Consider the following 57,466-nt stretch of genomic DNA (forward strand, 5'->3'; position numbering starts at 1 on the left):
GAATATTCTGATGGTCCTGATGTTCGACCATATCGGTGGAATCAACTCCTTACTCAGCGCGCTGCTCGTCGGCGGTACTGCGATACTTCCGCACCAGCGTGTCCCGGAAGAGATTTGCCGACTGATTCAAGAACATCGGATACTTGTACTCCCCACCAGCCCAACTTTCCTGAACCTCATCATGGTCGGCGGCTACCATCGCATGTACGACCTCAGCAGCCTGCGCCTCATCACTTATGGCACTGAGCCGATGTCCGAGGAACTACTGAGGCGCGTCAATGAGTGCTTTCCCGGAGTAAGGCTGCTGCAGACCTTCGGCACGAGCGAGACCGGTATCGCCACGACCACGAGCGAGTCCTCTACCAGCACATACTTCAAGATTTCTGATGCCAATGTTGAATACCGAATCGTCGATGGCGAACTGTATTTGAAATCCAGGACTCAGTTTCTCGGGTACCTGAACTACACGGACGCCTCCCTCACGGAGGACGGCTGGTTCCGGACGGGGGATCTTGTCGAGGAATCCGCAGACGGCTACCTCCGGATCAAGGGCCGGGCCAAAGAAGTCATCAACGTGGGAGGGGAGAAGCTGCTACCCCTTGAGCTGGAATCCATCCTGCTGAGCAGCCCGCTTATCGAGGACTGTACGGTTTATGGACGACCGAACGCCATCACCGGTCAAACGGTATGCGCAGATATCAAAGTCAAGGATGGGTTGTCCCGCGCGGAGATTCGGAAACACGTCATCGAGTTCCTCACGGGCCGCGTGGAACCGTTCAAGATTCCATCGAAGATCGCCGTGGTCGAGAACCTCGAGATATCAGGCCGTCTCAAAAAGGTGCGCCCTAGTCCAAGAAGCAACCCGGCCTGAACAGCATCACCTGCACAGCAAATGACCTGAATTTGTCCAGTACAGGGAGAGTGTGATGGCACGATCGAAGGTTTCCATCATCGGGGGCGGTCCGGCCGGCAGCGTTGCGGCCCTCACCCTGAACAAGCTCGGCCACGAGGTCACCATCTACGAGAGGAGCCGATTCCCGCGTTACCGCATAGGTGAGTCCCTACTGCCGGGAACCATGTCGATACTGAGTCGACTCGGCCTCCAGGAGAAGATCGAAGCCCAGAACTATATAAAAAAGCCCTCTGCTACCTTTCTCTGGGGACAAGGTCAGGCACCGTGGACTTTCTCGTTTGCGGCCCCCAAGGTCACTCCTTGGGTTTATGGCCACGCCATCCAGGTTAAACGAGAAGAATTCGACAAGCTCCTGCTTGACGAGGTCAAGAGTCGTGGAATCACGGTGATCGAGCAAGCCAACGTGACTGAGGTAGACGTATCTCGAACGGACGGCGTATCTCTCACCGCACTCCGGAACGGCGAAACCCTTCACCATGAAAGTGATTTCGTCATCGATGCGGGTGGTGCCGGTGGTCCGCTGGCTCGTCAACTCGGCGTGCGGCGTTACGACGAGTTCTACAAGAACTTCGCAATCTGGTCCTACTTCAACCTGAGTGACCCTTTCAGTGGCGACCTGAAGGGCACCACGTACTCGATAACGTTCGAGGACGGCTGGGTCTGGATGATCCCGATCAAGGATGATCTATACAGCGTTGGTATCGTCGTCGATCGTGACAAGGCTGCTGAAGTCCGTAAACTCGGCGCGGAGGAATTCTACCGAACCACCCTCGCGAAATGTGCTGGCGCCACAAAGCTTCTCGCGGGCACAGAAATGGTGGACGAGGTCAGGATTGTTCAGGACTGGTCGTATGAGGCCGAACGATTCTCCGCGGAGCGGTACTTTCTTTGTGGCGATGCGGCATGCTTTACCGATCCGCTGTTCTCCCAAGGCGTGCACCTGGCTTCGCAGTCCGCGGTTTGCGCGGCCGCTGCGATCGACAGGATCACTCAGGCCGAGGACGAGCAGGAGGAAGTCCACGCATGGTATAACCGTACCTATCGCGCGGCCTACGAGGAGTACCATGAGTTCCTCGCGTCGTTCTATACTTACGCCTCCTTCACCGAGCCGAACTCCGAGTTCTGGCGCAAGCGGCGGATCACCGAGTCCGACGACGAGCGTCTGAGCCGGCGAAAGTGGTTCGAGAAGCTCGTGGACAACGGCCAGGAAGGCACCGGATCGACGGTTCCCAATTTCCGTGATCGAGCCGCCACGATGATTTCCATCGGCAGGCATCAGCGCGCGACGCTCAGCGACGAGTTCTCCGAGGCTGAGTTGAACGCAGCCCGGGTCCGGTGGATCAGCGACCTGACGAATCGGCTGAACAGCATAACCCGGCTGCGCTGGACCGGAACCAAGGCCCTGCTGAAGCCGCACTATCGCGTCGCCCCGCAGACATTTCGTCTGGAACAGCGAGAGATTCTTTCCAACCAGGACGGCTTGGACATGGCCCAATACCCCATGGACGAGCAAACCCTCCAGGTGTTCCAGGAGCTCGTCGAGGAGGAGTTCGGCTACCGTGCCCTGATCAAGCGCCTCCGCAGCGCGGGCCGGCACGAAATTAGCAGCCAACTGGTACTGCGCCTCATGGAAGCAGGCCTCCTGACTGGCTACGACAAGAATGGGGACCAGGTTGTCGTCGAAAGCCGACTGCACTTCGGCGGCGTCGGGGTGGAGTACGAGGTATGACAGGGGACATGTGTAACTGGGCAGGTCTCGGGAGGATGGCTGAGAAGCCCCGTTAGCTTCGATCTTTCGTGAGGGTCCATCGGCGGAGTCGGTGGGCCCTTTCGCTTTGCGGAGCTGATGCTGGGCGGGCTGGTGGTGCCGAGCTGAGCGGCCGCGGAGAACAGGCGGAATTGCAGGCGGTGGGCTCGGTGGCCCGGGTTCTGTCACGGGCTGGCCTGTGCGTCGATCTCAATGGCTGGGGTCCAGGCCGGGGCGGGGACCTGCAGTACGTCGTGGGTGCCGGCCGCGGAGTCGGTGCGGATCAGGGTCTGGCGCCTTGCAAGAGCTGGGTCGGCACCGGCTTCAAGAACACCGTCGTCGAGCACGGGGCGAAGCCGCCCGCGACTACGAGACCCTGCCCGGCGGCTCCGAGGTCGTGATCCACATCGCCTCGATCGACAGCCGCGCCAAGCGCACAACGGACGAGACCACACCCACCTGGCTAGGAACCTACTAGGAAATATACGGCAATTCGCCTATACCAAAATCCCGCTCAGTGCGCGATTCACATCAGGACAGCGCCGCCCCCCGGTCGTCGTGCTCGGCTGCGCCGATTGTCCAGGTGCACAAAAACCCTGTGGAGCCAGCGATCGGTCCCGTCATACCGCGGTGTGAATGCGCTGCGACCGTGCACGACGAGGCGGTTGTCCAGGAACACCATGTCACCGTGCCGTAGATGGAGTGCGGACCGGACGGCGGCGAGAGCTTCGCCCAGCCGCGACATCGCTTCGGCCCCCGTGTCGTCCAGGGCCGCGGTGGCATGGAAGTCCACTCGGATATCCGGGTCGTCGATGTCCCCGCTGAGCAGCGGATGTGGCTCCGTCTTCTGCTCTGATCGGAATGACGGCGGTGGGCTGGTTATGAATCGGTTCTCGCACAGGATCGCCCGGTCTTTGTCGGACAGTAGCGGGAGGGCTTGGCGGATGCTGGCAACGTACGTGCCCACTTCCTCCTGGTGTGCGGGACGCAGGCACAACAGGCCGACATAGTCCGGTCGGTTGGGATGAAACGCGTTCTCCGTGTGGAATTGCAGAGAGACTGAGCCGCCATTGCTCTGCGAGTTCTCCAGCATTCGCACCGGCACAACGTTCTGGACCAGTGCCCCACGCTTCTCGTTGCGGTAGGCGACGATCTCGCCAAGCTGCAGGCCCACCAGCATTGCGATCGCAGCCGGCACTGTTGCCGAGAGTTCAGCGGACTCCGGAGCGCTTGGGGTTGGAGGAAGCGCGTCACTTGGGATCGGTAGTCGGCTGACCAATAGGAGTCCTTCGGGTCCCGGATCATTGCGATAGGACCTAACTGTCTGGAGCAGCCGGACGGGGAGCTCGCAGCCTGCGGACCGGGCTGCGGCGATCCACTGAGGGTGGTCTACGGCAGCCGTTTGCGTCCGGGTAAGGCGATTGGCCAAGACGGCTGTGTGCTCCGCCTCCTCCTGCGTGAGTCGAATCCGGTTGCTGTGGTGTTCCTGGTCGTCTGCCGCGATCGCTGTTCCTGCCGTAGCGTCCATATCTCTAATGTCGTCATGGGCCGCATGGGACTTTCCAGGCACGGAAGCGGCAAATCACCGTCCACAACTTGCCGCTTCGATGCCTGGACCGCGCAACGGTATGGCAGTGAAGGTTGGTTGCTGTCCACTGCATCGCGGCCTCCGCCAGCTTTTGCTGGCGGATAGGGCAAGCGGTGAGGCTGCGTGGCTGACCGACGGCGGGAGAATCACTAAATGACCAATGCAGTCGGCGGTCCGCCGAAACGCATGCCCACCCACATCATAGAATCCATGATGTGCTCTCTGTGGGGCGAGCACTTTGGCCATCCGGTTGGCCCCGATGACGATTTCTTCGAACTTGGCGGCGACTCGCTTGCCATCCTTGAGATTGTGCTCCAAGCGCGCAAGCTTGGGCTGGAGCTCCGTGCATCGCAGGCGCTGCGGCACCCTACGCCGGCACGGTTGGCGGAGTCGATCACGGTGCGCTCCCTCGACCGGGCTCCGGAGCGCCTGCTCTCTTTGGTCAGCGCCGCGGCACACACGAAGTGGCCGGAGATTGCGCTCGCCACGCGAAGCAGCACCGTGAGTGCGCTGACCAGTGACGAGGGATATGGAAGCCCGCTGGTCGTGATCCACTCGGACAGCCACCGCGTAGCCGAGCAAACGGCGCTTCTTCGTTGGGAACTTGGCCGTCCGATCCACAGCCTTCACCTGCCCGGCCTGGACGGTTCGGTCACGGACGGCGCAGGAATTGTCGCATTGTCGTACGTCCTGGCCGAGGCGGTAAACGCAAAGCAGCTGGGCGAGCCGGTGTCGATCGCGGGTTTCGGCATCGGAGCGGTGTTCGCCCATGAGGTAGCTCGGGCGCTGCAGGCAGCCGGAAGGCAGGTCGATCTGCTCGCGCTCGTGTCGCCTTCGCTGCCGGGTGTTGCAGTGCCACCCCGTGACGCCTTGTTGCGCGAGCGGGTCGCGGTGCTCGGTGGCCGGTTCGGGCTGGGAGACGGTGCCGATGGGCGCGATCTGCTCCATCAGGCGCATGCGGCGGGCTGGTTCGAGGACGTCGAATCACCAGAGGAGCTGGTTCATCGGCAAGCGACCTGGGTGGAGCTTACGTCTGCGGTCGCAGAGCGGCAGTTCGACGGCTTCCACCGCTACGACGGGCCGTCGCTGCTGGCCGCGGACGGAGCGCGTCAAGTGGTCGCCGAAAAGGCATGGGGACCTGGATTGACCTCTATGGAGGTCTGCCAGTTGGACCACGGGCTGGAGTCGCCGGCGGGTGCGCTGCGCGACCCGCGTCTCGCTGACGCGCTGCGGAAGGGACGTGTGTAGTGAACCCTGTTCCATCTTCTTCTGAACGGGCTGCAGCCGAAGTTGTTCCGGTCGATTCGAAAAGGGAACGACGTTGGTTCGCCCGACCGCGAGTGGTCCCAGATCCTTTGCTGCGACTGGTGTGCTTTCCGCATGTCGGCGCCGGCGGTGCGGCGTTCAACGCGTGGGCGGACCTGCTCCCTGCCGAAGTCGAACTGTGTGCTGTGCGGTTCCCCGGACGTGAGAACCGGATGGGAGAGCCACTGCTGGACGAGCCTGAGCAGGCGGTAGACGCAGTGCTCGCCGCAATGTCCTCTCTACTTGACCGGCCGTTCGTGCTCCTCGGGCACTGTTCCGGCAGCGTGCTGGCGTATGAATGCGCCCGTCGGCTTCAGCTCTCGGATGGTCCGGCGCCGGTTCTGGTGGTGGTCTCGTCGGCGGAGGGGCCATCGGTGCGAAACGTCAGAGATCCCTTGCACCTGTTGCCACGGGACGAGTTGCTGGCCCGGGTGGTGGGCTATGGCGGGATGGCGCCGCAGGTGCTGGCCGACCCAGATCTCATGAAGATGGTCGCGCGGGTGATGCGAGCGGACTACCGCGTGGTCGAGCGGCTGCAGTACTCGCCCGGACCGCCACTTACCACCCCCATCGCGGTGCTCGGCGGGCGGCAGGACCAGTTCATCTCGGAGCAAGCGCTCAGGGCCTGGGCGGCGGAGACGACCGCCGGTATCTCGGTGCACATGCTGGACGCCCCGCACTACCTGCTCCAGCATGCGGCTGCGCTGGTGGCCGACCTGATCGGTGAGCTGCTTGACGTGGAGGCTCAGGCGTGACCGAGTCTCAGGTGATGTCACTACCAACGGCATGGCGGTTGGTGGACGCGGCAGAGGTCAACAGCCGGTGCGAGGCGTTGATATCGGCCGAGAGGCTGGTCGGCGTCGGCGTCGGCGTCGGCGTCGACGGAAGGCGCAAGGACAAGGATGCCTTGCTGCCGGCGCTGCTCGCGGTTCATGTCAAGGTCCTGGACATGCTGTGGGAGGACCGCCGGTTCCGTACCGCCGTCCGCATGGCCGGCGGTACGGAGCGCGAAGTACAGGTGGACTTGTGGCAGGCGCGTACGTGGCACGACCTGGCCTCAGCGTGCGCCTCGATGCTGGGCGGTCTCGACTCCGTCGCGGACGGTCCAGTCAGGTTGACAGCCACCGGTCCGGCTCATGACGACTCAGCAGCACGTGTGCTGTTCGATGTCGAAGGACTTTCCTTGACGGCCCGCTCCGCCGGCGATGACGGGAACGACGCAGCAGGCACGCCTCAGGCCAGGTACGGGCTAGTAGTCTCAGCGCGGAAAGACGGGCTGCTGTTGTCCGCAGACAGCCGTGCCCTGTCCCCGGCCGCATTCGGCAGACTCAAAGACCTGTACAGGTGCGCTCTGGTGGCGTCCGCAGCCGATCCCGACGGGGATGTGGGCACAGCATGTCTGCCGGACCAGGAACGGCTGGCCGTGCTCGGGAAGTGGAGCTCGGGCCCCCAGGTAGAGCGACCGCGCAAGACAGTCCTTGACTTGTTCCAGGCGCAAGCTCAGCGGAGCCCTGACGCCGTCGCGGTGCGGAGTGACGACGCGGTCATCACCTACCGGGAACTGGACGAGCAATCCGACCACATCGCTGAATTGCTGGCGGAGTGCGAGGTGGGCCGGGACCGACCAGTGGGCGTGTCGCTGCGCAGTGGCCCCAGCCTGCTGCCGGTGCTGTTCGGCGTGTGGAAGACAGGCGCCCCCTATCTGCCGCTGGATGTAGGTCTGCCTGCCAGTCGACTGCACGCGATGGTTGCCTCCGCACGCTGTCAGCTTGTAGTCACATCCGCCAGCGACCTGCCGATATGGGACTGCGTCGAAGGCGTGAGCACCCTCGTACTCGACACCGCATTGTCGCTGGACCAGAGACGTTCCTACGGCACCGCCGACAAGCTCAGCCCTGCAGTACGGCCGAGCCCGGGGAGCCCGGCATACGTGATGTACACCTCCGGGTCCACCGGTCGTCCAAAGGGCGTGCTCGTACACCACGCAGGTTTGGTCAACTATGTGCTGTGGGCGGCCGAGAACTATGCCTCCCGGGGATCAGGCGGTTCGCCCTTCTTCAGTTCCATCGGGTTCGACCTCGGTGTACCCAGCCTGTTCGCGCCGCTCATTGTCGGGCAGGCAGTGCACCTGCTGCCTGATCCGCTTGATCCGGCGGACCTGGGCACCCTCCTCGCAAGCAATGGTCCGTACAGCTTCATCAAGTGCACCCCCGGCCATCTCAACATGTTGAGCCTGGAGCTGGAGCAGCTGGAGGCGTCCGGTCTGGCCGGTGTGCTGATCGCGGCGGGTGACGCCTTCACTGGTGAACTGGCAAGGCGTTGGATCGACCTCGCCGGGCCGGGCGGGACCACGGTGGCGACCGAGTACGGCCCAACCGAGATCACGGTAGGAAACTCGGGTCAGCAGGTAGGCGATCCCGACCCCGACGGTCTGATACCCCTGGGCCGGCCAATTCCCAATACGACGATGTACGTGCTCGACGAGATGCTTGAGCCGGTTCCCGTCGGAGTCCCGGGTGAAGTGCATGTCGGTGGTGCGGGTGTCGCTTACGGATACCTGGGAGATCCCGCGCTCTCGGCGGAGCGATTCCTCCCCGACCCATACGGCGCTCCCGGGTCTCGGCTCTACCGGACCGGCGATCGCGCCCGCTGGACGGACTCGGGTGACCTGGATTTCCTCGGTCGCACCGACCATCAAGTGAAGGTCCGAGGCTACCGAGTCGAGGTAGGAGAGGTGCGCGAGGCATTACGCCGCATACCGGGGGTTGCTGACGGGGTCGTGACTGCGGTCGGCCACCCCGCGCGCTTGGCCGCATTCGTTGTTCCCGAGCCGAACCATCCGCCGAACCTCGCGCAGGTGCGGGCCCGGCTTTCCCGCGAACTCCCGGACTACATGGTCCCGTCCGACTTGGTGGTCGTAGCGGCCCTTCCATTGACTGCCAACGGCAAGGTCGACAGAAGCGAACTGGAAGCCAGGCTGCCAGATCTCATCCGGGCAGCGCGACGTAATGCCGGCCGTCGGGAGTGAAAGCGAAGATGCCAGCGAAAGGAGCACAGTGAACAAGAACCCTTCCGAGCACGACGCGCTGTCGGAGCCGCTCTACCAGGTGGTGTTCAACGACGAGGAGCAGTATTCCGTGTGGCCGGCGCATCGTGAGCCGCCGTCGGGATGGCAGCGCGACGGCTACACCGGCACCAAGCGGGCTTGCCTCACCCGGATCGCGGCGGTGTGGCGAGACCTGCGTCCGCTGAGCGTACGCAGCACTGAGGGTTTGGCTTCGCCCGCATCGTCCGTGGGGAGGTAGATCATGTCTTTGATGCTGCCGGAACTCATCCGGGACTCATTCCAGCGATATCCGGAATCCCCCGCCGTGATTTCCGGTGACGGAGTCGTTACCTATCGCGAGCTGGGTGTCCGGGCGACGCAGGTGGCAGCCGCCCTCCGCGCGAACGGCGTCGGCGCAGAGTCGACGGTCGGAATCCTGGTCGCTCCAGGCCCCGGACTGGTCGCCGCAATTGTGGGGACCTGGCTCGCGGGTGCTTGTTTTGTGCCGGTCGACCCGCTCGCTCCTGTGGAACGCCAGGCCTGGGTAATTGAATTGGCCAACACCTCCGCGCTGCTGACCGACGGTCAGTCATGGGTCGAGAATGTTGGGGCGAAACTCCCGGTCATACAGATCGAAGCGCCGAACCCAGCGCCGAACCCAGTGCCGGAGGCTGCGACAGCGGCCTACGTTCCTGCTGGCCCAACCCCACCTCGCAGTGCTGCGTATATGTTGTTCACCTCCGGCTCGACAGGTACGCCCAAAAGGGTCGTAGCCGAGCACGCAGGGATTGCCAACCGTGTGCAGTGGGGGATCCGAGCGTTCGGTATGACAGCGGAAGATCGATTCTTACAGAAGACTCCGCTTACCTTCGACCCCGCAGTCAGTGAGATCATCACGCCGCTCGTCATCGGTGCGCCAGTGGTCTTCGGTCGTCCGGACGCCGGGCGGGACGCGACCGCCTTGGTGGCATCCCTGGCCGAGACCGGCGCGACGGTGCTCCAGATAGTCCCTTCGATGCTGCGCCTGCTGGCAGTGGAACCTGGCCTGGAGGACTGCCGCAGACTGCGCGTCCTTGTCAGCGCTGGTGAACCGCTGCACGCCGAGCTGTGCCAGCAGGTCCGCAAACGACTCGACGTCGATATCTGGAACGCTTATGGACCTACGGAGTGCACGATCGACGTCACGGCGGCCCGGTGTGAGCCCGAGCGGGAGACCGGGCCGATGCCGATTGGCCACCCCATCGACAACGTGCAGGTGCGGTTGATACCGGCTGGGGTCGAGCCCGGCGAGAGCCCAGAACTTGGCACACAAGGTGATACGGACACGTTGTTCGAGCTGTATGTGGCCGGTGCCGGTGTCGCTCGTGGATACGACATGGACCCCGCCCAGACCGCCGAGAGATTCGTCCCCGACCCATTCGGACCGCCCGGCGCCCGGATGTACCGAACCGGCGATCTGGTGCGTCAAGTCGCTGATGGCAGATTGACATTCGCCGGGCGAGTAGACAATCAAATGAAGATCAACGGCGTGCGGATCGAACCCGGCGAGGTCGAGTCGGTGCTGGAACGCCATCCGAAAATAGTCGCAGCCGCCGTCGCGCCCATCGATGACTCGAGTGGCCACCGCCGACTCGGTGCATGGATCGTGACCACCGACGGCGATGAGCCGGCCGACCTGATGAGCGTTCTGCGCAGCCAGTTACCGGCCCCCTTCGTGCCGTCGGTCGTCCGCACTGTTGTCGCGCTGCCCGTGAATACGAGCGGAAAGGTCGATCGGTCACGGCTTCCGGAATCGACCCCGACCGGACTGACGTCGGGGCGCCCTGCCACGGCGGGTAGCACGGCCGTGGTACCCGGCCACGATCTGGACTCGTCCTGCTCGGTGACTACTGAGCAGACACTGGTACTTGCGGCCTGGCGGGAGGTACTGGGCATCGACGAAGTCGCGCTCGACGACGACTTCTTCCGCCGCGGAGGCAGCTCCCTACTCCTGACCACGCTCGCTGCCGTCCTGGCCGAGGCGTCCGGTCCAGCACCAGATTTTCGGGACCTGTACCTCGCGCCCACTCCGCGGGCACAGGCTCGGCTGCTGGCCGAGGCGTCCCAGGGCCAGCCGATTGATGCTCTGCCCGAGGGGGCGCGCATCCCGCTGTCCGCCGGCCAGGAGCGCTTCTGGGTACAGGACCGAATGAACCCACGTAGCGCCGAATACCTGCTGCCGGTCCTGGTGTGGTTCCCGTCGGACATCAGCGAAACGACGTTGCGCCAAGCGGTAGGGCAATTGGTGTCCCGCCACGAACCACTCCGGACGCGCTATGACATGGACTCCGCCGGGCTGCACGCCGTTGTCCTGCCTGGCACGGAACAGCGCACCACGCGTGTACCCGTGTCCGGCTCGACTGAGGCAGCGTTCACTCCGGACTTCGAAACTGTCGACACAACGCCGTCCGATGTCCTCGGTCAGGTGCGAGCGGCTCTCGCGGAAGGCTTCGACCTGGTCTCAGCGCCCCCCGTGCGCTATCGATTGATCCGCGATGGAGGGGCTGAGCAACTTCTGGTCCTGGTGTGCCACCACATTGCCGGAGACGGCTGGTCCGCACGGCTGTTGGAACGTGACCTCCGTGAGTTCGTCGAGGCCATCCACGCAGGCAGGCCGTCGGCCCTGCCCACACTGCCCATCAGGTACCGGGATGCCGTGGCCTGGCAGCGCGACCGCCTCACCCCGCAAGTGGTCTCCGAGGAGCTTGGCTACTGGCGTCGCGCTCTGGCAGGTATCTCACCGCTCGCCCTGCCCGGGGCGGAGATGCGGAAGCCGGTTCGTGGGATCGACGGTAAGAGTGTGGAGACAGCGGTATCTGCCGAAGTCGCCGCGGCTTTGCTCGCGGTGGGCCGGGAGACCGGGGCATCGGCCCACACTGTGTTTCTCACGCTCTGGACCGTGCTGCTGGCTCGGTTCGGTGGGTCGTGGGACTTCGGCGTCGGCACCCCACACGTCGGACGTGATCGCACCGAAATGAACGACATTGTCGGCCTGTTCATCAACGTTGTGGTGATCCGAGCAAGACTGACGCCGGATATGCCCTTCCGCGTGGCCGTAGAACGCGTCGAGCAGGTGCACCGGGAGTCTTTCGCCCGACACATGGTGCCCTTTGAGCAGGTGCTGGATGCTCTGAAGCCGGAGCGCGACCGGTCGCGCACCCCCGTGTTTCAGACGCTGTTCTCCCTGAGCGGGGACGGGCTGGTCGGCCAAGAGGTGAGTGACCGAGACCAGCGACTGCTCACCGAGGGACGGCGAGTTGCGCGGACAGACGTCGCACTGACCCTGTGGCCGCGCGCAGCCGGTGGGTTCGGCGGGTTCGTTGAGTATGCGGTCGACGTGGTGCCCGATCACACTGCGTTCGAGCTGGCGGAGCAGTTCCAGTTACTGGCAGGTGAGTTTGCGGTGGACCCTGATGCCGCGGTCGGGGTTGCTGGATGTACAAGTCCGACAATCGCGAAGGGACCGCGCTGATGGCGGAGCAAACCGAGAATCTGGAGCCGCCGATCTGCACCGGCAGTGGCGATGACACAGCAGCTGCCGTGAGGGCGAGGGATACGTCGCCGTTGGCCGACACGGTACTCGACCTCATACGCGAAATGCTCCAGCAGGATGACGTGGGCGCCGACGACGACGTACTGAGCCGCGGCGGCAATTCGCTGACAGTCGCGAGGCTCCTGTGGAGCATCCAGAACACCTTCGGCGTGGAAGTGTCGATGCAGGTCTTCTTCGACGATCCAACTGCTGCCGCGCTCAGTGGCGAGGTCGAGCGGCTGCTTGAGGCACAGGATGCGTGTGCCGGTTGAAGCCGCAGCGGTGATTCACCGTGCCAGTCAGTTCACAGCTCGAGGCCAGCATTAATGCGCGGGAATAGGTGAGATCAATATGGTGTCCAACCAGATCGACCATGGGCTGGGAGCTCAGCCGCGGCAGAAGGCGGATCGGCGCCGGCAGCAAGGGGCTGAGGCGCGCGGGATTGTTGGCAGGACGGACCGCGACCGGCCATGCCCTCTCTCGGCCGGACAGCGGCAGATGTGGTCCTTGCAGCAAACAAACCTTCGCAGCCCGGCTTACCTGATGCCTTGGGCGTTGCGTATCACGGGCCCGCTGAATCCTGAGGCACTGCGTCTCGCGTGGAAAGACCTGGCATCCCGGCACGAAATACTGCGGACCTGCTATACGGATGCGGGACCGGAGAGCCCTCAAGATGTCGTCCAGAGCGTCGCCCCAACTGCCGACCCGGCATGGCAAGAGATCGATCTGACACCCCTACCGGCGCCCCGCCGTGAGAAGCGAGCGCGAGAGATAGTCAATTGGGCGCAGGCTCGTCCGTTCGACCTGACGGCAGAACAGCCGCTGCGAGTGACCTTGATCAAGCTGAGCGACCTGCTCCACCTGATGGTGGTGACTATCCACCACATTGCCTGTGACGGATCGGCCCAGATCGGTCGTGAGCTGGGAGAGTTGTACGAAGCGCGGGTGACTGGACGGGCAGCCCGGCTACCCGAATTGGCGTTGCAGTACTCCGACTTCGCGGCCTGGGAGCACGCCAATCTGACCCAAGAGCGACTCGAACCGCATCTGGCCTACTGGCGTTCCACACTGGCCGACGTAAGCGAATTGCCGCTTCCGCTCGACCGGCCACGTCCGAGCCGGGCGGATGGACGCGGCGGGGCGGTCACAGTGGAGATCTCGGCAGCGACTTCCGACGCGGTGCGCGCGCTCGCCGCGGCTCGACGGACTACCCCATTCGCGGTGTTGCTTACTGCTTTCCATGCGGCGCTAGGACGGATCGCGCAAACCGACGATGTCGCGGTCGGACTGCCCGCAACGTTAAGGACGCTGCCTGAGCTGTCCGACACCATCGGATACATGGTGAACACCATCGTGGTGCGGGCGCATCCACGTCCGGGCGTGTCGTTCGGTGAGCTCCTGGACGAGGTGCGCACCGGGCTGCTGAGAGGGCTGGACCACCGAAGGGCTCCGTTCGCCCATGTGGTCAACGACCTCAACCCGGTGCGTACGCCGGGCGTGAATCCGCTGTTCCAGGCGATGTTTGACATGGCTGAGCCCGACGATGATGCGTTTCGCCTGCCCGGCCTCATGGTGGAGAAGCTGACTCTCGCAGAGACGCCAGTGGCCAAGTTTGATGTGAACCTGCATGCTGCCGTTCTGCCGGACGGCCGGTTCGCGGGGCGGCTGGACTATGCGGCGGATGCAATCAAGGAGGAAACAGCAACCACGTGGGCCGAGTGCTGGCGCGCAGTACTCGAGGACGGGGTGCGCGATACCGGGGCGCAGGTGGCAGAACTGGGGACTTCGTACGCCTTGGTCGATGAGCAGCGCACCGTCCCTCCGAATCCTGAAGAGCCCGTTGCTGAACCGCCGGAGGCCGCGCTGAATCCTCCGTCGGAGGCGTTGGCAGTACAGCCACGGCATGCTGGATCGCCGGAGCGTGTGGCCGCGCTCGTGGTGGAGGCCTGGGCGGAAGCATTGGGGTCCGACGACCCGGATCCGGACGACAACTTCTTCGATGTGGGCGGAGACTCGCTCCGAGCTGTCGCGCTGGCGGGCCGGCTGCGCGACGCAGGATTGGACGTGTCGGCGACCGACCTGTTCGCGTTCCAGTCGGTGGCCGAACTGATCGCAGCCGTTTCCAGTCGTGGAGCGGTAGAGCGCCTGCCGGACCCGGTCGAGCCGTTCGCGCTGATCGGCGCTGAGGACCGAGCGGCGCTGCCGGCGGACGTGGTCGACGCGTACCCGTTGGCCGCATCACAGCTCGGCATGCTGGTCGAGTATCGCTCCCAGCCGATGCTCAGCACGTACCAGGACACCACCTGCTACCTCATCCACGACGACACTCCGCTCGACGTCGTGCTCCTGCAGCAGGCCATGCAGACCGTAGTGGACCGGCACGAGGCGCTACGCACATCCTTCGACCTGTCCGGCTATTCGGTCCCGTTGCAGCTGGTGCACCGCAACGCAGAGATCGCGGTGAGGTCGACCACGATGTCTGACGGCGAGCCGGAGGATTGGCTGCCCGTGCTCAAGGATTTCTGTGCGGCCGAACGGCGGGCACCGATGAAGCCAACGTCGGCTCCGCTCATCCGGGTGCACGCACACAAGCGCCCCGATCGGACTCGATGGTGGCTGAGCGTGACGGAATTTCATCCCATCCTGGAGGGATGGGGCTTCAATAGCATGATCATGGAGACTCTCACCGTATATCGCGCGCTGCGCAACGGGGAGCAGCCAGTTCCACCGGAACCCGTGCCGTTCCGTTACGCGGACTACATCGTCACTGAGATGAAGGCCAGAGAGCGCGAAGAAGATCGCGCCTACTGGAGTCGCACTTTGGAGGGGTGCTCCGAGCCGCGGCTTCCGGTCAGCTGGCAGGATCTGCCGTCCGTCGCCAGGAGGCGGGACAAATACTTTGTGGACCTGCGCGACCTGGACGTCGAGCTGCGACGGCTGGCCGAACAGACCCGCACCTCACACAAGGCAGTACTGCTCTCCCTCCACCTCACCGTGATGCGGATCGTCGCGGGTTCGGAGAGGTTCTTCACCGGTCTTGCGTGTGACGCAAGGCCGGAGGCGGTGGGGGCCGACCGAGTATTCGGCATGTTCCTCAACACCCTGCCGTTTCGGATGCCCGAGGGGCAACGAACGTGGGGCGAGGTGGTGCATGCGGTATATGATCGGTTGACCGAAATGTGGCCGCACCGTGTGTACCCGATGCCGTTGCTGCAGCAGGAATTCGGGGGCGCCGACCGTCTTTTGGACGTGTTCTTCAACTATTTGGACTTCTACCAGCTCGATTCGGATCTCGTCGACGGTGAGCTGATCTACAACGACAACGTCAACGAGTTCGGTCTGCACATATTCACCGCGCCAGGGATGCTTTGCCTCAATGTGGACAATCATCTGCTGAGCCCTGAGGCTGCCCCGGTGCTGGTGGGGTTGTACCGTCGAGTGGCCGAAGAGATGGCGCTGGGACCGGGTGGTTCGGTCCACGACGTTGAGTTGCGGCTCGCCGCTGATCAGCCTGATCCGGGAGGGCTGGTCCGGTGGGCAGGCGGAGTCGGAATCGGCGGAAACAGAATCACATCCGTATTGCAGCAACTGACAGGGCTCCCCCCAACGGCAGCCCGCTCCGCGGCGGTGTCTTGCTCCGCACGCATTGCTACCGGAATATCTGTCCGGGTGCTGGGCCCCGACCGGCTACCAGTGCCGCGTGGCGTCTCGGGGGATCTGTGGATCGGAGGGGCAACCTGCCCGCTACCGATCGCGCCGGCGCACGGCGTTCACGATGGGGCCTCGATCCTCGGGTGTGAACACGTGGCAGACCCGATCTCCGAGCTTGGCACTCCTTTGCATCGGACTGGAGTGGCTGCCCGCACGGGGCTCGACGGTGCCCTCGAACTGCTCGGCCATGCGGAACTCGATCCGGATGACGCGGCGCTGTGGCCGGAGCAGGCGGCGACTGCGTTGCTGCAGGTGCGTGAACTGATCGACCGTCATCCGTCAGTGCGCGACAGCCAGGTGCTGGTCCGCACGGACCCCCAGGAGAACCCACGCCTGATTGCCTACGTGCGGCCGGCCGATGCAACGAACGTGGACGTGGATTCCGTTCGGCGCTGGCTTGTCGATCGGAAGATACCCCGACGTTTCATCCCGGAGTCGTGGACCACGCTCGAGGAATGGCCGCTGCGCTCGGATGGCACGCTGGTGTTCGACGATCTCCCGAAGCCCGTCACAAGTTCTGTAGAGGAAGTAGGCCGGCGTCCCTGGGACGACGTGTTCGACAAGCTGCTGCGGGACGTACTTGCCCCTGAACCTTCATTGCCGCCCGACGACGTCACAGATGTCTCGCTCACCGAGCTAGGACTGGACTCGATGCGCATCGTCGGCTTGCTGGTGGCAATTGAACAGGCGTACGACATCACCATCTCGGAAGACGCTCCCTTGATGGAGATGTTCCGGACCCCTCGAACGCTGTGGGAGGCGGTGGACCGGATTCGCACAGGGAAGGCAGCGCCGGCTGAGCCTCGATCCAACGGGTGACGGATGGGCGAGGAAGGTCCGAATTGAGTTAGGTGCCCGCCGCGGGGTGCTCTCGCTGGTCGCTGCAGCAGGCGAAGCTGACCAAGCGGGCAACGGTGTTGGGATGGCCGCCGGTCGGCGGCCAGAGTGTCCCGAGGCGAGATAACCGACGCGTCCGCGCTGCGCGGGCCGCAGGTCCAATTCATGGACGCCGCGTATGGGGACATGTGGCCTGGCCAGCGACGGGCAGAGGGGGACCCCAGCACACCCCAGTGAGACGATCTTGCTGTGGCTGGCGTGATCACGGCGTCCGAGCCGTCCTGGAAAGCCCCGTTCACCGGGCTGAGCCCGCGTCAGTTCAGCAAGCTGATCACCGCGTTGCGGCGCGAGGGGGCGGACCCGGTCCGCAAGGGCCGGCCCTGGAGCTTGCCGCTCGAAGACCGAGTCCTGCTGCTGGCCGCGTACTGGCGCACGAACCTCACCCCGCGGCTGCTGGCACCGCTGTTCGGGGTGTCGAAATCGGCTGCCGACCGCATCCTCGACCACCTCGGGCCGTCGCTAGCGCTTCAGCAGCGCAAGCGGTTCCGTAAGGACACCGTGCTCATCGCAGACGGCACCCTGATCCCCACCCGCGATCACACCATCGCCGAGCAGTCGAAAAACTATCGGTACTCCACCAATCACCAGGTCGTCATCGACGCCGACCCCCGCCTCGCCGTTGCCGTCGGCCGGCCGGTGCCGGGTAACCGCAACGACTGCAAGGCATGGGGACCCTCCGGCGCCAAGGACGCCGTTGGTAGGACCACGGTGATCGCGGACGGCGGCTACCGGGGCACCGGCCTGGAAAGAGGAACACAACGCCACGCCGACACCGTTCTCGTCGAGCAGTTCGGCGGGCGTGCCCACGAGGTCGATGACGATCGCGAAGAAGCGGGAGTCGATCTCGTCCTGGGACATATCGACGGCACCCACGCGTTCGGTCTGGGCGACGGGTTGCAGGTCTCGGTGGCCCCAGCTGACAGTGACGGGGTGGGCCAACTCGGCTGCGCTGGTGGTCTGTTCGCAGAGTGGTGCCGTCCCAGGTGAAGTCCCTCTGCTCGGCGACCGTTTCACCGTCAGCGGCCAGGCGCTGCTTGGCCATGCGACCGCACCGGCGCCGGCCCAGCGTGGGTCGTGGAGGTAGCGCCAGTGGGTACCGTCCGGGGTGATGACGGAGGTGAGCCGGTCCTCCGAGTTCCAGGTGTAGTGCCAGGTCTCGGGCTTGCTCAACAGCCGCGCCTTCTGACGCAGGGGGATGCGGCCCGCCGCGTCGCGAGCATGCCCGGTTCGGTGGAAGGCCGTCGGAAAGGGCCTGGTCACAGGCACCTCGCTGGCGGCCTACCCGACGGCACGCCGGGGGCTGCTCCGGCTGGATTGGTACTGCCGGGCTCCGGGAGCACTGGGTGGTCTGGGCTGCAGCTTCTGCTCGGCATCGTGGTGTCCCTGGCCGCGAACGTCGCGGCGGCTCCCGCGCTGGCCTGGCATCCCGTGCAGGTGGCTGGGTGGCCGAGGTGGCGCTCTTGCTACCCGTCGAGCTGCTGCTTCACCGGCGTAGAGCGCGCAGCGTCGTGCGGGCCGAGTCCACCGGTGTGGAAGCTGTGGGTGATCAAGGGCATCCCCGCGCTGCCGGAGCCTGACGAGGAACGGCTGCGCACAGCCGTGGCGAGAAGCTCCGCCTCCCTCTGCCGCCAGATCCTCCTATATGTGAACGATGGCGATATTCCCCAACCTGATCGACGTGGGGGTAGCGGTGGACTCCAGGTGAATCGGTTCAGGATCTGGCGGGCGGGTGAGGCGTCAGCCATTAAGTTCAGGCCGATTCTCGGGTCGTCGATTCCGGAAGCTAGAAAGCGCTTACTTTGGTTCTGTGGGAGTTTTGAGGAGTATGTTCTGGTCATCCCGTTTATGTGTCATCGATTGGTAATGCATTTCTAATGGGACAGTAAAATCTTGAAGTGGCTTAGATCAATCGAAGCCCGCCGATAGGCACTTTCCGGCTGCGTGGGGCTGATGGAAGCATCGCTAGGGCTCCGCCTGCACTTTGCGGGAAGTTTGGTGCAAAGAGGATAAGGGTGCACGAAAGTCCGCGCTCTGGCTGCCGGGTGGGCGGAGAGTGTCCGCAGCTGGATTGAATCGATTCATTCTATAGGACGCGGCTTGCTCAGTGATCGGCAGGCCTCATGGGACTGTACGCCTTGAGTGAAACGGGGATGCATGGTGCTGGCGAAGCAAGTCGTGATGCTCAGGAAACGGCGGGGCTGGACACAGGAGCAACTGGCCGAATACTCGGGGCTGAGCGTACGAACGATCAGGAACCTGGAGCTGGGCCGGGTGCAGAACCCGCGTCAGTCGTCGGTTGAGTTACTGGCGCATGTGTTGAACGTGCCAGGGGGCGTCATGCGTCAGACGAGTCCTGTGCAGGTTATGAGCCACTGGCGTGGGCCGCAGCCGCCCACGACACCGCTCATCGGGCCGCCGGCGGTGCTTGAAGAGCTTGAAGAGGCCGTTACGAGTCATCGGTTGACGACGCTTACCGGTCCCGGGGGAGTGGGCAAGACACGGTATGCCTTCGCCGTGGCGTCCAACGTGAGCGAATCATTTCGCCATGGCGTCGCCTTCGTGGAGCTCGGTGACCTCACCCTGGAGCGCTCTCGCAGCAGTGACTGGACAGCAGCCATCCTGCAACGGATCGCTGAGTGCGTCGGCAGGCAAATGCCAAGTGTGGGTACGGCATTCGATTCAGATGCCGCCGTATCTGACTTCGCAGGTGAGGGCGAGGACTGCAGGTGGCTCCTCGTCCTCGACAACGCGGAGCACGTACCAGCGGGTGTCGCTGCCGCTTGCCGTCTGCTCCTCGGCAGATTTCCAGGACTGCACATCCTCATCACGGCGCGACGTCGGCTGACGGAAAGGATCGGGGTCAACCAGGAGATTCGGCCCCTCGAAGTCGGGGGCAACGGCGAGGGTTCCCAGCACGCGACCGCGGTGGAACTCGTGCTTCGGCACCTCGGTGAGGACTTCGCTACTGCGGCAGGTCTTGGGCACGATGTATCACCCCTGGTGGAGCTGTGCCGACGACTCGGAGGCATTCCGCGCAATCTGGAATTCGCGGCTGAGCAGATGCGGGCTGTGCCGATCGAGACGCTGTTGGCGGAGGGGCCCACGGTGGAGATGCTGTGGACCAACGATCACGGGCTGCTTCCTCACCAGCGATCCGTCGCGGAGAGCATCCGCTGGGACCTGGATCTGCTGACGGAAGTTCACCGTGACCTCTTGGAACGCCTTATGCGGTACGAGCGCAAGGAGTTCACGGTCAAGGAAGTTATGGCAGAGTCTGTGAGACTTGGCGTGCAGGGGCCTGCGGCGCCGCTCGCCATACTCTCCGAGCTCCGTGAATTGTCACTGGTGCTTGCCGACCCTGATTCCCCTTATCGTTACCGGCGAGCCCCGTTCGTCCATGAAGCCTTGGTGGGTAAGCCTGTCACTTCAATATGAGTCGGAAAGACCAGGTTGGATGTCAGGAAGGTATTCGGCGGACGTTCCGAATCTGGTGCCCATCAGTCGTGAGTACGCGCATAGATACTCCTTGGAGGCGCACATGACGAGAACGCTCAGCTTTGTGTTCGAAGGATTGAACGAGAGGGTTGGTCCCGCCACTTGGGGGCAGCGTCACATCTGGCCGGTCCTGGACCGGCACCCCGGAGACCGGCGTCGCTTCGTCATGCGTCGGGTTTGGGCCGTGCCGACCGGTGCCGACGCTGCGCTGGTAGTAGCGGCGCTGCGCACGTTGGTGTGTCGACACGAGGCCCTGCGCACGATGATCACGCATCAGGACGGCAATCTGGTCCAGCACGTCAGGGCGGAGGGTGGGTTCGAGATCCTCGTGGAGGAGCAGGCCGGCGCCTGGACCGAGCGCGACGTTACGGCGGCCACGGATCTCATCGCGAAAGAAGAGTTCTCGCTCGACAAGGAGTATCCGGTCCGGTTTCTGATTCTGACGTCTCGGGACGCCCCACAATGGGTTGTCGTCGGCGCCTCACACATGGCGGTGGACGGCGACGCGTGCGACATTCTGGAGCGGGAGTTCAGGGATCTGGTCCAACGACCTGGGGGAGATGCCGAGGCTGATGGCGCGGTGACGCAGACCCCCCTGTCACGGGCAGACTCTGAGCAGTCCGATATGGGAAGCAAGTGGAACGATCGTAGTCTGGCCTACTGGCAAAAGGTGCTGGAGGAATTCCCAGATGAACTCTTTCCGCGTCGCGAGCCCGATGAGAATAGCTGGCCGGATCGAGGTGATCGATTTCTCATGCTGGCTGCGCACGCTGTCGGTGCCGGCGAGGAGGCGGATCGAAAGGCGCGGAAGCTACGAACATCGGCGTCCAATGTTTGCATGGCGGCGCTGGTGCGTTCCCTGGCCAGACATTCCGGGCTGGATTCCTTCCCGCTTGGCGTGACGTATTCCAATCGCTACCTGCCGCAGGCGGAGGGGTACGTCGGCACGCTTGCACAGCAAGGGATCATCGGCGTCCCGGACGCACTGGGTAAGACGTTCCCACGCCTCTCCGCCGAACTGTGGACTTCCCTCATGAACGGGCATCGACATGCCTACTATGACCAGTCCGACGTGGACACGCTCATAGCCCGAACCTGCGCTGACGGTCGCTATGTTGGATACGGGCCCGTGGCCCACTTCGTGAACTTCAGGATGGAGCAGAAGCTCGGGAAGATCCACGGAGCGGCAGTGGAGCAGAGCTCTCATGGGATCACTCTGGCCGAGACCGGATCCCTGGATTACAGCCCCTCCCGGTTCGGGGTGTACCTGGGGTCGGATGGTACCGACCTGGCAGTCCGCCTCTTCGTTGACACCGACGCCGTTCCGTTCGATACGGCTAAGAAGCTGGTGAAAGACCTGCTGATCGAGGTGCAATCGAGCGATCTCGGCTGATGTGTCGTCAGGTGGCGAGAGTTCGTGACCTCGGGTGCGGCGGACCGGCGTCCTCATCGCGGAAGACGATGTGCGGCCCGATGTCTAGCGTCGCGCTTTCATGAGGTGGGCTGTCCAGAGGTTGATCAAGCGCGAGGACGGCGGCGGCGATTGACGTCATTCGGTTTCGGGCTGCACCGAGACCTGCGGAAGATCCGCCATGACTTCAGCCGTGCGATGCCACGCTCGACCGGTGCCCGGGCAGCGGACAGCGCACGGTTGACGGTCTGTTGGGTGGGTGTGAGGTCACGGGCCCGCCCTTCAGATGCGGGTGCTCGTCGAGGAGCGCCGTCACCTGGGCCGGGGCGGGGTGATCTTTTCCTTCTCCTCGGTGGTCAGCAGGTCATCTCGCTCACCGACGTTGGCCTCGGCCGGCCTGGTGGATCCAGCCGCGCAGGGCCTTGTGATGCACGCTGAGTTCTTCGGTCATACGGCGGTTGACGGGCTTCGGCTCGGCAGCGCGGGGCACCGAGCGCACGCTCACGCAATTCCAGCGGGTGCTTCCTCGAGGCAGGCATGGTATGGGCCCCGCACATGAGACTCATCTGCCCTCTGTCAACACCTTCCGCATCGCGGGAGGAAGGAGGAGGAAGCTCAGGCAGGCAAGTTGCCGCCACTCTGCCTGGCTCGCCTGGCACCCCCGTGCCCTACTTGGAGAAAGGAGTCTGCACCTCGCGGACATGAGGATTGGGAGCACGCATTCCCTATGGCCAGCAACACTGTGCCAACTGTGGACGGTTGTGCCTTGAGCGTGGGGCAGGAGGCGCTGTGGTTCCTGCAGGCGCTGGCGCCTGACAGCAGCGCGTACAACATCAATCTAGCGCTGAGACTAGATTTCGATGTGGACGTCGCGGCACTTGAATCGGCCGTCCATGCAGTCGTCTCCGGAAACAGCATGCTTAGCTGCTTGTTTCGATCGACCAGAGCGGGTCTCCGGCGACTCCCCAAGGCCGCCGCACCGTATTTGTCGGTTTTTGAGATGTGCCACATCGGGGGCCCGGACGAAGCTGGCGCGCTGCACGCGGCTGCGATCGAGGCTTCCCAGCGTCCCTTCCGGCTGGACTGCGAGGCTCCCGTGCGGGTGTCACTGCTCCGAGCGGAGACTTGCAGTTCACTACTCGTAGTGAGTGCACACCACATCGCGCTGGACAACTCCTCCATTCTCAGCTTGCTCCACGACCTGTTGGCCGCGTACGGGAGCAGAGTCGCTGGTCCGCTTCCGCAGGTCGGCCCGAGACCAGACGATCAGGAACTCGGTGCCACGAAGTCTGAATACGCCAGCCAGACGGTTTCCGGTGAGGCAGACACGGGCGCGCAATATCTCGACTTCGTGCAACGCGAGCAGAAATTCTTGCGCTCGCCGCGCGGCGAGTCTGCGCGACGTTACTGGCAGAGCGTCCTGCAAACCGTGCCCAATGACCCCCTACTGGTCGGTGACCTGACGCGCCCACATGTCTACCGTTTCGAGGGCGACGAGACCGAGACCCTCCTCTCCCATAGCCTGCGTGATCGAATAACTACACTCTGCGGCAAAACTGACACGACCCCATTCGTGCTCATGTTCGCTGTCTTCCAGCTCCTCCTGTACAGCCTTTCCGGGGCGCGCCTCCGACTCGTCGGGTATCCAACCGACGTGCGTCCTGGTGTACGAGACCGGGCGGCGATCGGCTACTACGTCAATACTCTTCCGTTTCCGGCACGAGTTGAGGCCGATGATTCATTCGCTGATCTGCTGCAGCGGACCAAAACCGAACTGTGGTCCGGTCTCGCGCACCGCAAGTACCCGTTTGCCCTGATGCCAAGACTGGTCGAGCAGCCGCGCGAAGCGAACCGGGCTGGACTGATCAACGTGCTCTGCGTGGCGAACGAGGAGGACACGACGGAGTTGGCTCGGCGCGCCCTGCCGCCGGGCCACCACGCTCACGCGTATAACCTGCCGCACGGGCTGGGTCAATTCGACCTCGTTCTGACGGTGTCCCGGCGCGGACCGGAAACTGCCGTCGTCCTCCAGTACAACACCTCGCTGTTTACCGCCGGCGCAGCTGAAACCCTCACTGAGGCCTACCTCGGTCTGCTGACGGCGGCGACGGAGGATACGCTGCCGGGCCGGCTGGGCGACCTCGCATCGAGCCTGACCTTGCGAAGCAACCCCGATTCCTCACCATCCAGCCGTTAGCCCAAGGCATCCGGCCGCTGTAGCCGCTCGAGGAGTTGATGAGTTGTGACGAACTTGTACGCCACGGCCAAACCGGCGACTGGTAGCGCACGGACTGAGAGGGATGGCCATTTCGCTCGGCTCATTGAAACCGAGTGGCTTCTGCCCGCCGGCATCACCGGAGTGCTCAGCTCCGCGATCTGTCACGCGTTTTCGGCCCCGGACCGTGGGGAAGCGTCGTGACCGCCCCCGTCACGCCGGGAACCCCCGAACGGCAGTCGCTGTGGCGCAACCGCGAGTTCATCGCCCTGTGGGGCGGTCAGGTTGTCTCGACCCTGGGCGCGCGGATCAGTGGGACGGCGATGCCGCTCCTGGTTCTCGCGACCACCGGATCGCCCTCTGACGCCGGAATCGTCGGCGCCGCCGGAACGCTGCCCTTTCTTGTCGCTCACCTGCCTGCCGGGTCGCTGGTGGATCGGTGGAACCGCCGTCGGATCCTTCTGATCAGCGAGCTCACCGCGGGTCTGGCCCTGTCGACCATCCCGATCGCCATGTGGTTGGGCATGATCACGATCGCACATCTGGTTGTGGTCGCCTTCGTGCAAGGGCTGTGTTTTGTCTTCTTTGGGCTGGCCGAGCGCGCAGCCCTTCCCGTGATCATTCCGACCACGCTTTTGCCGACCGCGGTGGCCCATAACGAAGCCAGGAGCCGCGGTGCAGCTCTGGCCGGTCCGCCCCTGGGCGGCCTACTCTTCGGCATCGGCCGTGCCGTGCCGTTTGTGGTTGACGCGCTCTCCTACCTGATTGCTTCTATCGGGCTGCTGTTCATCCGAAGCAGCTTGCAGAATCAGACGACGACAAAAGCGGAATCACTGTGGCAAGCCACCACTGCGGGCCTGCGCTGGATCTGGAGACATCCCCTCATCCGCGCCGCGATCTTGCTGATCGCCGTCAGCAACCTAGTGTTTCAGGCCCTCATATTGATCATCGTCGTGCTCGCCCAACACGACGGCGCTACACCCACCACCATCGGCATCATGCTCGGCATCTACAGCGGTGGGGGTTTGATCGGAGCTCTAGCGGCGGCCAGATTGCATCGCCACTTCACTCCCAAGGCCGTCATCATCGGGGTCAATTGGATATGGGCTGCACTACTGCCCCTATTCGCGCTTGCGTCCAGCCCGCTGCTGATCGGCGTCATCGGTGCTGCCACTGCCTTCGTCGGACCGCTGTGGAACGTCGTGATCATCACTTACATAACCGTCCTGGTTCCCAACGAGTTGCTGGGGCGCGTCAACAGCGCGGCCATGACCCTGTCCTGGGGGGCTATGCCTCTGGCCTCCCTCGGTGCCGGCTACCTGCTCACCTCCCTCGGACCAAACGGCTCCGTATTCGTGCTGTCCACGGTGGTGCTAATCACCGCGATCGTCGCCTCCGTGAGCCCAGTGGTCCGGAATGCTCCCCCTCTCCCCGCACACGACGAGACGGCCTAACAGCGGCTACTGACCTTCAAAGCGTGGTGTCGTAGGGGCTGACGTCTCGTGATCCCTGCGGTATGCCGCCCGCATGAGGTATGCGCAAGGGGGCGGGCTGACCGACGAACGGCGCGCCTTCCGCGAGAAGTTGCGGTTGCAGGCGGCCGAGCGGTTCAGGCAGGGGAGAACAACACGGTCATCGCTCACGACCTGCGGGTCAGTGTCCGGTCGGTACAGCGTTGGCGCAAGGCTTGGTCGCAGGACGGGCCGAGAGCCCTGGCCTCAAAGGGCCCGGCATCGCTGCCGCTGCTCAGCGACGCACTGTTCGCCGTGCTGGAGCGTGAGCTGGCCAAGGGGCCGGCGGCACATGGGTGGCCGGACCAGACCTGGACCCTGTCACGGATCAAGACGCTGATCGGGCGCCGCTTCCACAAGAGCTACACCGTGCAAGGGGTGGCCGCCCTGCTCAAGCGGCACGGCTGGAGCTGCCAGGTCCCCGCCCGGCGGGCGATCGAGCGGGACGAGAACGTGGTGGCCGGCTGGATGAAGGAGACCTGGCCCCAGGTGGAAGGACCGTGGCGGCGCTCGACGCCTGGCTCGTCTTCGAGGACGAAGCCGGATTCTCGATGACGCCGCCTACCACTCGCACCTGGTCCCGCCGCGGCCACACCCCTGTGGTTCGCGTCCGGGGCCGCTCCCGCCGGCGCTTATCGGTGGCCGCCCTGGCCTGCTACAAGACCGGCGAATCCTCACGGCTGATCTACCGGCCCTGCCCGGACGTCAGGCCCGATGGGCGCAAAAGCTTCTCCTGGAAGGACTTCCGCGACCTGATCCAGACCGCGCACCAGCAGCTTGGCAGCCCGAACGTGCTGGTCTGGGACAACCTCAACACCCACCTCACCGCCGGCATGCACCGCTACATCGCCGACCGCGACTGGCTCACGGTCTTCCAACTGCCGCCTTACGCTCCCGACCTCAACCCGGTCGAGGGCATCTGGTCCGTCCTACGACGCACCACCGTGGCCAATCGCGCCTTCGCCGACCCCGATGACTTGATCACTGCCGTCCGACGCGGCCTACGCCAGCTCCAGTACCGCCACGATGTCCTCGACGGCTGCCTCACCGGCACCGGACTCCGATGCCAGCCACCATGACGACATCACGCACTCAACGCGGTAGTCGGAGAGCCCTTTCGGTATTCAGATGTGCTGCATCCAGACATTGGGCTCTACGTAGGTGCCCCGATCAGCGGAGCGGTCGAGCCGTAGCAAGCTCAGCCCTTCAGGGATGACGTAGTCACCCGTTTCGGGGAAAACCATGCCGGTCCACCCCTCCCACTCAGCGACCGTGCCGGTCATGGTTTGCGACTCGGGAGCCGCTGCGAGAATGCGGGCGCCCAGACGCTGGTGCGTCCGGATCCATGGATCGAGGGCCATACCGTCCTCACGGGTCCACCTCATGAAGGCCTCGATGGACGTCAGTGGGTAGCGGGCTTTCAAGGTCGGGCGGACCGGTGCAATGATGCGCGGCCATCCTGCATCCTCGGCGAGCTGGCGCAGTGCTTTGAGTGTCTCCCCGGCCAAGCCGCGTCCTTTGAGTGACGGGGTGACGATTGCTCCGCAGATCACCAGCGTGTCGGGTTCGACGCCTCGTTCTCGGCCCTCCACGGCGCGGATCGTGGCCTGGGTGTAGCCAGTGGGGAGTGTCTCCGTTCGCCCATCCCACCGGATCGGTATACCCCAGCCGGCCGCGACAGGCATGCCGTGGTCGTCCACCAGCGTGAGATTGAGGTCGGCGAACCACTCCCTGATCCTGCCGATGTACTGCTTGGCCAGCCGATCGGCTGTGATGAACTCCGGGAAGCCCTCGCTGAAGAGCTCCTGCATCTGCTCATCAGGCCATGTGCGTGCGTCTGTTCGCTCAACAGTCAAGGTCACCGGCCCGTTTATAGCGCACCGACCACAGACGGAGCGACAGAGTTCTTATGGCTTGGGCTGGAGCAGGCCGTCAGGATCACGCCCTGTCGGCCCTCACGACACCACGCTTTGAAGGTCAGTAAACGCGAAGGGGTGACTGTACTCCTCGGCGCCTCCTAGATCGCGTCGCCGGGCTCGGTAGCGTGCCGTGACTTGTGTGAGCAGCGCGGACAGCGTGGCGGCCGCGGCCCGTACGGCGGTGTTCCGCACGAAACGCGCCGGTCAGGCGGATGTCGGCGCCGATGGTGCCGGGCTGGTCGGGTCGCTGCACCATGCGCTCCGGCACCATGATCGACGAGGACTGGACCCGCCTCGCCCGGCGGATGCCCGAGGTCAGCGCCGCTCCGATCTACATCCAGGACGGCGCCTACTCCAACGTCCACGACCTGCGCGCCCACTGCCGCTACCTGCAGGCCCGGGCAGGCGTACAGCTCATCGTCGTCGATGCCGTTCACCTGCTCACCTACGGCACCAGGCCGCTCGGTTCCCGCTACGAGGAGATCTCCGACATCGCCCGCTGCCTGAAACTCCTGGCCAAGGAGCTCCGTCTGCCGATCGTCGCCATCTCCACCCTCAACCGCAGTCCCGAGCAGCGCATCGACAAGAAGCCGATGATCAACGACCTTCGGGACTCCGGCGCCCTCGAGGACAACGCCGACGTTGTGATCCTCCTGCACCGCGAGGACGCCTACGAGAAGGACTCGCCCCGGGCCGGCGAGGCCGACTTCATCGTCGCCAAGCATCGCCACGGGCCCACCGCGACCATCACGGTCGCCTTCCAGGGCCACTACTCCCGCTTCGTCGACATGACCCAGACATAGCCCTGACCTGTGGGATCTCAGATTCCGTGGCCGAACCTCACGACCGAAGACCACCCGGTGGCCGATCGGCCACAAATCTGAGACAGGCTGGTCAGTCGGTTCGCTGTTCCGAGTCCTTCTCGCCGTATTGGCTGGGCCGCTTCATCGTGCGTGTGGATCCAGGAGGTCTTCGACGTGCTCGGTGCCGGCGCCGAGGAAGCGGTCGGTGCCTTTGCTGTGCCAGTGGTTGGAACCTGCGATCCAGTCCCGGACACCGGCCACGTACCACCGGAGCGCTTCCTGCGTCGGTGCGTCCAGGGCCAGGTCGTCGACCAGGCCGGACAGGTGGTGCTCGGCGGCCAGGAGATCCTTGATCCGGTCGTCGATGAGAGCGTGGGCCGCACCGAGCGCCTGTTCGCGTGAGAGCTGTCCCTGGTGCTGCAGGACCAGGACGATGTTGGACATGATCCCGCAGGCGACCTCTTTGTCCACCGAGCGCAGGTCGTTGGTCCAGGAGACGATGTCGGTTGCGGTGGCGACGAACTCCCTGAAGCTGGCCGATGTGTGGACGTCCGCCGGGACTTCGCTGTCCGGACGGCAGATCTCGATGAGGTCAAAGCAGGGGATGACGCCGCCGGCTTCCCGGCGCAGTGCGGCGTATTCGAAGAGGCGGGGCGCGGTCTTGCGGTCGCGCAGGTCGATCTCGCGCGCGGCTGCCGCCATGGCCTCCATGAAGTGCCGGGCAAAGCGCTTCTTCCAGGCCGGTGAGCCCAGTTGGTCCAGGCGGTGTGAGATGTCATCGAGGGCTCGGATCAGTGGCGCGTCGGCCATGGGCCCTGCGACGGCGGCCGCAGGAGAAGGTTCCAGGACTCCTCGTACAGCTTGAGTGACCTCTCTCCATGACTGTGTGGTGCCGTAGTTGCCTACTTCGAGCTGGTCATCGGCGATGAACAGCCACCCGAGCCAGTCCGCTGCCAGCTGGGCCTCGACCAGCCCCACAGCGGGGTAGGCGTAGGCGCCGAACTCGCCGAACCTGCTGCATGCCAGGGTGCGGACCGCGGCCTCACTGCGGGCCAGGCCGAACTGGTGGGCCCACCGGCGCGTGTGCGTCTCGATCGCCTCTGCCATGGGGTGCTTGCGGACAGGGAACGGAAGGGTGATCACAGGAATCGGGTCGTTTCCCATGCGATGTCGCTCCTTGAGGTCGCGCTGATCACGGGAGACGGGACGGATACCAGCAGGGGAAGGGGAGGGTGCGGCCGGAGGGTCGTCAAGACGCGGGGGCACGGTCTTCCCCAGGGCTGGTGGGGTGCGGGTGGCGGGGCAGGACGCTCATGCGCAGCTCGGGCGGGCGGATGAGCGGGCCGGTCGGGCGGGGTATGGCGGGGGTACTGGTGTGGGGCCGCAGGGTCCATTGGGCGGCGAGGGTGGCCAGGACGGTGGTGGCCTGTGCGGCGGCGAAGGAGTCGCCGATGCATTTGCGCGGGCCGGCACCGAAGGGGATGTAGGCGCCGCGGGGCAGGGTGCGGGCGCGGTCGGTCAGCCAGCGGTCGGGGTCGAAGCGGTCCGGGTCGGGGAAGTGGCGCGGGTCGTGGTGGAGCAGGTAGGGGCTGTAGATGATCTCGGTGCCGGCCGGCAAGCGGGCGGGGCCGAGTGTGACCGGGCGCAGGGCGCGGCGCATGAGCAGCCAGGGCGGGTACAGGCGCAGGACCTCGTTGACGATCCGGGTGGTGTGGGGCAGGTGCGGGAGGTCGGTGAAGGTGACGGGGCGTCCTTCCAGGACGGTGTCGACCTCCTCGTGCAGGCGCTGTTCGACCGTCGGGTGGGTGGCGGTGAGGTGGAGGGCCCAGGTGAGGGCGGCCTGGCTGGTCTCGGTTCCGGCGATGATCAAAGTGAGCACCTCGTCGCGCAGTTGCTGGGCGCTCATCGCACGGCCGTGCTCGTCGCGGGCCTGCAGGAGGAGGGAGAGGACGTCCTCCGGGCCGTCAGGTCCGTCAGCTCCGTCGGGGCGGTTGGGGGTGCTGCTGTGGCTGCTGACGGCCTGGTCGGTGAGGGCGAGCAGGCGGGCGACGGCATCGGTGAAGCGGCGGTTGGCGGGCAGGGGCAGGCGCAGCAGCCAGGCGGGGAGCAGGGCGCGCAGGCCGGCTCCGCTGACGAAGACCGGCAGGGTCTGGTGGACCTCGGTGAAGGCCGCGCTGCCGGGCGGGGCGGAGAAGAGGGTGCGGGCGATGACGCTGAGGGTGAGGTCGGTCATGGCCCGGTCGATGGCCACGGTCTGGCCCGGCTGCCAGGCGGCCATGGTTTCCTCGGCTGCGGCGCGCATGGTGGCGGTGTACTGGGCGATCCGGGCCCGGTGGAAGGCCGGTTGGATCATCGGCCGCTGGATACGGTGCAGTTGCGGTTGAGCGGTGAGCAGGCCCTGGCCGACCAGTGGCCGCGACCGCTCGAACAGACGGCCCTTGTCGAAGTTCTGCCCGCCGTCGTGCAGGACCTGGCGGACCACGTCGGGGGCGGTGAGCACGTAGGCGGGAAGTGGGCCGAGATAGACACGGACCACGTCTCCCAGAGCGGTGAGGGAGGCAAGGAACTCCAGCGGACGCCGGTACAGCTGGACGGTGTGCCCCAGGCCGGGCAGACGCCCGGGTGCGGTGGGCACTGCCGGGCCGGTCTGGTCGCGGACACTCAAGGTGGAGCCTCCTACTTCGTGTGTAGACGGGGACAGGAGGGGCGGGTGCGGGTGCTGCCGCGCGGGCGGTCCTCTCGGTGCGGGGTGGCGGAGGGCGGGCTGTGGATGGGAGCCGCTCGGAGCCAGGGCACGCTGGCAGGATTCGGCTGCAGTTCACGCGGTTCTGCTGCACAGGGACCGGGTGAGCGCGCCCAAAGTGGCGGCGGCGGCCGGGTCGATGAGCGGGTGCTCCAAGGCGTCCAGGGCTTGGCGGCACCGGTCGGCGATCATGTCCTCGACCGCGGCACGGGCCCCGCATGCCTCAAGAGCCGACCGCAACGCGGCGATCCGGCCCGTCCCCCGCTCCCGGTCACACAACAGGGAGCGGATTCCGTAGCGGCCGTTGTCGGCGCGCAGGGCCAGGGCGACCAGCACGGTGTGTTTGGCATCCCGCAGATCCTCGGCGGCCGGCTTGCCGGTGACGACCGGGTCGCCGAACACCCCGAGCAGGTCGTCGCGCAGCTGGAACGCCTCGCCGGCCGGCAGGGCGAAAGAGCTCAGCGCCGCCGGGAGCCCAGGGCCTGCCTCGGCGAGCTCGGCGCCCAGGTGCAGGGGGCGCTCCACGCTGTACTTGGCGGTCTTGAAACGGGCGATCTTCAGCGCGTGCGCGACATCCTCGGTCGGCTCACCGGTGGCGAGCAGGTCCAGGTACTGGCCGTACATCAGCTCCGTGCGCATCACATCCAGCACCGGGAACACCCCGGCCAACTGCGCAGCGGTCAACCCGGCCGTGCGCACGAGCTGCTCGGACCAGACCAGCGCCACATCACCGACGAGGACGGCCGCGCTGGTACCCAGCCGGTCCGCATCCGCGTGTCCGGCGTGCCGGGCGGCCAGCACCCGGTGCGCCGTCGGCCGGCCTCGACGGGTACTGCTGCCGTCCATGACGTCGTCGTGGATCAGGGCGAAAGTGTGGAACATCTCCAGCGCCGCACCTACCCGCACCACCGGCGCGGGCACCGATGTACGGCCCTCGCACGCCCATCCCAGTGCGCACAGCGCCGGCCGGATGCGCTTGCCGCCCGCGAACAGCAGCCCGCGCAGCACCTCAGCGGCTTCGACGGGATACCCGCACTGAGCAGCCTCCTCAGCGCGGCGGTCCAGGAACTCCGCCAGCACCGCCTCGACCCGCCCCCGCAGAGCGTCCATGTCCATGCAGCCCGCTCCGACCGCCCCCGCAACCACCGCAGCCGACCTCCCCGATGCCGCCAGGACACAGCGATGACCTTCCGCAGCACCAGCCCGGACAACCACAGACCCACACGGCTTCGGAGGCACACGGAGCACTGGAGACCCTGCGGCGGGAGCCCTCGCGCCCCCTACACCAAGATCTAAGGAGACGGGACAACCCCGGAGCCGTTTCCCTGAGGATCTGGACACGGTCGTGAGACTGAGCGGCTGGAAACGGCGTGAGACACCGCGAAAAGCCACAGGTCACAGCGGCGTCGTGGGACGCGAACTGCGAGACCCTACACCTCTGCTGCCCGTTCGAACCCGATGTCCGACACTCCCGTATACCGATCGCCGCTGGCCGAACTCGCCCAGAAGTTCTGCGCCGCTTTTTCGGACTCAGCCTGACCGTGATGGACGCCGCCCTGCGGGAGTCACTGAAGGCCCTGCGACTGTCCGGCATGCTGGCCCTCGACGCCCGCCTGGCTCAGGCCCACGGCGGCGAGCTCGGGCACCTCGACTTTCTCCAGGTCCTCTGCCAGGACGAGATCACCCGCCGCGAGACCGTCGCCTTCCAACGCCGCCTGCAGCGGGCCAAGTTCGAGCCGCAGGTCACCCTCGAGGAGTTCGACTTCACCGCCTCCTCGAAACTGCCCGCCGCGCAGATTCGGGACCTGGGAGCCCTGCGCTGGCTCCACGCAGGCGAGTCGGTCATCCTCTTCGGCCCGGTCGGCGTCGGCAAAACCCATATCGCCCAGGCCCTCGGCCACCTCGCCATCCGCCAGGGCGCCCACGTCCGCTTCGCCAAGACCAGCCGCATCCTCGCCGACCTCGCCGGCGGCCACGCGGACCGCACCTGGAGAAACGGATCCGCGAACTCGTCCGCCCCGACGTCCTCATCCTCGACGACTTTGCCATGCGCCAACTGCCCGCGGCCCAGGCCGACGACCTCTACGAGCTCGTCTCCGAGCGACAGGGCCGTTCCTTGATCATCACTAGCAACCGGGCACCCAGCGACTGGTATCCCCTTTTCCCCAACCCCGTCGTTGCCGAATCGCTCCTGGACCGGCTGATCAACACCAGCCACCAGGTCATCATGAACGGCCCCAGCTACCGACCGAACAAGCGACCCAAGAACCCTGCCGAAGAACCGACCGACTACTTCATAGGGCAGCCAGCTCACAGGATCGTCTTCATCGGCGTCTGGGCCGCTGAGGCCCCAGGCGCTGGTCACCAGCACCGGATCGCCGACGCTAGTGCTGTGACCGGGAACGTTTGCCGGGTTGCTCGTTGTGCTGGTTGGACGTGGACTTCAACCAGGGGGCGGGAATGGCACTACCGGTCAGGGTTCGCAGGCTGACTGAGCGGGAGGGGCAGAGGCTTCAGCAGATCGTGCGACGGGGCAGCACGAGCTCAGTGCAGTTCAGGCGGGCGATGATGCTGCTGGCCTCGGCTGGCGGCAGCACCGTCCCGGTCATCGCCCGCCTGGTGCAGGCAAACGAAGACACTGTGAGGGACGTGATCCACCGCTTCAATGAGATCGGGCTCGCATGCCTCAACCCTCAGTGGGCGGGAGGCCGTCCCCGCCTGCTCAACTGTGACGACGAGGACTTCGTCATCCAGACGGCCATCACCCGCCCCACCGCCCTCGGCAAGCCCTTCACGCGCTGGTCGATCCGCAAACTTGTCGATCACCTGCGCCGGAACGTCTCCCGGCCGATCACGATCGGCCGGGAGACACTGCGCTGCTTACTGGCCCGCCACGGGGTCTCCTTTCAACGCACGAAGACGTGGAAGGAGTCCCCGGACTCGGACTTCGACGCCAAGCTGGCCCGGATCGAGTACGCCATCAACGAGCGACCGGACCGTACCTTCGCCTTTGACGAGTTCGGCCCACTCGGCATCCGGCCGACCGCCGGCTCCTGCTGGGCCGAACGAGGCAAGCCGGAGCGGCTGCCGGCGACCTATCGCCGCACCCACGGCATCACCTACTTCCACGGCTGCCACTCGGTCGGCGACGACAAGCTGTGGGGGATCAACCGGCGTCGTAAGGGCATCGACCACACCTGGGCCGCCCTGCGGTCCATCCGCGCCGCCCGTCCGGACGGCGCCCCGATCTACGTGATCCTCGACAACCTTTCCGCCCACCTGAACTGGCGAATCCGCAGGTGGGCAGACCGGAACAAGGTCGAGCTGTGCTTCACCCCAACCTACGCGTCCTGGGCCAACCCCATCGAGGCTCACTTCGGACCGCTGCGACAGTTCACGCTGGCCAACTCCAACCATGCGAACCACATCGTGCAGACCCGGGCCCTGCACGCCTACCTGCGCTGGCGCAACCAGAGCCGACGCCACCCCGACGTCCTCGCGAACCAGTGACGTGAACGCGCCCGCATCCGAAGTGAGAAACACGTCCGATGGGGCGGCCGGCCGGTTACGACTGCTGCTTGAGCAATCACACCTGCTCCTGAAACACCCTGATCTCGGTCGGCGTGAGCGTCCTGATCGTCGTCCAAGCTGACAGCTCGGTCAGTTCTCGGGCCCATTCTTCGAGATCATCACCAGCACCGTGGAAGAACCACGAGTCGAAGCTTCCCAGGGCTTCCAGGGCAGGTTCGGATCCGTATCGGACCTCGCAGTGGACCTGCACGTAATGATCGTGATCACCATCGGCGTCGAAGACTTCGAACTGCCGTGTCAGGTCGACCATGAACGTCGGAGAACCGTCGAACGAGTAGGTTCCGTACTGGAAAAGAAGGCCGTCACCATCAGGCGCTCCGGAGATGTCGAACAGCCGTCGGCCGAAGCGGAGGAAAGCCTGCCAGACGTCTTCCGTGCCAAGGTCGGCGAGCGCGCGCTGCCCCGCCTCCAGCTCGCCTTCAAGTAGCCCCACGGCTTCATCGACGGACGGCCTCCGCGTCATCCCCGCCCTCCCTGATCGCAGCGGCTCAGCCTACTCAACCCGGCAAACCTTCCCGGTCACAGCACTAGCAGGTGGGCGATGCGCGGAGCGTCGTATCCCGCGTCAAGCACAACCAGGACCCTCGGGTCACCCGGCCGCCACTGGCCGGCGGCGACCAGCCGCTCGACGACCTCGCGGATCTGAACCGTGGTCACGGCGGCGACATCGGCGCCGGGCTCCAGGCGGACCGCGTCCAGCACCGCCGTCCAGGACGTGCGGCCGGTCTCCAGTGCGGCCACCACCGAGTACGGCCACCCGGGCACCCACCTTCACCCGCCCGAAGGCGCCGTTCCGCAACCCGCTCGCTCTGGAGGGCGTGTACGGCCTGATGAGCAAGGACGGCTACACCTGCAACCGCCGACTCAACAAGCGCGGTACCCACAACCTCAACGAGTGGAGCGGCCCCGACCACGTCGGAACCCACCCCGACGACGACTTCACGATGCCGTTCAGCGACGACGACCTGCTGCTGGCCTAACCGCCCGCCCCGCCTGGCCCTCCGTCCTGCCGAACGGCGTCGTCGACATGGTCGCCGACAACATCAGCCTGTGGAGCACCACCCCCGGAGTCGACGTCCCCGACTGGCTGATGAGCCTGATCGAGAAGTACGCCCCGAGCTCCTGGTAGCCCCCGCCCGAACCCCCGGCCACGCGCCGGGGGTTCGCCGTTCCACCGCCCAACTCGACCTGGGTCAAGGAGACATGAGCATGGAACTGGCCTCATCCACCATCATCGGCGTCATCGGCGTGCTGGGGATCCTGGTCGGCTTCCGCCGGCAGGAGCGGTCCACCGTGCGCCGCAACCGGCACGTCCAGCAAGCACAGCAGCGCGCGGAGCTGCGCGCCGCGATCGTCCGCTCTGATCCACGTTGTAGACGTGGCGATGTTCGCGAGTGCCGCGAACACCCGGCGAACGCGTCCTAGCCGGGATCGATCGCACGGACCCGCATCATCCCGACCAGCCCACCGCGTACCAGTGTGATCGTCACCTGCGCATCGAATGGGAGAGGTCCCCCTGTTGCAGTTCGCACACGAGGCTCACGGCCAGCATGAGTGCCGTCAGCGCGTTCGCTTTGCTGTACTGGGCGGATCCGGCGGCGTGAGCAGTGGCGTGACGGTTGAAGGCGGTGGGAATCGGATGGCTGTCGTGGAAGTCCTCGCAAGCCTTCACGAACCGTGCGAAAACGCAGGCCTGACGGAACTGCAGCAAGGTGGAGTCGTCCAGATCGATCTTGGGGAGCTTCTTGGCCACGTCCTTGTACTTGAAGAAGCCAGCCGTCTTCAAGGCCGGTTCGGCACGCCATACGCCCCGGTAGACCGTGCCCCAGACAGACGCGGCGAGCGCTTGAGCCCCCGCCAACATGCTGGTGTCAACCATGGTCAGGCAATCGTCAAGCAAGGTTGCCTGCTGACGGAGGTCCGGTTGACTGACGGCGCTGAGAGCCTCTCGGCACGAGGCCACGATCTCCTCGGTGTCCGCCTCCAGCACTTCAGCGCGAGCTTGTGCATCAGGCGCGGCCAGAAGATGGCGGATGACGGGAGGGGACGGCACCCAGGCGAGCGGTGTGCCCTCTTCCAGGACCGGCGGCATCGCGGTGTAGTCGAGGGATTCGCCTAGCCAGTTGCTCGGAACGACTCGTTGGATGACGCGCTGCCCAGTCGATCTGCGGAGCTATGAAGGAGAGATCCGGCAGGCTGTCCCGGATCAGAAGGGCACCATCCACCAGGCATACCGGGACGGGATGGAAGATCAGTTGGGCTCGCTGGGTCTCGTTTTGAATGCGGTCGTTCTCTGGACGACTCGCTACATCGAAGCCGCGGTCGCCCAGCTCCGGGCGGAGGGCCACGAGATCCGCGACGAGGACGTCGCCCGGCTCTTACCGCTCAAGCACAAGAATCTGAACGTCCTGGGCCGGTACAACTTCACCGCCTCCCAGCCGGTCAGCGGGCTGCGGCCCCTGCGTGACCCGGACGCCGTCGACCTCGACGATGACGACGACGGCAAGGAGGAGTAAGCCGGGCCTGGACGGCACTCGACCCCGGTGGTCAGCTGGTGAAGGGCATGGGACCGAAACGGCCCCATGCGACGAAGGCAGCCAGGGCGAGGTAGATCAGGTCGCCGGCGATCGTGGCCTTCTCGCCACGGCGCAGACGCATGGTGACCGCGCAGGCAAACAGCACAACAAGTCCGGTGGCGGCCAGCGGCACCAGCACCGGCGCGATGTCGAGCACCGCGGGCAGAATCAGGCCTACCGCAGCCAGCAGCTCGACGGCGCCGATGGCCTTGAGAGCGCCGGGGCTGAACTCCAGGACCCACTGTGCAGAGGAGCCCATCGCGGCCAGCTTCTCCTGCGGCACGAACATCTTGGAGCTGCCCACCAGGCAGACAGCGGCGAGCACCCCAGCGATGATCCACAGCGCGACGTTCATCATCAACTCCCTGATCGAGGACTTCCGCACCCGAGACGAGGCAGCGACTCGGCCTGTGACATGCCCGGACCCAGACAGTGGAGAGACGTGGGTCACACCGTGCCGTGTCACAGGAGTGAGGGCCGCCTCGTCTCGGGTGTGAAGGCATCGACGAACGTGGAGGAGCACACGATGGACGCGCGATTGAACTACTTCGCCAACCCGACCGCCGGCAAGGCGCTCAAGTACTTCATGTCGGCTGGCCGGGAGCTGAAGGAATTGCCGCTGTCGGCCACGACGCAGGAGTTGGTGGCGCTGCGCGTGAGCCAGATCAACGGCTGCGCGGTCTGCATCGACATGCACACCAAGGAAGCCGCCGCGGCCGGCGAGAGCCCGGTGCGGCTGAACTTGATCGCGGCTTGGCGGGAAGCAACGGTCTTCACCGAGGCTGAACGCGCCGCGCTCGCATTGGCGGAGCAGGGGACCCGGGTCGCGGACGCGGCCACCGGGGTCAGCGACGAGGTGTGGGCGCGTGCCGCCCAGCACTATGACGAGGAGCAGCTCACGGCCCTCGTGCTGCTGGTCTCGTTCATGAACACGGTGAACCGGCTGAACATCATCACCCAGCAGCCGGCCGGCGATTACCAGGTCGGACAGTTCCACTGAACCGCCACCGCACCCCTGGCCCGGGTCAGGCCTGCCGGGGCCGGGACGGCATGCTCAAGGCCATCAGGTCGTCCGCGGGCGCGGGCGTTGTCCGCTCCGCTCACACATCGGATGATCTTCGAAAGATGCCTCGTCGGCGCGGGTCCGGCCGGGCACTCAGACCGCAAGGGGGAGTCGGCGTGAGCAAGGTCGAGGAGTTCGAGGAGCTGCGGCCGCTGCTGTTCTCGATCGCGTACCGGATCCTGGGCAGCGTGGGCGAGGCGGAGGACGCGGTGCAGGAAACCTGGCTCCGCTACGACGCCTCGACCACCCGGCCCGTGTCGGCCAAGGCGTTCTTGTCGGCCACGGTGACCCGGATTGCCATCGACGTGCTGCGCTCCGCCCGGGTGCGACGGGAGGAGTACGTCGGACCGTGGCTCCCCGAGCCGCTGTTGGACGATCCGTACGAGGACCCGGCCCGCGCGGCGGAGCTGGCCGACTCGGTGTCAATGGCGGCGCTGCTGCTCCTGGAGCGGCTCAGCCCGCTGGAGCGGTCAGTGTTCGTGCTGCGGGAGGTCTTCGCCTTCGGCTTCGACGAGATCGCCGCGGCCGTGGGACGCTCGGAGGCGGCGTGCCGACAGCTGCTCGTACGGGCACGCCGCCACATGCACGAGGGGCGGCCCCGGTTCGAAGCGGACCGGCAGGAGCGGCAGGAGCTGGCGAGGCGGTTCTTCGAGGCACTGGCGCAGGGAGACGTGGACGGACTGCAGAGTCTGCTGTCGGCCGAAGTCCAGCTCGTCGGGGACGGCGGTGGCAAGGCCCCGCAGCTGGCCAGGGCCGTCGCCGGCGCCGAGAACGTGGCCAGGCTGCTCGCCACCGTCTACCCGCTGATGGCACAGGTCGACATCACGTTCGAACCGCACGAGGTCAACGGCCAGCCGGGCGCGCTCTTCCGCGATCGCGACGGCAAGGTCCTCCACATCCTCGCCCTCGACGTGCTCGACGGGCAGATCCAGACCATCCGCTCGGTCATCAACCCCGACAAGCTCGGCCACCTCGGCCCGGTCGCCGACGCCTGGGCCGTTGATCAGGAAGTGAAGCAGACCCGCAAGCAGACGCAGTGACCTCCCAACCAGCCTGATAGAGCAGGATCGGACGTTCAGAGCAGTCGCAGGCCGATACGGGGTCGGAATAGGGACGGCCCGGGAAGCCGGTGTTGCTGTCAGAAGTTTTGACAGGCGGTGATCCAGACCGTGTCGCGTGGGGGCCCCATCAGCCGGTGGAGGCCGGTCGGGCGCCCCGGCAGGCTAGCTGAAGGAGGTGCTGGAGTGTCAGTTCTGGTCGCTAGCCTGGCTGTTGGCGCTTGAGAAGGCGCTGGTTTCCCGTCCGGGACCGCGATGGCCTACTCAGGGTCCACGATGCGACAATGTGTCGGTGCTGTTGGCCGCGGCGCCGGCGCCGACTGCGCGACCGCCACGGCCGCGATCACCGGTACGAGCGGGAACGACAACATCACCGGCACCCCGAACAATGCCGTGATCTTCGCCCTGGGCGAGGACGGCACAGGGGTGGAATCTCATCAAAGTAACCCGAATGGGTTCGTGCGGTCCTTCCAACTCGGCTTTCGCACCTTGTATTTTTGAGCGACGGCTTCTTCGAGTGTTGTCGGCACACGCGTCCGGAATGGCCTCACATTCATCGAATGGTCGGGCGGGATCTCGATCTCGCCTTGGAACGCCTTGGCGAGGTCCTCGGCCGTCCACGGGACGCTCTTCCACTCGCCTAGGTACAGCTGATACTCCTTGCGTGGCGGCAACTGCGCCTTGAGACGCTCGACGAGCAGCTCGGTGACTTTGGTGGAGTCGTGTTCCGTCCGAAATCGAGCGTTGCCGTAGGTCGGCAGCAGCCGGTTCACCGCGGCGAGGACCATCCTGTTGATGTGGTTGTTCTGCTGCGATTCCCAGCTGTCCCGCCAGAGGTTGGTCGGCAGCGGGGCCTGGGTGGCCACCCAGTCACGCAAGTTGACGAAGTCGGGGTCGTTCACTTCGTCGCAGACGATGTCCGCCGCGAGCGAGGCCACCAGATACTCGAAGACCAGCCAGCCTCGCGTGAGGTAATCCGGCGAGGAGAGGATGACGACCTTGGTGATCAGTTCAGCCATGGAATCGAGGATCTGTTTGAATTGCGCCTCCTCTGCCTCCGTCCGCGGCAGCTGCGGGAATGACGCGTAGTCGTAAACGATCCAGCAGTCCTTCAGGGCGCGAAGCCGCTGCAGTTGCTGCCCGGTTGGGTCCGGATGCTCGTCCGTCTCCCAGCGGTGTGAGACGAAGAGCACCGGATGCCCGAAGCGGCTCGTCTCGACTTCAGCCAGCTCGCTCCGCTGCTCCTCGGTCGCCGCTTCCCACTCCTGCGTGATGCGTTCGATTGCTTCCTTGTGAGCGACGCGGGATGGGCCGACGAAGCGGACAGCGGTCAGGCGTCGGCCCCACCCCGCCCGGACCAGCACCGAGTCCCCGCTGGAGGACATCGACACCGTCCCATCGTCGCTCTCGAGCCATGTGCCCGGGATCCGCTCATGCTTGAGCCTCAAACGCACCGGTTGCCGCAGGAGCGACCTCGGCACATCCACGTACTCGGTGTGGTAGCTGACGACCTGGTCTGAGTCGAGATCGGCGAGCTTCCGACGGACCTTCAGTAGCGGCGCCACCCGTTTGCGGACTTTGCGCAGAGCCTCGGCGCCGACGCGGTAGTCCCCGTACGTCAGGGTATCGATGTCCTGATACCGCGGAAATACGGTCCATGTCTGAAGGTCATCGGCATGGACGAGCTTCACGCAATCCCACTTCTGCGGCCCGTGCTGTCCTCGGCGCAGCAGCTTGCTCAACCCCATGCCGGCGAGCGCGAGCAGCGGGGCGACGCCGAGCATCGGTGGCAGATTGAGGAGTGACTCCCAGTCATCGTCCTCATCATCCAGCGACATCGCGCCTCCTTTCTGCGTGACCTCCGGTGTATGTGAGCGATCAGCGGAACTCGCCGTATCAGCTCGATGTCTCTTCAGGCGTTGCTGGCGCTCGTGGATTGCGCGCAGTACCGAGCGCCATCGAAGGCGTCATGAACGTCAGGGCCGGCGAACACGAATGGGGTGACAGTGGGGTCGTACAGGCCGATGTTGGGACCGGTGATCTTGGCGTGGAGTCGGTCGTCGTCGGTGGTCTCGAACCGGACGTTCTTGTGCCAATACCCTCGTGTTGAGGCGATGGCACATTCGAACGTCACCCCCAACGCGGCATGGGACTGCATCATCGGCGGCACGGAGGGCCATGCACCGTGCGCCTCGTGCAACCGACAGCGCATCCTGATCGGTCAGACGGCCGAGGGAACCCTCCTGTGCAAGGCGTACTCGTTCCCCGACGAACCGGTCGAGCGTTGTTCAGCCTGCGATGAGCCGGCGGACCTCTACTCCGGCCGCCGCTGCCCCCGCTGCACCCTGGCCGCCCGCGTGACCGATCTGCTCTCCGCGGACGCAAGCGTGGCCCAGCCACTCCAACCCCTCGCCGCGGTACTGACCGGAGCGGACAACCCCTACCGCGTCCTGCCGTGGCTGCGCCGAAGCCCTACCGCCCATCTGCTGGGACGCTTGGCACTCGATCCCGAAGCGCTGAACCACAAATCCCTGGACACGCTGCCGCAGCGGGCTGCCACCGCCTACGTGCGTGGGCTACTCGTCACCGCCGGCATCCTGCCGCCACGCGATGAGAATCTCGCCCTCCTCACCAACTGGGTCGAACGGACCGTGGCCGAACTGCCAGCGCGGCACGCCAACCTCATCCGTCCGTTCGCCGAGTGGCACATCATCCGCGACGCCCGCCGACGCTCATCCCGCGGCCGTTACACCTACGCCGCACACAAGGGTGACTGCGGCAACGTCCTCGCCGCCATGAACTTCCTGAACTGGCTCGGCACCCAGCACCTGAGTCTCTCCCAGCTCCAGCAGCGGCATCTGGACACCTGGGCGATCGAGCGGCCAACCCTGCGCTCCCGTTCCATCCCCTTCCTCCGCTGGAGCACTGCACGACGTCTCTGCCCGCCCGATCTGGTCATCGAGCGCTCAGCCGCCCAACTCCCGGGCCACTTCCAGGCCGAGGAGGAGCACCGAAAAGAGCTGCTGCGCTGCTTCAACGACACGGCGTTGCCCCTGGAGGTCCGCGTCGCGGCTGCTCTCGTCCGCCTCTACGCCCTCCCCCTGACCCGCATCGTCGAACTCACCGACGACCACATTCGCCGCGACCAGGGGCATACCTACCTGACGGTCAACCACCACCCCTTCGTGCTCCCGCCCAAGCTCGCCCGCCTCATCGACGATCAGCGGCAGTACAGCCCCCGGCACAGCAACGCGGCCGGATGCAGATACCTCTTGCCCGGTCACAGCCCTGGACGCCCGCGCAACCCTCTCGGCCTCGCCGACACCTTGAGACGCCACGGTCTGCCCGCCCGCGCTGCACGGAACACCGCCATGACGGACGCCCTGGTAGCCCTGCCGCCCATGGTCATCGCCGACCTGCTCGGCATCCACCCCAAGACAGCCGAACGCTGGGCCACCCTCGCCGGCGGGAACTGGTCCGATTACTTGGCAGCGCGACGGGCCGACCCGTAGGGCTAGGCAGTTGAGCAGGGCAGTGTTCCGAGTCTGCCTTATTGGGGGATGGTGAGCAGGATGCGGCCGTGGCCACCGCCGGCGTCGACGTGGTCGTGGGCCTTGGCGATGTCGTCCAGCGGGTGACGGTCGCCGACGTCGACGGTGAGGGCGCCGACGGCGGCTGCGGAGGTGAGGTCTCGGGCGGCCTGGCGCTTGGCCTCGGCGGGGAAGTCGTCGCTGCCGAGCAGCCGCAGGGTGACGTTGTTGAACAGCAGCGGCCAGAAGGGGATCTCGGTGCGGTCCGTGCGGGTGGCGTAGGCGGCGATGACGGCGTTGTTGGCGGCGATGGCGTTGTCGAGGTCGGCGTTGTCGGACAGCGCGACCTCGATGATCCGGTCGACGCCTCGCGGCGCGTACGAGCGGATGGCCGCGGCGGGGTCGCCGGTGTCCAGGGCGATGGCATGGGAGACGACGGCCGGGTCGACGAGGTCGAGGTCGGCGGTGCGGCGGACGGTGGCGATCACGGTGGCGCCGGCCCAGTGGGCGAGCTGGGCGGCCAGGGAGCCGACGCCGCCGAGAACGCCGTGGACCAGGATCAGTTGGCCGTCGACCGGGCCGTCGGCGAAGACGGTGCGGTGGGCGGTGATGCCGGGGATGCCGAGGCTCGCCCCCAGCTCGTCACTGAGGTGGTCGGGCAGGGGTGCGGCCTGGTGGTCGGGTACGAGGGTGTACTGGGCGGCGGTGCCGAAGGGGCGGTAGGACTGGGCGCCGTATACCCAGACCCGTTGTCCGACGCGGCGGGCGTCGACTTGGGCGCCCACGGCGTCGATGACTCCGACGGCGTCGCTGTGCGGGATCACTCGCGGGAAGGGCATGGACGAGCCGAGCCAGCCGCGCCGTTTCTTGGTGTCGCCGGGGTTGACGCCCGAGACGGTGACGCGGACGCGGACCTCGCCGGGGCCGGGGACGGGATCAGGGAGTTCGCCGACGTGCAGGACATCGGCGGCGGGGCCCTGTTCGTCGTACCAGGAAGCAAGCATGGGGGTACCTCCGTGGACAGTCAGCTCGCGGGAGCGGCGGGCGCATGCGGATCGCTGACGGTGCATGCGGTGTCGAATGCGGGCGGTTCCTCCCCGAGGGTCTCGCGCAGCCAGGTCCGTTCGGCGCGGCTGGTGGCGCGGGCGGTGAGCAGCATGCCCCGCCGGTAGGGGTCGGCGACCTCCTCGGCACGCAGGGGCCGCTCGTTGTCGTAGAAGAAGCTCGCCGGTTCTTCCAGGAACTCCAGCCGTCTGCGCAGCACCGCGTGCTGTTCGGCCACGTCGGGCAGGTGGGAGAGGAAGGCAAGGACGACGTAGAACCGGGTGAAGTCGGTGATCTCGTGGTCGGCGGGCTTGCGCAGACGCTGAAGCATTTCGGCCCGTCCGGCCGCGGTCGGGCTGAGCACATACCGGGCCGCCCCCGCAGCTGGGTCGGCGCGCCGCTCGATCAGGCCCGCCCTGGTCAGACGGTTGATCGCCGGATACAGGCTGCCGTCACTGACCGGCCGCGTATAGCCGGTCAGCTGTGAGACGCGGCGGCGCAGCTCGTGTCCAGGCAGGGGTCCCTCGGCGAGGAAGCCGAGTATCGCGAGTTCCAGCATGACCCTATCTTCGCATGCGAACATCGAATCGATGTAGACATCGATTCGATGTAAGCTCCCAGGTACCCACCCAACGTCTCTGGAGAGGCACAGCAAGATGCCATCGCAGTCCAGCGAGTCAGTGATGAACCGTTTCGTCGAGTTCATCAACACGGGCAACGAGGATCTCGCCCGCGAGGTCATTTCTCCGGACGCGGTGTTCCACGCGCCAAGCCACCCGGAACCACTGCGGGGGCCCGATGGGTACTTGGAAGTCCTCGGGATGATGCGCAGCGCCTTCCCGGACGTCCAGTGGACGCTGGAGGAGACGGTCACCGAAGGCGACACGGTGGCCGCGCGGTTCACCATGCGGGGAACCCACGACGGTGAATTCTTCGGGATCCCGGCGAGCGGCAACAAGATCTCGGTGCAGGCCATGAACTTCTACCACCTGGCCGACGGCCGGATCGTCGGCGAACGGGGCCAGCCCGATCTCCTCGGGGTGATGCAGCAGATCGGTGCCCTACCGGCGCCGTGAACCTCGTAGCGCCGGTGAGCTTTCTGCCGCGCGGGATTGCCGCTGCCAGGAGGGGGCCGTACGGCGCGGTGGCAGAGGGCGAAGGCCCGCACCGGAGCGCGGGCGGCCGGCGCGGGTTCACCACAAGAGGCCAGTCTTCTTCTTGCTCCGGCGTCTTCGCGCAGACAGCGACCCTTCGGCGAGAGCTTTACACCTTGTCACCGCTGACGTGACCGAGCCGGGTACGGAACTGCTCGCTCTACGGCGAATACTGCAACCCTCGAATACCGACAGTCCACCAGTGGGACGACCTGCCCGGCGACTTCGAGGCCACCCGCACCGTGCACTACGCGGCGATCCGCCAGCCCACGGACCCCGAGGCGTTCATCACAGACCTGAAGCGGCGGATGACCGAGGCCCTGGACCGGCTGTCCGGGGCGCTCGCAGACGGCTCGGCGGGCGGGGTGAAGGTCACCAACCGGCACGGAGAACCGTGGATCAAGGTTCCGAAACTGGAGAGGCTGGACGAGTCCACCGGCCTCCAGGCGCTCAAGGACGAGGTCATACGCCGCTGGGGCGTGCTCGATCTGCTGGACGTGCTGAAGAACGCCGACTTCCTCACCAGCTTCACCGACGAGTTCGCCTCGGTCGCCGCCTACGAGCGCATCGACCGCGCCGTCCTCCAGCGCCGCCTGCTGCTCGCTCCCTTCGCGCTGGGGACGAACATGGGGATCCGCGACATCGTGGCGACCGCCGAGCACGGCGAGACCCCCTCGATGCGGGAGATCGCCAGGAGCGTGGGCCTGTCGAGTACGGGATCAGTCGCGTACCAACTCGATCAGATGGCGCAGCTCGGCGCAATCGATCACGGCCCGGGGCGCGGACCCGGGAGGAGTATTGCTCTGCGCGGGTGACTGACGACGCCCAGCTCCAGGGCAGTTAGACCGGTTGGACCCAACAGGTCTGACCGTAGCTCCTAGCTGTTGCCGGGCAGCCGGTCCGTCCCGGCCGACAGCGCCGCACGGGTGTCGGCAGCGGCGACCTGCTCGGCGAGGACGGGGCCCAGGAACAGATCCGGCGGGGACACGTCGTCGCGGACCATGGCCCGCACCTGAGTGAGGAACTGCTCCGGGGCCGCCTCGACGTAGGCCCCGAGAGCGTCGAGGTCCACGCTGTCCTGCCACTGTCGCATGAAGTCCAGGAAGACGTCCGGCTCGGCGACGGCGTCCTCGGCCGGGCATGCCTCAGCGAGCGCGGCGGTAACGGCGGCGACCATCCACCGGGCATCACTCTCGCCGACGTCCTGGGGCTGCAGAAGCGCCCCGGTGTCGGTGTAGTCGACGTACAGACCGCGGAACTTCACGGCGTTCGTTCGGCGGGCGGCCGCGACCACATCGTCCACCAGCTGCTCGATGCTGGCCGGCACGTCGTCACCTGCCATCGCCATGACCAGGTGGGCGAACTCCGCCTTGGTCTGGTGGTGGGTGAACGCCTTCTCGAAGTCGGGGCGGAACTCCTCGCGCACGGCGGGAGGCATGGAGAGCGTCATCATGCACAGCGCGGCCTTGCCGACCTCTTCGAGGGCCAGCGCGGCGAACGAGAAAGACGCAGGCCACTGGTGTGCGTCCAGGACCGCCTGGGCGCTGGTGTGCAGGGCGCGCGCGTTCTTGAAGGCCGCGGCCGCGAGGTCGACGACCGTGCGCTCCATCAGGTGCGGGTCGAGGGGGAGCTTCGCCATCCGCCAACTGTCGCAGGCGGGAGCTGAGCTCAGCATCACCTTTGTCGTGCGCGGGAAGGCCCGGTTCTCGTATAGCTACGACAGACGGACCAGTGGCGAGAGTTACAGGCTGTCCGGGCCTGTCGGGGTAAATGCGTACACCTCACTGCGGAAACGGCCTCGGAGTCCTAGCCCAGACACCAGCCGCAAAGTAGCGGGGGTAATCAGGCGCTCGCCGCCCTGGCGGTCTGGTCGTCGTGTTCGCGCAGCATCCGCATGACGGTGGCGGGCGTGAGGAACTGCCGGTCCCGTGGGGCACGTTCCGGTTGCAGACCGACCAGGAGGGGGCACCCCATGGCGTTCCGTGCCGTACACGAGCAGTGGGGGACGGTCTTCGCTCATCTGCCGGATCCCGGCTGTGGGCGAGCGTGGGCGGACGTCTGGCAGGTGAGGCCGTCCGCGCACTTGGTATGTGCCGAATGCCGGCACCGGGTCCGGGCGAAGGTCTCGCCGACCGGGTTGCGATTCTTCGCCCATGCCCCGGGCGCTCCGGAATGTGCGACCGCCGGAGAGTCGATGGCTCATCACCTACTCAAGCTGGAACTTGCGACGGCGGCCCGAGCCACGGGCGCGCACTGCGAGATGGAGGCGCGCGGTCCCGAGGGCGTGTGGCCGGCGGACGTCATGGCGAGCGACCCGGGCGGGACCTGGCGGGTAGCTCTGGAGGCACAGTTGTCGCCTATCACGCCGGACGCCATCGCGGCCCGCACGGAGCGGATGCGTGTGAACGACGTTCGGTCGGTGTGGTTCAGCGACCGGCTGCGGCCGCCGTGGCTGGGGCTGGTCCCCTCAGTGCGCCTGGTGACCGACGAGGGCGGCAGCCTAGTCGTAGCGGAGGGCTTGGCGCGGTTCGCGGGGGGTTTTGGGGAGGCAGGCCCGCAGGTGCCGCTGGCGGAGTTCCTAGGGTGGGTGTTCGCAGATCGCGCCGTTCCTTACCGCCGGATCGTGCAGCGCACGTTGTACCAGCTGGAACCGTTGTTCACGGTCTGGACAGCCCCACGGTATGTCCGAGCGGAGGCGGCCTACCGGGAGGAACGGGACCACCGGGAACAGGAACGGTGGGAGGCAGAACGGCATCAGGCCGCCCCACCCCCCCGTTCCGCAGCAGGAGCAACCGGACCCCTTCAGGCCGGCCCTCGAGTAGTCCGGCTACCCGCGACCTACTTTGCGGCTGGTGTCTGGGCTAGGACTCCGAGGCCGAAACGCGTCGGTTGTCCGTCGTCGCCAGCAGTCTGGGGCAGCCCAAGTGTGGTCACAGGCCGTCGACGTTGGCGGCTTCCCAGCTTTCACGCAGAAATGCGTAGACGGCTTGTTCGGGCACACGGAAGGAGCGGCCGACCCGGATGGCCGGTAGGTGCCTGCTGTGGATCAGGTTGTAGACCGTCATCTTGGTGACGCGGCTTCCGCTGTGACACCCCGCCGATCACTTCGGCGGGCGCATCCGCCTCGGCCAATGCCTCCAGATACTGCTCCAGGCCGATCACCCGGCGCCTGAGTACTTCTTCCGCGTCCGCCAGAGCCGCCCGCACCCGTTCCAGCTCGGCTTCGAGTTCCCCCACACCCACCGCCGCGGCCTTCCGCCGCGCTTCCAACACCGCCCGCATCGACGGCATCCGCCACCCCCCACGACATCTCGGCCAGCAACAAGCCAAGACTCCCGCAACAGCGGCTATCCCATATCTGACCAGCGAGAACCACACACGAGGTTCGGAAAGAGAACGACCTCTGACAACGGCAACGCAATGAACGGAGCTGCCGGTGGGTGATCAGACAGCAGGCGAGCTTGAGGGAGGCTTCGTGCGTCGTGCACGACTTCCTCGCCGCCACGGCACACCAGGCCGGAGATAAGGGGGCACAACCAGTGGGGCTGCCGGGGCCGTCGAGCTCACAGTGGCGGAGGTTCGGCGACTCCTGGCAGCTTGTTGTCCCCGACCCCCGCAGCTGCGCGGACACCGAGCACGACACCACGCGCTGAGCTGGTCGAACTGGCGCCGCCGACGTCAAGCAGTCGCCCGCCGGTGTCACTACTAGTGCAGCAGGACTCCGGACGTGCAGGGCGGTCTCATGGAGACCGCCCCTCGAACGTGCGACAACGCCGCAAAGACTCGGCTCCGGGACACCCGCCGCCTGCGATTGCCCCCGTTCTCCGCAGCCGCTCAGCCCGTCACCACCAGCCGACGCAGGATTCTCCGCCGCACCCAGCACTAGGCCTGGACCGGCCAGATCATCGCCGCTCCCGAACGGCTCACGCACCCGCCCACCCCCAGCTGCCCCCCGACGCGACAACCAGGCCATCAACTCCGCAAAGCGAAAGGGCCCACCGACTCCGCCGACGGACCCTCACGAAAGATCGACGATATAGCAACGCCTCCACTGTTGTCGACAACCAGGAATCCAACAGGCATCCAGCAGGCAATATTCCGTCCCTAAAGTGCCGGGCATTCATCCTTGTTCTCGGCAGGCGCCGCCGGAAAACTCGGCAATGCGCCCTCGAGTGCGCTTCCGTTGAGCGTCTACGTGCTATTGAGGCCCGCAGGTCTGTCAGGCAAGCGGCGATCACACCCTTCTCGGAGGACCGCAATGACCGCTACATCTCAATCCACCGAGCTCGTCTACTTTGACGTAAATCCGGTTGATCTGCAGACGATCGAGAACGTCCTGGCCAGCGCAAGCGCTGAATACCTTCACGCACAAGTGCCAGAATTTCTACTCGATGCGCCGCGGATAGCCGCCGGCCTGCCCGATGACCTTACGCGTTTCGTGCGAACGTTCCGGCTAAATGAAACAGCGGCGGCTGTCGTTGTGCGTGGATTTCAGGTGGATGATTCTAGAATCGGGCCGACGCCGCCGCACTGGTCGAAACAGGCGGATCCCGCCTCGACGCGGCGTGAGGAGTTCTTCCTTACGTTGGTGGCTTCACTGTTGGGTGATCCATTCGGCTGGTCGACGCTGCAGCGCGGCAACCTGGTGCAAAACGTCGTTCCAATCTATGGAGAGGAGCGCCAGCAAAGTGGCCATGGTAGCGCCGACCAGTTGGAGTGGCACACCGAGGATGGTTTCCATCCGTACCGCTGCGACTATTTGGGTCTGATGGGCATGCGCAATCACGGTGAGGTGCCCACCACGTATGCAAGTGTCGCCAAGCTGGAACTGCCCGAGGAGGTTATGCAGGTTCTGTCCGAGCCGCGATTCTTGATCCGGCCCGATGACGAACATGTACGTAACGCCCGGGCGGACCTCATGCATCCACGCTCCACCATCGTGCAGGCCGCTGATGCGCCGGTCCCCACGGCGGTCCTCTTCGGTGGAGTCGATCGTCCCTACCTGCGTATCGATCCGTATTTCATGTCAGCGGTCCCGGGAGACAGCCTGGCGGAGGATGCTCTGGAACTGGCGACTCAGAAGCTCGAAGCAGGTCTTCAGGACATCGTAGTGCGCGCTGGAGAGATCCTTTTCATCGATAATTTCCGGGCTGTGCATGGCCGTCGCTCGTTCCGTGCCGCCTACGACGGCACCGACCGGTGGCTGAAGAAGATCGTGGTCAGCCGTGATCTGCGCAAGTCGCGCGAGATCCGTGTCGGCGCCGATTCGCGAGTCCTCCTCTGATAGCTCAGAATAGTTCATCGCCAAAAGAGAGCTGATTATGATTTCTGCTGGTCTTCCTACTGGTTCACTGAAATCGCAGAAGAAGTTCCTCCTGTGCAGCCCCGACCACTTCGATGTCACCTTCGAGATCAATCCGTGGATGTCGGCCGAGCGACGCCCCGATCGCAAGAAGAGTTGGCGTGAATGGGAGGGCCTCGTCGCAAACCTGCGGGCTGCCGGCGCCGAGGTCCATCACTTTCCCTCGCTGCCCGGACTGTCGGACATGGTGTTCCCGACGGATGTAGGGATTGTGGCGGGGGGATGTTTCGTCCGTGGTCGCTTCCGGCATCCTGAGCGCCGGGACGAGGCCGCGTTCGGTGCGACGTGGCTTCTGGAACACGGGTTTGCCGAGATTCCCTGGCCCGACGATCCTGATATGTACCTGGAGGGGGGAGACGTGGTCCGCTTCGGCGACGTGCTGCTGTGTGGCAACGGACCACGCACGTCACCCGCCGCGGCAATGCATCTGTCCCGCGTGTTCGACAAACAGGTGGTGACGGTCCCGATCGTCGACCCGCGCTTCTATCACCTCGACATGTCCTTCTGCCCGCTCGACGACCGTCGAGCAATCTATGCGCCCGACGTCTGGGATCAGGAGGGGCGGCGGGTCATCGAGAGCCTGGTGCCAGAGCCGCTGGTCATCAGTATTGACGAAGCGCTGTCCTTTTGCGCCAACTCCGTAGTGGTCGGAAACACTGTGGTGATGCCCTCTTGCCCGCCGCGAGTCAGGTCGGCGCTCTTGGACTGGGGATTCACCGTATGCATCTCTCCCGTCGACGAATTCATTAAGGCTGGCGGCGGAATTCGTTGTATGGCGCTCGATCTCAACCTGATCGCCAGGCCGGGGCATGTGAGCCTTGATCCACCGAGTGACGATCGACCTGTGGGCGGAGAATTGGGGAGCGGCGCCCGCTGACTCGCGACGATGGGAGTTCATCAGCGTTGTCCGGCGAAACGCACTTCGCGGGACAGCACTTCGAGGAAGTAGCGTCGCGCCGGCGCCGGCCCCAAAGAAGTCTGGTCCGACAGGACATGGTTCGAGGTCGGTCGCATCGGCTGGTTGAGCGATTCGTGTCTGCTGTGGTTGTTACACGTCAAAAATTTTGGGTTCAGTGATTTGAAGCCCGGGAGGATCCCGCATGTCGGTTCTCTTTCAGAATCAGGAGACCGTCTTTCAGGTCGAAATAGGAGTTCTGCGGCCGGCCGACTCGCCACGTTTCGCCATCGACCTCGAACATGTGAAGCGCCTTGCTGAGAACGAGGCGGAACTCCCGCCGATTCTGGTGCACCGGGAGACCATGCGTGTGGTGGACGGCATGCATCGGGTGCATGCGATGATCCTGCGTAACCAGCGCACGCTCGCCGCGCAGTGGTTCGAGGGCGACGAGAGGGACGCTTTCACGCATGCGGTGGAAGCCAATGCTCGCCATGGACTGCCTCTCTCCCGTGAGGAGCGCAGAGAGGCAGTGTTACGCATCCTCCAGTATCATCCGGAATGGTCAGACCGGAGCATCGCCAAGCTGAGCGGGCTGAGCGCCAAGTACGTCGCAGCAATGCGGAGGCAGGCCGGTGATGAAGGCACGCAACCGGTGCGTATCGGAATCGACGGGCGGGCTCGCCCGTCGAGCACAGCGGCGGGACGCCTGACGGCAGCCGAGGTCATCAGACAGAATCCGAACGCATCGCTGCGGGAGATCGCCCGACAGTCAGGGATTTCCACGGGCACAGCCCGTGATGTCCGGAGGCGCCTCGCCAACGGTCAGGAACCGGTCCCGGAAAAACATCGGACAGGTTCTAGGCCGGAACCCACCAGCATTTCGTCTGCTGTGCCCAATCAGTCGGCGCCCGACCTGGCGCGGCGCGTCATTCTGCTGGACCGGCTCTGTAAGGATCCGTCACTCCGACTGACCGAAAACGGTCGATTCATTCTACGGCAACTGCGTAAACAGTTGTACGACGTTAGAGACTGGAAGCGTCTCGCTTACACCGTTCCAAAGCATGATAGAAATGCCGTCGCAGAGATACTGTCCGGTTGTGCGGATGACCTCGTAGAGGTTGCGCAGGAGTTGCGCAGAATTGATAAGGCTGATGGTGTACGTGCGGGATGACGCGTAGTAGCCCCTGACCAGGACCCTTAGTAGTGGCCACTCAAATCCAGTCCCGCCGCTTGAAGATCACGTACAAACTCGTACACACAACCCCCATCAGGGCGATCGCAAAGGGATATCCGAGCACACAGTGCAACTCCGGCATGTGCTTGAAGTTCATCCCGTAGATCGTCCCGACCAGCATCGGCGCGAACAGAATGGCCGCCCAGGACGAGATCTTCTTGAAGTTGTCTACCCGGTGGCTCTGACCTGCGACGATGCGAGCTTGGGCGCCTATGGCCTGCGCAGATGAGTCTTTCGGCGTTTCTCAGGATCGTGCCGCGTTGCGCGGTCGGTTCTCCCCACACGCTCCCCAGGACCGTCGAGACTCTGCCGTGTTCCTGCGGACACCGACATCGGACCTCACCCGTCATGCCTCGCCCAAAGCCGGCCCGCATCTCCCCCGACGACGCGGCACGGACGATTCTGCGGGCCGGCCGGTCCGGTGGGGGAGGCCGGTCCGGCCGGCCCGGCGATCAGTCATCGGGGATTCCGGGGCCGCTGAGGGCGGGGACGGTCTTCTCGGGGTGGGCGAGGGAGCGGGCCCCGAGGCGGAACTGGTCGAGCTTGTCGACGATGGTCTGGCCGACGGGCGTGTGGCCCCAGATGCTGATGCCCCGGTGGGTGGTGGGCTGCCACGTGGTCTCGTCGATGACGACGGGGTTCCAGCCGACCTCCCACTCGAAGCCCGAGGGAGTGCGGGCGTAGTAGGAGAGTTCCTTGTCGTTGGTGTGCTGGCCGACGGACAGGGCCATGTCGAAGCCGAGTTCGTGCACCCGCTGGTAGCTGCGGGCCACGTCGTCGAGGGTGGCGGCCTGGATGTTGAGGTGCTGGATGCGGGTGCGGACCGGGTCGATCGGCAGGCCGCGGACGGCGGCGATGGCGATGGAGTGGTGGCGTTCGTTGACCCGCAGGAAGCGGATCTTGAGTTTGACGCCGCTGATGGTCTCGTCGATGTAGTCGGTCAGGCGGGCGTCGAAGACGGTGTTGAAGTAGCCGCGGATCTGCGCCGGCCTGGCGGACGTGACCGCGATGTGGCCCATGCCGGAGTCGCCGGTGACGAAGCCGGAGGCGAGCATCCGCAGGGGCTCCGCCGACTTCACCGGGCTCGTGTAGATCTCCTGGGTGATGCCCTTGGGGCCGGGGAAACGCAGCAGGCGTTCGACGCCGCGTAGCGCCGCTTCGTCGGGCGTGCCCTCGGTGACGGGGACGCCATGGACGCGGATGCGGGCCTCGATCCGTTCGAAGGTGGCGTGATCGTCGATGTGCCAGCCGGTGGCGACGACGTCCTCGGCCGGGCCGCGCTGCAGCAGGAAGCGGCATTCCTGGTCGTCGAGGCGGAAGCGCATCAGGCCGGTGTCGAGGTCGTCGTGGTGCATGCCGATGGCGTCGGTGCCGAAGCGGCGCCAGTCGGTGAAGCGGTCGGTCTCGATGACGATGTAGCCGAGGTGGACCGCGCCGAAGACGGACGGAGCGTGCGGCGTGTTCATCGCCGGCCCGCCAGGAAGTCGGCGCACAGGCGGTTGAAGAGGTCGGCGCGTTCGAACTGCACCCAGTGGCCGGTGTTGGCCACCAGATACAGGTCGCAGTCGGGCATGCGCTCGGCCAGCAGGCGCCCGCCGCTGGGCCGGTTGACCTTGTCGGCGGCGCCCCACAGCACCAGCGTGGGCACGGGGAAGCGGGCCAGGCGCTGGTCGCGGGTGAAGTCCATCTTCCACAGCGTGCGCAGCGCGTTCGGGCCGGACGGACGGCGCAGCGGCGGGGTGGCGACAACTTCCGGGTCGATGCTGTCCCGGTAGCGCGCGTCGATCACGGAGTCCGGGACCTCGGCGGCGTTGAAGACGAGGTAGGTGCGGATGAACTTCTCCAGCTTCAGCCGCGAAGGACCGTCCCCGGAGTAATAGTTGAGCAGGCTGTTGAGGCCGGGCGTGGGCAGGGCACGGGTGGTGCCGATGCCGCCGGGGCCCATGAGGACCATCCGCTCCACGCGCTCGGGCGTGTCCAGTGCCAGCCGCAGGGCACAGGCGCCGCCGTACGAGTTGCCGACCATGTGGGCGCGGTCCAGGCCGAGTCGGTCCAGCACGCCGCGGATGCCGTCGGCGAGGTAGCCGAAGGGATCGGCGCCGTCCACGCCCTTGCTGCTGCGCCCGTAGCCGGGCAGGTCGGGCACGATGACCCGGTACTCCTTCGCCAGCGCGGCGATGTTGCGGGCGTAGTTGGAGACGCCGGACGCACCGGGGCCGCCGCCGTGCAGCAGCAGGACCGGCGGGCCGTCCCCCGTCTCGGCGACGAAGATCTTCTTCCCGGCGGAGTCGAGCAGGTACTCCTGCATCGGCGGCAGTTCGGTCTGTGTGGTCATCGTGTCCTCACTGGCTCGTGCTGGCGGTCGGCTGCGCTGCGGGAGCGAATCCGGCCGGGGGCGGCGGGAGTTGGGCGCCGGTGGCCGCGGCGGCGTACACGTAGGCGTCCGGTCGCAGGGCGAGGGTGGCCGCCCGGTGCTCGGCCATCCAGGCCAGCAGGACGCCGTCGCTGTCGACGAGGGTGCCGTCGGCCGGGCGGGACCCGGCCGGCGTGACGGTGAGCGCCGGAAGGTCCAGGCGGTCCCAGGCGGGCTGGGGAGCGGCCGGCCCCGCGTGCAGAAGCAGCCAGCGGCCGCCGAGCGCGTCGTCCAGCCGGACCCGTACGCCGTCGGGCCCGGTCACCCAGGGCTGGGGGATCTGGCGGCCGGACGCCCTGGTGCGGGGGCGGGCCTGCAGTCCGTCGGAGTAGTAGGCGACGGGTATCCAGCGCGAGTCCTGGAGCCAGTCGCCGAAGCCCGGCACATGATTCAGGGCACGCAGCGCGCAGTCGCGGACCCGGGTGACGGGCGGGCGCCGTTCGGTGATGATCCGCCCGACGAAGGCCGCCCGCTTGGTGATCTCCTTGACGTGGGGCTTGCGCTCGGTCTCGTAGCTGTCGAGCACGGTCTCGGGCAGTTCGCCGCGCAGCACCGAGCGGAGCTTCCAGCACAGGTTGGCCACGTCGCGTACGCCGGCGGCCATGCCCTGGCCGATCCACGGCGGCATGGCGTGGGCGGCGTCACCGGCCAGGAAGACCTTGCCGACCCGGAAGCGGGAGGCGAAGCGCACGTGGTGGCTGTAGACGGTGGCCCGCAGGATCTTGATGTCGTCCCGGCTGATCCCGTACCGGGAGACCAGCCCGTACACGGCGTCGTCGCTGGTGAGGTGCTTCTCGTCGTCGCCCGGCAGGATCGGGAACTCCCAGCGGTGGTGCCCGAGCGGGGTCGGGCAGTCGACGGCGGGCCGGGCCGGGTCACAGCGGAAGCGCAGCCGGTCGTGGTCCGGCCACGGCTTCAGCATCTCGGTGTCGATGACGACCCAGCGGTCCTCGTACGTCTTGCCCTCGTAGCCGATGTTGAGCTGCGCCCGGGTGAGGCTGGAGCCGCCGTCGGCCGCGATCACGTACGTGGCGCGCAGGCGGTGCACGGAGTCGTCGGCGGTGCTGACCACCGTCAGCTCCACGCCCGCCCCGTCTGCGGACTGGCGCAGCCGCAGACACTCGTGCCGCAGCAGCACCTCCACGTTCGGGTAGCGGGTGACCCCGTCGCGCAGGACCTGCTCCAGCGCCGGCTGGTAGATGAACATCTGCGGCGGATGCCTGTGTCCGCGCGGGGTGGGGTGCGCGCTGAGGAACGGCCGGCCGCGCGCGTCGACGAAGTCGAGGGGCCGCTCGGCCAGCATGTCCTGCTTCAGCCGGTCGGCCAGACCGGTGCGCTGCCAGATCCGCAGGACCTCCTCGTCGGTGGAGATCGCGCGGGCGCGGGTGTAGATCTCGGCGTCGCGTTCGACGACGACGACCCGTAGGCCCATCGCCCCCAACAGGTTCGCGGCGGTGACGCCGGTGGGCCCGTAGCCGATCACCGCCACGTCGTAGGTCATGTCTCCGGCTCTGAACTCGCTCACCAGGCACCTCGCTGTCGTCCCTGTCGCGGTGTGTTGCGAACACGTTGCTGTAGCGTTTACTACAGTTGGAACGACCGCTACGGTAAGGTGGGTGGAGAACGGGGTCAAGTGCCGGCAGGACAGGAAGGGCGCATCCGATGAGCAGGCCGCAGATGACGCGCAAGAAGCGGGCGAACGGGGTGGAGTCACGGCAGCGCATCCTCGACGCCACGGTGGAGATTGCGGGCGAGCGCGGTTACGAGGGCACGTCCATCGCGGCGGTCAGTGCCAAGTGCGGGCTGCCGGCGAGCTCGATCTACTGGCACTTCAAGGACAAGGACGACCTGATCGCCGCTGTCATCGAGCGCAGCTTCGAGACCTGGCTGGCAGCCGTCGAGCTGCCCGGCGAAGAGACGGGCACGCCGCTGGAGCGGGTCACCGTCATGGCGGCGAACGTGGCCAAGTCACTGGTCGACGCGCCGGACTTCCTGCGCCTCGGCCTGATGCTCGCTCTGGAGCGGCGGCCCAGCGAGCCCCGGGGCCGGACGGTGTTCCTCCAGGTCCGTGACATCGCCACCCAGAAGATCACCGAGGTGGCCGGGACCGTGTTCCCGGATCTGGACGAGGACGCCGTGCGCATGCTCACCACCTACGCCGTCGCCGGCGCCGACGGTCTGTTCGTGCACCGGGAGATCCACGGCGACGCCGTCGACCTGGTGGCGATGTTCGAGCTGCATGCACAGTTGGTCTGTGACGCGGCCGGCCGCATGGCATCGAGGAGCAAGGGATGACCCTGACCGCGCCACAGCGTGAGAAAGCCCGTCGGCTCCTGCGTGAGGCCGAGCATCACGTGGCGCCGATCGACCCGCTGTCGGCCCTGTTGCCCGGCCTGGAGCTGGCAGACGCCTATGCCGTCCAGCAGGGCAACATTGCCCGGCGCCTGGCCGACGGAGCGAGCATCGTCGGCCACAAGGTCGGGCTGACCGCGACCGCCATGCAGCAGCTTCTCGGCGTGGACGAGCCGGACTTCGGTCACTTGCTGGACGACATGGTCCACCGCGACGGCAGCAGCGTGCTCGCGGCACGCTACTGCCGGCCGCGCATCGAACCGGAGATCTGCTTCCGCCTCGCCGAGCCCCTGCGCGGACCGGGCATCACCGTCGA

General features: G+C 65.9%; 42 protein-coding genes and 13 pseudogenes (2 of these 55 only partly in view). 33 read left to right on the forward strand and 22 right to left on the reverse strand.

From position 1 onward, the window contains the following. The 3 genes from EHO50_RS08785 to EHO50_RS08795 all read left to right on the forward strand — a co-directional run. A protein-coding gene (locus EHO50_RS08785; protein WP_128429320.1) for a class I adenylate-forming enzyme family protein crosses the window boundary here: on the forward strand, positions 1–871 show its 3' portion. It extends 509 nt beyond the left edge of the window; the window shows 871 of its 1,380 coding nt (coding positions 510–1,380); its start codon lies off the left edge, out of view; it ends in the stop codon at positions 869–871. Between the two features lie 55 nt (positions 872–926). After that, the gene (gene cmlS, locus EHO50_RS08790; RefSeq protein ID WP_128429321.1) at positions 927–2,642 is read left to right on the forward strand and encodes a chloramphenicol-biosynthetic FADH2-dependent halogenase CmlS; all 1,716 of its coding nucleotides are present in this window, start codon (positions 927–929) and stop codon (positions 2,640–2,642) included. Positions 2,643–2,958: 316 nt separating this feature from the next. Further along, positions 2,959–3,138 carry a hypothetical protein gene (locus EHO50_RS08795; RefSeq protein WP_425472147.1) on the forward strand — a complete coding sequence of 60 codons (180 nt, stop codon included), beginning with the start codon at positions 2,959–2,961 and terminating at the stop codon, positions 3,136–3,138. 48 nt (positions 3,139–3,186) lie between these two features. Here EHO50_RS08795 and EHO50_RS08800 read toward each other — a convergent pair whose 3' ends face one another. After that, positions 3,187–3,858, reverse strand: a complete 672-nt coding sequence (locus tag EHO50_RS08800) for a TauD/TfdA family dioxygenase (protein WP_220096424.1) — start codon at positions 3,856–3,858, stop codon at positions 3,187–3,189. A gap of 543 nt (positions 3,859–4,401) precedes the next feature. Here EHO50_RS08800 and EHO50_RS08805 point away from each other — a divergent pair. From EHO50_RS08805 to EHO50_RS08840, 8 genes and pseudogenes are all read left to right on the forward strand, one after another. Beyond that, positions 4,402–5,496 (forward strand): phosphopantetheine-binding protein, encoded by a 1,095-nt coding sequence (locus EHO50_RS08805; protein WP_128429323.1) that lies wholly within the window; start codon positions 4,402–4,404, stop codon positions 5,494–5,496. A gap of 107 nt (positions 5,497–5,603) precedes the next feature. Further along, entirely contained in the window at positions 5,604–6,308 is a 705-nt protein-coding gene (locus tag EHO50_RS08810; protein WP_164904792.1) for a thioesterase II family protein, read from the forward strand. Next, positions 6,305–8,581 (forward strand): amino acid adenylation domain-containing protein, encoded by a 2,277-nt coding sequence (locus tag EHO50_RS08815; protein ID WP_128429325.1) that lies wholly within the window; start codon positions 6,305–6,307, stop codon positions 8,579–8,581. The genes EHO50_RS08810 and EHO50_RS08815 overlap by 4 nt, the downstream gene beginning before the upstream one ends. Positions 8,582–8,609: 28 nt before the next feature. Continuing rightward, positions 8,610–8,858 carry an MbtH family protein gene (locus EHO50_RS08820; protein WP_246101077.1) on the forward strand — a complete coding sequence of 83 codons (249 nt, stop codon included), beginning with the start codon at positions 8,610–8,612 and terminating at the stop codon, positions 8,856–8,858. Positions 8,859–8,861: 3 nt separating this feature from the next. Continuing rightward, complete coding sequence (locus EHO50_RS08825) at positions 8,862–12,110, forward strand: non-ribosomal peptide synthetase (RefSeq protein ID WP_128429327.1); 3,249 nt, start codon at positions 8,862–8,864, stop codon at positions 12,108–12,110. Next, positions 12,074–12,442: an acyl carrier protein gene (locus tag EHO50_RS08830; protein ID WP_128429328.1), complete on the forward strand. Its 369-nt coding sequence runs from the start codon at positions 12,074–12,076 to the stop codon at positions 12,440–12,442. Before EHO50_RS08825 ends, EHO50_RS08830 begins: the two co-directional genes overlap by 37 nt. 79 nt (positions 12,443–12,521) lie before the next feature. Further along, positions 12,522–16,700 (forward strand): condensation domain-containing protein, encoded by a 4,179-nt coding sequence (locus EHO50_RS08835; RefSeq protein ID WP_128429329.1) that lies wholly within the window; start codon positions 12,522–12,524, stop codon positions 16,698–16,700. Between the two features lie 267 nt (positions 16,701–16,967). Next, positions 16,968–17,522: pseudogene (locus EHO50_RS08840) on the forward strand (transposase family protein); the annotation flags it as partial. Between the two features lie 27 nt (positions 17,523–17,549). On the opposite strand, the pseudogene EHO50_RS44855 reads toward EHO50_RS08840, so the two are convergent. Next, positions 17,550–18,020 (reverse strand): annotated as a pseudogene (locus tag EHO50_RS44855) (hypothetical protein); the annotation flags it as partial. Between the two features lie 912 nt (positions 18,021–18,932). On the opposite strand from EHO50_RS44855, the gene EHO50_RS08845 reads away from it, so the two are divergent. Next, positions 18,933–20,213: an ATP-binding protein gene (locus EHO50_RS08845; RefSeq protein ID WP_128429330.1), complete on the forward strand. Its 1,281-nt coding sequence runs from the start codon at positions 18,933–18,935 to the stop codon at positions 20,211–20,213. A 103-nt stretch (positions 20,214–20,316) separates the two neighbouring features. Beyond that, positions 20,317–21,666 carry a condensation domain-containing protein gene (locus tag EHO50_RS08850; RefSeq protein ID WP_164904794.1) on the forward strand — a complete coding sequence of 450 codons (1,350 nt, stop codon included), beginning with the start codon at positions 20,317–20,319 and terminating at the stop codon, positions 21,664–21,666. A 121-nt stretch (positions 21,667–21,787) separates the two neighbouring features. Here the strand turns inward: EHO50_RS08850 and EHO50_RS08855 are convergent. Beyond that, positions 21,788–21,953: pseudogene (locus tag EHO50_RS08855) on the reverse strand (transposase family protein); the annotation flags it as partial. A gap of 503 nt (positions 21,954–22,456) precedes the next feature. Between EHO50_RS08855 and EHO50_RS08860 the strand changes: the two are divergent. The 3 genes and pseudogenes from EHO50_RS08860 (at position 22,457) to EHO50_RS45975 (ending at position 26,489) form a co-directional block, all read left to right on the forward strand. Continuing rightward, positions 22,457–23,881 (forward strand): condensation domain-containing protein, encoded by a 1,425-nt coding sequence (locus EHO50_RS08860; protein ID WP_246101088.1) that lies wholly within the window; start codon positions 22,457–22,459, stop codon positions 23,879–23,881. A gap of 218 nt (positions 23,882–24,099) precedes the next feature. Continuing rightward, positions 24,100–25,353 carry an MFS transporter gene (locus tag EHO50_RS08865; protein ID WP_128429333.1) on the forward strand — a complete coding sequence of 418 codons (1,254 nt, stop codon included), beginning with the start codon at positions 24,100–24,102 and terminating at the stop codon, positions 25,351–25,353. A gap of 73 nt (positions 25,354–25,426) precedes the next feature. Continuing rightward, positions 25,427–26,489: pseudogene (locus EHO50_RS45975) on the forward strand (IS630 family transposase). A 45-nt stretch (positions 26,490–26,534) separates the two neighbouring features. Here the strand turns inward: EHO50_RS45975 and EHO50_RS08880 are convergent. Next, a complete protein-coding gene (locus tag EHO50_RS08880) occupies positions 26,535–27,221 on the reverse strand; it encodes a hypothetical protein (protein ID WP_246101078.1) in 687 nt (228 codons plus the stop codon). 362 nt (positions 27,222–27,583) lie between these two features. Here EHO50_RS08880 and EHO50_RS08885 point away from each other — a divergent pair. Next, positions 27,584–28,132 (forward strand): annotated as a pseudogene (locus EHO50_RS08885) (DnaB-like helicase C-terminal domain-containing protein); the annotation flags it as partial. A gap of 141 nt (positions 28,133–28,273) precedes the next feature. Here EHO50_RS08885 and EHO50_RS08890 read toward each other — a convergent pair. The 3 genes from EHO50_RS08890 to EHO50_RS08900 all read right to left on the reverse strand — a co-directional run bounded on the left by EHO50_RS08890 (position 28,274) and on the right by EHO50_RS08900 (position 31,991). Further along, positions 28,274–29,296, reverse strand: a complete 1,023-nt coding sequence (locus EHO50_RS08890) for a terpene synthase family protein (RefSeq protein ID WP_128429337.1) — start codon at positions 29,294–29,296, stop codon at positions 28,274–28,276. 85 nt (positions 29,297–29,381) lie between these two features. Then, entirely contained in the window at positions 29,382–30,797 is a 1,416-nt protein-coding gene (locus tag EHO50_RS08895; RefSeq protein WP_164904796.1) for a cytochrome P450, read from the reverse strand. Positions 30,798–30,950: 153 nt separating this feature from the next. Continuing rightward, positions 30,951–31,991 (reverse strand): polyprenyl synthetase family protein, encoded by a 1,041-nt coding sequence (locus tag EHO50_RS08900; protein WP_128429339.1) that lies wholly within the window; start codon positions 31,989–31,991, stop codon positions 30,951–30,953. Positions 31,992–32,410: 419 nt separating this feature from the next. Between EHO50_RS08900 and istB the strand changes: the two are divergent. Together istB and EHO50_RS08910 are read left to right on the forward strand one after the other, a co-directional pair. After that, positions 32,411–33,159, forward strand: a pseudogene (gene istB / locus EHO50_RS08905) (IS21-like element helper ATPase IstB); the annotation flags it as partial. 176 nt (positions 33,160–33,335) lie between these two features. Beyond that, positions 33,336–34,382, forward strand: a pseudogene (locus tag EHO50_RS08910) (IS630 family transposase); the annotation flags it as partial. 79 nt (positions 34,383–34,461) lie between these two features. On the opposite strand, the gene EHO50_RS44860 reads toward EHO50_RS08910, so the two are convergent. Both EHO50_RS44860 and EHO50_RS08920 read right to left on the reverse strand, forming a co-directional pair. Then, entirely contained in the window at positions 34,462–34,929 is a 468-nt protein-coding gene (locus EHO50_RS44860) for a hypothetical protein (protein WP_246101079.1), read from the reverse strand. A 65-nt stretch (positions 34,930–34,994) separates the two neighbouring features. Then, a pseudogene (locus EHO50_RS08920) lies at positions 34,995–35,237 on the reverse strand (transposase); the annotation flags it as partial. 47 nt (positions 35,238–35,284) lie between these two features. Between EHO50_RS08920 and EHO50_RS43940 the strand changes: the two are divergent. Together EHO50_RS43940 and EHO50_RS08925 are read left to right on the forward strand one after the other, a co-directional pair. Next, positions 35,285–35,446, forward strand: a complete 162-nt coding sequence (locus EHO50_RS43940; protein ID WP_164904797.1) for a hypothetical protein — start codon at positions 35,285–35,287, stop codon at positions 35,444–35,446. A 223-nt stretch (positions 35,447–35,669) separates the two neighbouring features. Further along, positions 35,670–35,891, forward strand: coding sequence for a hypothetical protein (locus EHO50_RS08925; protein WP_128429340.1), 222 nt, complete (start codon positions 35,670–35,672; stop codon positions 35,889–35,891). Positions 35,892–35,952: 61 nt separating this feature from the next. Here the strand turns inward: EHO50_RS08925 and EHO50_RS08930 are convergent, their stop codons facing one another. Next, on the reverse strand, positions 35,953–36,558 hold the full coding sequence (locus tag EHO50_RS08930; protein WP_128429341.1) for a hypothetical protein: 606 nt from the start codon (positions 36,556–36,558) through the stop codon (positions 35,953–35,955). Between the two features lie 118 nt (positions 36,559–36,676). Between EHO50_RS08930 and EHO50_RS08935 the strand changes: the two are divergent. Continuing rightward, positions 36,677–36,982: pseudogene (locus EHO50_RS08935) on the forward strand (Tn3 family transposase); the annotation flags it as partial. Positions 36,983–37,013: 31 nt separating this feature from the next. Here EHO50_RS08935 and EHO50_RS08940 read toward each other — a convergent pair. Then, positions 37,014–37,397, reverse strand: a complete 384-nt coding sequence (locus tag EHO50_RS08940) for a DoxX family protein (protein ID WP_128429411.1) — start codon at positions 37,395–37,397, stop codon at positions 37,014–37,016. A gap of 171 nt (positions 37,398–37,568) precedes the next feature. On the opposite strand from EHO50_RS08940, the gene EHO50_RS08945 reads away from it, so the two are divergent. Together EHO50_RS08945 and EHO50_RS08950 are read left to right on the forward strand one after the other, a co-directional pair. After that, positions 37,569–38,042 carry a carboxymuconolactone decarboxylase family protein gene (locus EHO50_RS08945; RefSeq protein ID WP_128429342.1) on the forward strand — a complete coding sequence of 158 codons (474 nt, stop codon included), beginning with the start codon at positions 37,569–37,571 and terminating at the stop codon, positions 38,040–38,042. A gap of 179 nt (positions 38,043–38,221) precedes the next feature. Next, on the forward strand, positions 38,222–39,145 hold the full coding sequence (locus EHO50_RS08950) for an RNA polymerase sigma-70 factor (RefSeq protein WP_128429343.1): 924 nt from the start codon (positions 38,222–38,224) through the stop codon (positions 39,143–39,145). 455 nt (positions 39,146–39,600) lie between these two features. Here the strand turns inward: EHO50_RS08950 and EHO50_RS08955 are convergent, their stop codons facing one another. Then, positions 39,601–41,001 (reverse strand): hypothetical protein, encoded by a 1,401-nt coding sequence (locus EHO50_RS08955; RefSeq protein WP_128429344.1) that lies wholly within the window; start codon positions 40,999–41,001, stop codon positions 39,601–39,603. A gap of 276 nt (positions 41,002–41,277) precedes the next feature. On the opposite strand from EHO50_RS08955, the gene EHO50_RS08960 reads away from it, so the two are divergent. Continuing rightward, positions 41,278–42,675, forward strand: a complete 1,398-nt coding sequence (locus tag EHO50_RS08960; RefSeq protein WP_128429345.1) for a hypothetical protein — start codon at positions 41,278–41,280, stop codon at positions 42,673–42,675. A 38-nt stretch (positions 42,676–42,713) separates the two neighbouring features. Here EHO50_RS08960 and EHO50_RS08965 read toward each other — a convergent pair whose 3' ends face one another. Both EHO50_RS08965 and EHO50_RS08970 read right to left on the reverse strand, forming a co-directional pair. Continuing rightward, a complete protein-coding gene (locus EHO50_RS08965) occupies positions 42,714–43,697 on the reverse strand; it encodes an NADPH:quinone reductase (protein WP_128429346.1) in 984 nt (327 codons plus the stop codon). Positions 43,698–43,717: 20 nt separating this feature from the next. Then, entirely contained in the window at positions 43,718–44,296 is a 579-nt protein-coding gene (locus EHO50_RS08970; protein WP_128429347.1) for a PadR family transcriptional regulator, read from the reverse strand. Positions 44,297–44,420: 124 nt separating this feature from the next. Between EHO50_RS08970 and EHO50_RS08975 the strand changes: the two genes are divergently transcribed. Both EHO50_RS08975 and EHO50_RS44865 read left to right on the forward strand, forming a co-directional pair. Continuing rightward, positions 44,421–44,813: an ester cyclase gene (locus EHO50_RS08975; protein ID WP_246101081.1), complete on the forward strand. Its 393-nt coding sequence runs from the start codon at positions 44,421–44,423 to the stop codon at positions 44,811–44,813. Between the two features lie 320 nt (positions 44,814–45,133). After that, complete coding sequence (locus tag EHO50_RS44865) at positions 45,134–45,706, forward strand: LexA family protein (protein ID WP_246101082.1); 573 nt, start codon at positions 45,134–45,136, stop codon at positions 45,704–45,706. Between the two features lie 62 nt (positions 45,707–45,768). On the opposite strand, the gene EHO50_RS08985 is transcribed toward EHO50_RS44865, so the two are convergent. Together EHO50_RS08985 and EHO50_RS45575 are read right to left on the reverse strand one after the other, a co-directional pair. After that, the gene (locus tag EHO50_RS08985; protein ID WP_164904798.1) at positions 45,769–46,530 is read right to left on the reverse strand and encodes an AbiV family abortive infection protein; all 762 of its coding nucleotides are present in this window, start codon (positions 46,528–46,530) and stop codon (positions 45,769–45,771) included. Positions 46,531–46,733: 203 nt separating this feature from the next. Further along, the gene (locus tag EHO50_RS45575; protein ID WP_281288174.1) at positions 46,734–46,865 is read right to left on the reverse strand and encodes a hypothetical protein; all 132 of its coding nucleotides are present in this window, start codon (positions 46,863–46,865) and stop codon (positions 46,734–46,736) included. 220 nt (positions 46,866–47,085) lie between these two features. Between EHO50_RS45575 and EHO50_RS46240 the strand changes: the two are divergent. Beyond that, positions 47,086–47,310: pseudogene (locus EHO50_RS46240) on the forward strand (competence protein CoiA family protein); the annotation flags it as partial. Between the two features lie 511 nt (positions 47,311–47,821). Here the strand turns inward: EHO50_RS46240 and EHO50_RS08990 are convergent. Both EHO50_RS08990 and EHO50_RS44870 read right to left on the reverse strand, forming a co-directional pair. After that, positions 47,822–47,968, reverse strand: a pseudogene (locus EHO50_RS08990) (excisionase family DNA-binding protein); the annotation flags it as partial. After that, positions 47,967–48,173 (reverse strand): annotated as a pseudogene (locus EHO50_RS44870) (hypothetical protein); the annotation flags it as partial. The pseudogenes EHO50_RS44870 and EHO50_RS08990, both read right to left, overlap by 2 nt. A 976-nt stretch (positions 48,174–49,149) precedes the next feature. On the opposite strand from EHO50_RS44870, the gene gntD reads away from it, so the two are divergent. The 3 genes from gntD to EHO50_RS09015 all read left to right on the forward strand — a co-directional run bounded on the left by gntD (position 49,150) and on the right by EHO50_RS09015 (position 52,322). Then, entirely contained in the window at positions 49,150–50,175 is a 1,026-nt protein-coding gene (gene gntD / locus EHO50_RS09005; protein ID WP_128429351.1) for a guanitoxin biosynthesis L-enduracididine beta-hydroxylase GntD, read from the forward strand. 37 nt (positions 50,176–50,212) lie between these two features. Beyond that, on the forward strand, positions 50,213–51,130 hold the full coding sequence (locus EHO50_RS09010; RefSeq protein ID WP_128429352.1) for a dimethylarginine dimethylaminohydrolase family protein: 918 nt from the start codon (positions 50,213–50,215) through the stop codon (positions 51,128–51,130). 223 nt (positions 51,131–51,353) lie between these two features. Further along, positions 51,354–52,322 carry a transcriptional regulator gene (locus EHO50_RS09015; RefSeq protein WP_128429353.1) on the forward strand — a complete coding sequence of 323 codons (969 nt, stop codon included), beginning with the start codon at positions 51,354–51,356 and terminating at the stop codon, positions 52,320–52,322. Between the two features lie 40 nt (positions 52,323–52,362). Here EHO50_RS09015 and EHO50_RS09020 read toward each other — a convergent pair. The 4 genes and pseudogenes from EHO50_RS09020 to EHO50_RS09035 all read right to left on the reverse strand — a co-directional run. Continuing rightward, positions 52,363–52,554 (reverse strand): annotated as a pseudogene (locus EHO50_RS09020) (CorA family divalent cation transporter); the annotation flags it as partial. A gap of 283 nt (positions 52,555–52,837) precedes the next feature. Next, positions 52,838–53,851 (reverse strand): VOC family protein, encoded by a 1,014-nt coding sequence (locus EHO50_RS09025; RefSeq protein WP_128429355.1) that lies wholly within the window; start codon positions 53,849–53,851, stop codon positions 52,838–52,840. Further along, complete coding sequence (locus tag EHO50_RS09030; RefSeq protein ID WP_128429356.1) at positions 53,848–54,720, reverse strand: alpha/beta fold hydrolase; 873 nt, start codon at positions 54,718–54,720, stop codon at positions 53,848–53,850. The genes EHO50_RS09025 and EHO50_RS09030 overlap by 4 nt, the downstream gene beginning before the upstream one ends. 7 nt (positions 54,721–54,727) lie before the next feature. Then, positions 54,728–56,299 carry a bifunctional 3-(3-hydroxy-phenyl)propionate/3-hydroxycinnamic acid hydroxylase gene (locus EHO50_RS09035; protein WP_128429413.1) on the reverse strand — a complete coding sequence of 524 codons (1,572 nt, stop codon included), beginning with the start codon at positions 56,297–56,299 and terminating at the stop codon, positions 54,728–54,730. 161 nt (positions 56,300–56,460) lie between these two features. On the opposite strand from EHO50_RS09035, the gene EHO50_RS09040 reads away from it, so the two are divergent. Both EHO50_RS09040 and EHO50_RS09045 read left to right on the forward strand, forming a co-directional pair. Then, complete coding sequence (locus tag EHO50_RS09040; protein WP_128429357.1) at positions 56,461–57,093, forward strand: TetR/AcrR family transcriptional regulator; 633 nt, start codon at positions 56,461–56,463, stop codon at positions 57,091–57,093. Beyond that, on the forward strand, positions 57,090–57,466 hold the start of the coding sequence (locus EHO50_RS09045; protein ID WP_128429358.1) for a 2-keto-4-pentenoate hydratase. It continues 412 nt past the right edge of the window; the window shows 377 of its 789 coding nt (coding positions 1–377); its start codon is at positions 57,090–57,092; its stop codon lies beyond the right edge, outside the window. The genes EHO50_RS09040 and EHO50_RS09045 overlap by 4 nt, the downstream gene beginning before the upstream one ends.

It is taken from the genome of Streptomyces cyaneus (assembly GCF_004028635.1).
Classification (GTDB): Bacteria; Actinomycetota; Actinomycetes; order Streptomycetales; family Streptomycetaceae; genus Streptomyces; species Streptomyces cyaneus.

Bases quoted from the DNA above. Each gene is read 5' to 3' on its own strand.
- cmlS (WP_128429321.1), top strand. From the start codon at position 927: ATGGCACGATCGAAGGTTTCCATCATCGGGGGCGGTCCGGCCGGCAGC.
- EHO50_RS08805 (WP_128429323.1), top strand. From the start codon at position 4,402: ATGACCAATGCAGTCGGCGGTCCGCCGAAACGCATGCCCACCCACATC.
- EHO50_RS08825 (WP_128429327.1), top strand. From the start codon at position 8,862: ATGTCTTTGATGCTGCCGGAACTCATCCGGGACTCATTCCAGCGATAT.
- EHO50_RS08830 (WP_128429328.1), top strand. From the start codon at position 12,074: ATGTACAAGTCCGACAATCGCGAAGGGACCGCGCTGATGGCGGAGCAA.
- EHO50_RS08835 (WP_128429329.1), top strand. From the start codon at position 12,522: ATGGTGTCCAACCAGATCGACCATGGGCTGGGAGCTCAGCCGCGGCAG.
- EHO50_RS08845 (WP_128429330.1), top strand. From the start codon at position 18,933: ATGGTGCTGGCGAAGCAAGTCGTGATGCTCAGGAAACGGCGGGGCTGG.
- EHO50_RS08850 (WP_164904794.1), top strand. From the start codon at position 20,317: ATGACGAGAACGCTCAGCTTTGTGTTCGAAGGATTGAACGAGAGGGTT.
- EHO50_RS08880 (WP_246101078.1), bottom strand. From the start codon at position 27,221: ATGCAGGAGCTCTTCAGCGAGGGCTTCCCGGAGTTCATCACAGCCGAT.
- EHO50_RS08890 (WP_128429337.1), bottom strand. From the start codon at position 29,296: ATGGGAAACGACCCGATTCCTGTGATCACCCTTCCGTTCCCTGTCCGC.
- EHO50_RS08900 (WP_128429339.1), bottom strand. From the start codon at position 31,991: ATGGACATGGACGCTCTGCGGGGGCGGGTCGAGGCGGTGCTGGCGGAG.
- EHO50_RS44860 (WP_246101079.1), bottom strand. From the start codon at position 34,929: ATGACGCGGAGGCCGTCCGTCGATGAAGCCGTGGGGCTACTTGAAGGC.
- EHO50_RS08925 (WP_128429340.1), top strand. From the start codon at position 35,670: ATGAGCATGGAACTGGCCTCATCCACCATCATCGGCGTCATCGGCGTG.
- EHO50_RS08930 (WP_128429341.1), bottom strand. From the start codon at position 36,558: ATGCCGCCGGTCCTGGAAGAGGGCACACCGCTCGCCTGGGTGCCGTCC.
- EHO50_RS08940 (WP_128429411.1), bottom strand. From the start codon at position 37,397: ATGAACGTCGCGCTGTGGATCATCGCTGGGGTGCTCGCCGCTGTCTGC.
- EHO50_RS08945 (WP_128429342.1), top strand. From the start codon at position 37,569: ATGGACGCGCGATTGAACTACTTCGCCAACCCGACCGCCGGCAAGGCG.
- EHO50_RS08955 (WP_128429344.1), bottom strand. From the start codon at position 41,001: ATGTCGCTGGATGATGAGGACGATGACTGGGAGTCACTCCTCAATCTG.
- EHO50_RS08960 (WP_128429345.1), top strand. From the start codon at position 41,278: ATGGCACATTCGAACGTCACCCCCAACGCGGCATGGGACTGCATCATC.
- EHO50_RS08965 (WP_128429346.1), bottom strand. From the start codon at position 43,697: ATGCTTGCTTCCTGGTACGACGAACAGGGCCCCGCCGCCGATGTCCTG.
- EHO50_RS08970 (WP_128429347.1), bottom strand. From the start codon at position 44,296: ATGCTGGAACTCGCGATACTCGGCTTCCTCGCCGAGGGACCCCTGCCT.
- EHO50_RS08975 (WP_246101081.1), top strand. From the start codon at position 44,421: ATGAACCGTTTCGTCGAGTTCATCAACACGGGCAACGAGGATCTCGCC.
- EHO50_RS08985 (WP_164904798.1), bottom strand. From the start codon at position 46,530: ATGGCGAAGCTCCCCCTCGACCCGCACCTGATGGAGCGCACGGTCGTC.
- EHO50_RS45575 (WP_281288174.1), bottom strand. From the start codon at position 46,865: ATGGGGTGCCCCCTCCTGGTCGGTCTGCAACCGGAACGTGCCCCACGG.
- gntD (WP_128429351.1), top strand. From the start codon at position 49,150: ATGACCGCTACATCTCAATCCACCGAGCTCGTCTACTTTGACGTAAAT.
- EHO50_RS09010 (WP_128429352.1), top strand. From the start codon at position 50,213: ATGATTTCTGCTGGTCTTCCTACTGGTTCACTGAAATCGCAGAAGAAG.
- EHO50_RS09015 (WP_128429353.1), top strand. From the start codon at position 51,354: ATGTCGGTTCTCTTTCAGAATCAGGAGACCGTCTTTCAGGTCGAAATA.
- EHO50_RS09025 (WP_128429355.1), bottom strand. From the start codon at position 53,851: ATGAACACGCCGCACGCTCCGTCCGTCTTCGGCGCGGTCCACCTCGGC.
- EHO50_RS09030 (WP_128429356.1), bottom strand. From the start codon at position 54,720: ATGACCACACAGACCGAACTGCCGCCGATGCAGGAGTACCTGCTCGAC.
- EHO50_RS09035 (WP_128429413.1), bottom strand. From the start codon at position 56,299: ATGACCTACGACGTGGCGGTGATCGGCTACGGGCCCACCGGCGTCACC.
- EHO50_RS09040 (WP_128429357.1), top strand. From the start codon at position 56,461: ATGAGCAGGCCGCAGATGACGCGCAAGAAGCGGGCGAACGGGGTGGAG.